A 57,671-nucleotide genomic window follows, 5' to 3' on the forward strand; every position below is an offset into this window, starting at 1 on the left:
GGGCTCACCTGTTCCCATTCCGAACACAGAAGTTAAGCCCACCAGCGCCGATGGTACTGCGACAAGCGGGAGAGTAGGTCGCCGCCAGTTTTTTTAAAGTCTCATTCAATTACATGAATGAGACTTTTTTGTTTTATATACATAAACAACCATTATTAATATTAATCTCATTCAATCAATGATAACCTAAGTCTCAATGGAGTAGGGTGATCTAGCCCCGATTGAACGGCATGTTTGAGCTCTTTTTATTGAGATGGGAGAAGGCTAGGCGTAAAAAAGCGAGTAGTGAAAGCGGGAAACAGCTACTAATAAAAGGTTCTTTGTAGGAATTCTGGCCGTTATATGATCAAATATAGCTACAAAGCGTTTATTTGTTATTGAAGGTTATATCATTATGAATAGCTTATAAATAAAAAACCGAAGAATTTTCTTCGGTTTTTTTACTATTCAAACAAATAATTTTATCTTTAAAAATGTTCCCAAAAAATTGGTTCATATGACCTAGAAAGATCTTTTATACAATTTTTAGAGAAGATCTGAAGTTTTACTATGCTTATGCTTTTTTCTTTACTATAGGGGAACTGCGGAGTCTTATCTGTAGACTTCATAATACTTCCGTCAGAATAATTTACTGTCCAAGCATATTTATATTCATTGTTGGAAACATTTGGGAAGAAGTTTACGATTCCGTCACCAAATTTACCCTGTTTGAAGTCTGTAACCTCAATATCACAATTTTTGCTGATATTGGTATTTTGTTTTACGTCAGCTGATGTTCCATTTATTGCATTCTCATAATTCTTACCACTCAATATTTCGATTGTTTTACTGCACTGGATCATTCCTTGTGAAGTAAGTACGGATATAGATATTAACTGACGTCCTTCTTCATTAGCTTTTAGTTTAATGCTACTAAGTTTGTTATCACCTATTACTGTGGCACTTTTGCCATAATTAGACCACAAGTGACAATCTCTGCACTGTCCTATATCGGGAGATATACTGTAGGTTTCTTCATCCTGTACTTTAAGTACTGTTTTTCCAGTTATAGTACATTGTGCGAATGATAAACCGGAAATGAAGAACGCCAATAAAATTAGTAGTTGTGATTTCATGATTATTGTTTTATAAAATTATACCTGAATAACTCCCAAATTAAATTTTTCAGTAATAGGAGCATTGTTAGCGGCTTCAATTCCCATAGAAATCCATTTTCTAGTATCTGTTGGGTTAATAATGGCATCCGTCCAAAGTCTGGCTGCAGCATAAGTTGCTTCAGTTTGTTTCTGATATCTTTTTGAGATAGTATCCAAAATTTCGTTATGCTCTTCTTCAGAAATTTCTTTTCCTTGCTTTTTTAAGGTTGATTCTTGGATTTGCGCTAAAACTTTTGCGGCTTGAGCTCCACCCATTACCGCTAGATCTGCCCATGGCCAAGCTACGATTAATCTCGGATCATAAGCTTTACCGCACATTGCATAATTTCCTGCTCCATAAGAGTTCCCTGTAATAATAGTAAACTTAGGAACAACCGAGTTGGAAACAGCATTTACCATTTTTGCTCCGTCTTTAATGATACCTCCGTGTTCAGACTTAGAACCTACCATGAAGCCGGTAACATCCTGTAAGAATACTAAAGGAATTTTTCTTTGGTTACAGTTTGCAATGAATCTTGTTGCTTTATCGGCAGAATCAGAGTAGATTACTCCTCCGAACTGCATTTCTCCCTTACCGCTTTTAACCAGCTTTCTCTGATTAGCAACAATACCTACAGACCAACCGTCAATTCTTGCAGTAGCACAAACAATACTTTTTCCATAATCAGCCTTGTATTCTTCATATTCGGAGTTGTCTACTATGCATTTAATGATTTCGTAAGTATCATATTGCTCAGCCCTGGAAACAGGCATAATCCCGAAAATATTATCTGGATTTTCTTTTGGCGGAAAGCTTTCAATTCTATCAAAGCCTGCTTTTTCATTACTTCCGATAGACTTCATAATATTTTTGATTCTATCCAAAGCATCTTTATCATCTTTTGCCTTATAATCAGTAACCCCGGAAATAGAGCAGTGTGTAGTTGCTCCACCTAAAGTTTCATTGTCAATACTTTCACCAATTGCAGCTTTTACAAGATAACTTCCTGCGAGGAAGATGGATCCTGTTTTATCTACAATCATGGCTTCATCACTCATGATTGGTAAATATGCACCACCTGCAACACAGCTTCCCATCACTGCAGAGATCTGGATAATTCCCATAGAACTCATTTTGGCGTTGTTTCTGAAAATTCTTCCAAAATGTTCTTTATCAGGGAAGATTTCATCCTGCATCGGTAAATATACACCAGCAGAATCCACTAAATAAATGATTGGCAGCTTGTTTTCCATGGCGATTTCCTGTGCTCTAAGGTTTTTCTTTCCTGTGATCGGAAACCAGGCTCCGGCTTTTACAGAGGCATCATTAGCAACAACAATACACTGTCTTCCGGAAACATATCCTATTACCACGACAACACCACCACTAGGACATCCTCCATGCTCTTCATACATTTCGAATCCTGCAAATGCTCCAATTTCTATTGAATCTGAATTTTTATCAAGAAGATATTCAATTCTTTCTCTTGCGGTCATTTTTCCTTCGTCACGAAGTTTTTGAAGTCTTTTTTCACCGCCTCCTTTTTTTATTTCGGCAAGTAAACGATTGATTTCTGATAATTTTAATCTGTTTTGATCTTCTCTTTTGTTGAATTCAAGGTCCATAAAAATAAATTCATTTTATATAGTGCTAAAGATACTATTTTTAAAAGGAATTTAAACTGAATTAAAACAAGTGTTTAAAATATTGGTTTTCAGAAAATTGTGAAACTTTTAACACGAAAATATTTTTATATTATTAAGATTTTTTTTAACTTTACACTAGAGTATTGGAGGTATATTCTCTATAAAATACTCTAAGTTCCTAGTTTATTTTTTTAATAGTTTATTATTTGAAAGCCCTGAAAGTTGAACAAATTTTCAGGGTTTTTTTGTAAAAAATGAATAAATCTGCCCAATATGTTAAAGCGATTTGTAAATTTGCCTATTAAAATTAAAAAGAGGTAGGGTATGCATAAGTTGGCACTGTTCAGATTGCATTTAATTGTTTTTTTATGGGGATTTACGGCAATTTTGGGAAAACTTATTCATGCAAATGCACAGATTCTGGTTTTTTACAGAATGCTGTTCGCAGCTGTTGTTCTGTATGCCTTTATCAGGATTTATAAGAAAGAAAGTATAAAGGTTTCTAAGAAAATATTTTTTCAGCTGGCTGCAATTGGTTTTGCGATGGCGCTTCATTGGTATTGTTTTTTTTATTCGATTAAAGTGTCGAATGTTTCAATAGCTTTGAGCTGCCTTTCACTGTCGACATTATTTGCTTCCATTTTGGAGCCGATTATTTTTAAAAGAAAGATAGATGTTTCGGAAGTGATAATGGGATTGGTAATTGTGGCCTGTATATTATTAATATTTAAAACCGAATTCCAATATAAAGAAGGGATTTTTTACGGAATATTATGTGCCATATTCGGAACGATATTTTCGGTTTTTAATGGAAAAATGTTTGGGAAAACGAGTTCAGGAAATATCATTTTTTATGAAATTTTTTGCGGATGGTTTATGCTGATGGTGATTTATTTGTTCTCGGGGCAATTTTTTCACATGGATGAAATAAGTTACAGAGATATTGCGTTAATATGTTTGTTGGCGAGTGTTTTTACTGCTTTTCCCATGCTAGAATCTGTAAAACTGATGAAGTATATTTCACCTTTTACTTTAATTTTAACAGTTAATTTAGAACCGGTCTACGGAATTATATTAGCTTTTTTTATCTTTGGAGAATCGGAGCATATGAGTCCTATTTTTTATATCGCTTCATTTGTAATGATATTGGCAATTATTATTAATGGTTTAATAAAAGCAAAAAAACAAAAACAACTTAATTAAGCATCACCTGAAATATGATGAAAAAATACCTTTTAATACTATTTTCCTTCGCTTTTGGACTTTCCCAGTCTCAGATTATCAGAAAATATTCCAACGAATTTTTAAATATTGGAGCAGGAGCGAGAGGATTGGCAATGGGAGGAGCGGTAATCTCCAATCAGGATGATGTATATTCCCCGATGTGGAACCCGGCAGGTCTTTTATCTATTCAAAGAGACTGGCAGGGAGCTGCCATGCACGCAGAATATTTTGAATCTATTGCCAAATATGACTACTTAGCCTACGCAAAAGTATTAGAAGAAGGTGTTTTTGGAGTTTCTGTTGTAAGATTAGGGGTTGATAATATCTTGAATACTACTCAGATGATCGATTCCGAAGGGAATATTGATTACGATAAAATTACCAAATTCTCTCAGTCTGATTATGCAGCATTGCTTTCCTATGCTTTTCATCCGGCTGGAAATCCAAAGTTAGATGTAGGGGTGAATGCTAAAATCGTTTATCGTAATGTTGGAAAATTTGCTAATGGCTATGGTTTCGGTTTTGATGTTGGAGCCATTTATAAGGCAGATAATGGATGGAAGTTTGGAGGAATGCTCCGTGATGCAACCACAACGGTTAACTTCTGGAGCATCAATCAAAAAGAATTATCAACCGTTGTGAACGGTGAAGAATTCAACCCGGCTCCTACTGATAAAATGGAGCTTACCATGCCTAAATTGAATGTAGGAGCGAGCAAATTATTTGAAATTAATAGTAGTGTTTACGTTTTGCCTGAAGCAGGTATTAATGTCGACTTTGCGAAAACAGCAGCTCTTATTTCTTCTGATATTGCAAGTATTACTCCTTATGCAGGAGCTGAGTTAGGATACCAGAAAATGATCTTTGTAAGACTAGGTGTAAATAGATTTCAATCCATTACAGATATCGAAGACTTGAAAAGAAAAGTTTCCTTTCAGCCAAGTGCGGGGATAGGCATCAGATACAGAGGTCTTACACTGGATTATGCCATCAGTAATTCAGGAATTGGAGGATCCAATTTCTACTCCAATTTCTTCTCGTTGAAATTGGATATGGGAGAATTTAGAAATGATTAAAATTTATGAAAATGAAAAAAGCAGCAATATTCATCCTTGCCTTTACTTCTTTAACAGCTTTTGCACAAAAAGTTTCTGATTATAAATATGTGACACTTCCTGCTAAATTTGATACTTTTAAAGAAGATTTCGGCTTAGGAGAATTGTTAACAAAAACATTACGAAGTAAAAATTATACTGTTATTCCTGCAGATAAATTACAATGGCCGTCTGAAGCAAAAGATAATCCTTGTAATGTATTATTGGCAGATATTGTTAATGACAGTGGCTTTTTGAGGAATAAGGTCTTAGTAAAGTTTAAAGATTGTAACGATAAAGAAATACAATCTATTAAAGGTGCTTCTAGTATTAAAGAATATAAAGAAGGATATCAGGATGCCTTGAAACAGACTTTTGTGTCGATTTCTCCTGCAAATCCGACAAATCAAACGATGGTTCAAACTAAAATTCAGGAAACAACAGTATCATCTACTCCTCAGTCTGTCAATACCCCTTCATCAGATAATCTTGCTGTTAGATTCAGCAATGGTAAAATGGATCTGCAGAAAATTCAAATGGATGGTTCCCAATTTATCTTGGTGAGCCCAAACAGCTCATCTCCTTTTGCAACTTTTAAGACTACAAGTAAAAATGATGTTTTCAGAGTAAAACTACAAAACGGGGGATCTACATTGGGGTATTTTGAAAATGGAAATATTGTCATTGAAGTTCCGCAATCTAACGGTGAATACTCAAAAGAAGTATTTTCAAAAAAATAACTTAAAGAATTTAATGATAAAATAAAAGCTCTCAATTTTGAGAGCTTTTTTATGATATAAAATCAAAATTATTTTTTAATAAACTTGATTTTTTGATCGGCTTTATGATCATTCACTTTTGCAAAATAGGTTCCTGGAGCAAGATCAGAAAGCTTAACTGAAACAGTTTCACTTTTTGCAGAAACAGTTTTAAGAAGTTTTCCATTCATGTCATAGATTTCAACTGACTCAATTATATTTTTACCTTCTATAGTTAAGAGATCAGAGACAGGATTGGGATAGATTTTTGAAGAAATTTTTGTTACTTCAGAAGTAGCTAATGTTCCTATATTTGCCGTGTAATCTGTCCAGGTTCCATAGTTATAGGCTCCACAAGGAGAATCTGCAGGGGTACCATTTGCTGAATTGGCTAAACGGTTCCATACCCTCATTCTGTAATTCCCTGAAGCCACAGAGGTTGGAATGGTAAAGTTTCCTGAATAAGTTTGTGTATCACTGGCAATATAACCAGGTAAAAATAATGTTTCTCCGGCATCATCAAAATCTCCGTCTTTATTGAAGTCTATAGCCATTCCACAAGCAATCCATCCCACAGTAGTTATATTAATGCCATAAGAAGTTCCTGTACTCAGGTTTACCGTTACAGAAGTACGGTCTCTTCCAGATGTACAGGTTCCAGAGGCAAACGTATTATCGAAACTGGCAGAAGGAATGGTTACCTGAGTAATTCTCCAGTTTGTGCATCCACTGGAATAGCTAGGGTTACAATAGGTTTGTGCGCTAAAAAGATTGGTTAGTGTAAACGTAATAATTGCAGCAAATAGTTTTGCTAAAAAATAGTTTTTTTTCATAATGATAATATTTAATAATTAAATGTTTAAGCTAAATTATGAAAAAAACACTAATAATTGAATTTTTAAATTAAATAGTTATGATTTTAAGTTTTTTATTGGTTTATTTATTGAGAAAATCGTGAATGACTTTCGCTTTAACTTTTCCGACGATCTCCTCCAAAGTTTCCAGATTGGATTCTTTTATGCGTTTTACAGATTTCAGTTTTGAAAGTAATAATTCAATCGTTTTTTCTCCCACACCCGGAATTTCTTCCAGTTCAGATTTTATGGTAGAGTTTTTTCTTCTGGTTCTGTGATGTTTTACGCCGAAACGGTGAGCTTCATCTCTTACTCTTTGCAGAATTTTTAATGTTTCCGATTTTTTATCAAGATACAAAGGAATAGGATCTTCAGGAAAGAAAATCTCTTCCAGTCTTTTTGCGATTCCGACGATGGTAATTTTACCATATAATCCCAGTAAACGTAAACTTTTTACAGCAGAAGATAACTGTCCCTTTCCTCCATCAATCAAAATCAATTGAGGTAAGCTTTCTCCCTCATCTAGCATTCTTTTATAGCGGCGATAAATTACTTCTTCCATAGTGGCAAAGTCATTTGGACCCTCCACTGTTTTGGGATGGAAAATTCTATAGTCGGCTTTACTTGGTTTTCCGTCTTTAAATACGACACAGGCAGAAACAGGATTTGTACCTTGTATGTTTGAATTATCAAAACCTTCAATATGTCTTGGCTCAACAGGCATCCTCAATAACTTCTGCATTTCTGCCATTATTCTGTTGGTGTGCCTTTCCGGATCAACGATCTGAACCTGCTTTAATTTTTCTAAACGGTATTCCTTCGCATTTTTTTCGGATAATTCTACGATACGTTTTTTATCCCCAACTTTTGGAACGATCAGTTTTACATTCGGAATTTCTACAGATAAATGGAAGGGTAGAAGAACTTCTTTTGAATCCGAACTAAACTTTTGCCTGATTTCAATTAAAGCTTCTTCCATAATATCCTCATCGGATTCTTCAAGGATTTTTTTAATTTCAGTGGTGAAACTCTGAATGATATTTCCGTTTCTGATCTTAAAGAAATTTACATAAGCAGCCGTCTCATCACTCGTCATTCCAAATACATCCACATCATCAATATTCGGATTGACAACTGTATTTTTAGCCTGATAATCTTCAAGTATATCAAGTCTTTCCTTTATGAGCTGTGCCTGTTCAAACTGCAGATTTTCTGCATGTTTCATCATCTGGTTAATCAGATATTCTTTTGCTTTTCGGAAATCACCTTTTATAATTCCTCGAATAGCATCAATTTTTTCATCATAATCTTCTTTGCTTTCAAGTCCTTCACAAGGTCCTTCACAATTTTTGATATGATATTCTAAACAGACTTTATATTTTCCATCATCAATTTTATTAGGTGCAAGATTAAGATTACACGTTCTGAGTTTATAAATATGCTTAATAGTATCCAACAAGATTTTAGCGGGACGTACTTTCGCGTAAGGGCCGTAATATTCAGATCCGTCTTTGATAACGTTTCTTGTCAGGAATATTCTCGGAAAATCTTCATTTTTGATACAAATCCACGGATAAGTCTTGTCATCTTTCAACATCACATTGTAAAACGGTTGATGTTCTTTGATCAGGTTGTTTTCTAATAATAGAGCATCATACTCACTGTTTACAATGGTAGTTTCCAATCGCTGGATCTTTCCGACCATAATTTTGATCCGGTATCCAGAAAGATTTTTGTTGAAATAAGAAAGAACCCTTTTCTTTAAATTTTTTGCCTTACCCACGTATAAAAGCTGGTCGTTTTTGTCATAATAACGATAAACACCGGGTTCGGAAGGTAAAGTTTTAAGCTGCAGTTCTAAGGAAGGATTCATATAACAAAATTACGGAATTTAAAGCCACAAAAAAAGCTGTAGAATTCTACAGCTTTATAATATATGTTAATATTAAATTTTATCCGTTACTCATTTCGGTGTATTGATAAACCAAGAAGCTGAAATAATCCCATTCTACAGAGTTTTTAGGATATTTTTTCATGAATTCTGCATTGTCTCCGAAAAGAAAATCGTAATTGTCTTCAAAATCATCTTTGTGAAGCCACATTACTTTATCACCTTTCTTTACGTAATAAGACTTGATAACACCACCACCTAGTTGAGGAGAGCCCATCACGGAAAATCCTGTAGTTTCCTTAGCTCTCGGATCATGATAAACAGAGATAATATCATCAAATTCAGGATTGATAACCTGCATTAAAAATTCTTTATCATCTTTTTTATTTTTTAAGGAAACTGTTTGATTTACAAAATGGATACGGTCATTCGTTGTTGTATTTTTCAATTTCTTAGTCTGATAATTTCTGATATTTCCCATATATTTGGCAACTTTCATAAATTTTTCAGCTCCGTTTGGAAATACATACATTTCACTTATATTATCGGCTAGAAGAACAGTCGTTTTTTTCGTAATACTATCTTTAAGAGTTACTTCGAAAATCTGTCCTTTTTTAGTGTCGATTTTACCACAAAAACCTTTTACTGTTGTACCATCTTTTAAGGTAACTGTTGATGTTTTTTTAGGAGATGGAGAATTAAACCCTTCATTAAAAAGGTATTGTTCCATCTTTTTGATTTCTTCTTTGGAGTATTTTACTTTCTGAGCGAAAGAAACAGTGCTTACAAGAAACAATGCAAGCAGCATGGTTTTAAATTTCATAGTGTTATTAATTTTTTTTATTTAAGGCGATAAAAATAACAATTTAATTGATTTGTTCTGAGAAAAATATAACGTTGAAAAATTAGTTTTTCCAATTATTGTTAAATGTGTAATTTTAAGACAAAATTTTGAGAATGATATACGGTGTAGATATTTTCAGTTTCCATGATGTGTTGGAAATCTGTAAAGCTCCAAATAAAGCTAAACTGAACAAAGCTGCAAAAGAACAAATCCTAAAATCGCAGAAGAATGTTCAGAAAATTGTAGACTCAGATCGTTGTGTTTACGGAATTAATACAGGATTTGGTCCTCTTTGTGATACGAAAATTTCTGCAGATGAAACTGCACAATTACAATATAATCTGATCATCTCTCACGCAGTAGGAGTGGGAAAACCAATTGATAAAGAACTTTCAAAAATTATGATGATTGCTAAGGTTCACGCATTGTCAAAAGGATTTTCGGGAGTTTCTTTAGAAGTGATCGAGAGAATGATTCTAATGTTAGAAAAAGACATTATTCCGGTTGTTCCTGAGCAAGGTTCTGTTGGAGCTTCAGGAGATTTAGCGCCTTTGTCGCATCTTGTTTTACCACTATTAGGTCTTGGGAAAGTTTGGGTAGGAAATGAAATCTTTGAAACAGCGGAAGTTTTAGAAAAAAATGATCTTCAACCATTGGTTTTAGGGCCAAAAGAAGGATTGGGATTAATCAACGGAACTCAGTTTATTCTTGCTCATGCAATTAAAGGATTGGAAAAATTTGAATACTTATTAGATCTTGCTGATATGACGGCTGCAATGAGCCTTGAAGCATACAGAGGTTCTGCAAGTCCGTTTAAAAAGGAGCTTCATGAAATCAGACCGTTTGAAGGAAGTAAAAAAGTAGCTGCAAGAATGCTGAAATTCCTGAAAGGTTCAGAAAACCTGAAAGCACACGAAGACTGTGAAAGAGTTCAGGATCCGTATTCAATGAGATGCGTTCCGCAGGTCCACGGAGCGAGCAGAAATGCTTTTGAACATTTAAAGATGATGGCTGAAACGGAATTAAATTCTGTAACAGATAATCCGATCGTTTTAAGTGCTGAAGAGTCTATTTCAGGAGGAAACTTCCATGGTCAGCTGATGGCTCTGCCTTTGGATTATGCAACATTGGCAGCTGCTGAATTAGGAAATATTTCCGACAGAAGAAGCTATTTATTACTGGAAGGAAAATATGGTTTACCAAGATTATTAACGGAAAGCTCCGGTTTAAATTCAGGATTTATGATCCCTCAATATACTTCTGCAGCGTTAGTGACAGAAAATAAAACGTTGTGTTTCCCGGCTTCGGCAGATTCAATCCCAACAAGTTTAGGTCAGGAAGATCACGTTTCGATGGGAAGTATTTCCGGGAGAAAATTCAATCAGGTTTTAGGCAATTTAGTTAATATTCTGGCTGTTGAATTAATGTTTGCAGCACAAGGATTAGAATTCAGAAGACCTTCAAAATGCTCAAAAATCATCGAAGAAAATTATGCAATCCTTCGTTCGAAAGTTGCTAAGCTTGAAGACGACCGATTAATCGGACAGGATATGTTAGCCATTGCAGAATTGATTAATGAAAGAAAATTTGTAGTTAATTAATTTTTTTGATTTAAATAAGATGAAGACTTCTAAAAATGGAGTCTTTTTTGTTCTATTTACCGCAGGTTTCACAGATGATTGCAAATATTTTTTTAATTTTAAAATATCACATTAAGATAAACATATCTGTGTAAATCTGTGAAATTCGTGGGGAAATAAAAATAGTAAAATCAGTAATTTAGCAAAGTAAGAACAACAAAATGGAAATTAAAAGAACAGATTCTTCCAATTCAGATTTTCAGCATTTAGTACAATTTTTAGATCAGGATTTAGCCATTCGTGACGGTGATGAACACGGGTTCTATCATCAGTTTAATTCGATTAACCAACTGAAAAACTGTGTTCTTCTCTATATAAATGAAAAGCCTGCAGGATGTGGAGCTTTTAAAAAATTTGAAGATGATACCGTAGAAATCAAAAGAATGTATGTATTGCCTGAACACAGAGGTAATGGCTATGCATCAAAAATTCTTAACGAACTCGAAATCTGGGCAAAAAGTGAAGGCTTCAAATTTGGTATTTTGGAAACAGGACTTAAACAACCGGAAGCAATTGCTCTATACAATAAAAATGGCTACAATCTTATTCCTAATTACGGACAATATGTTGGGGTTGAGAATAGTGTTTGCTATAAAAAGGAGCTGTAAATCATTAGGTTAATACTATTTTTAGCATAATAAAATTAATAGTAAATTAAACTTTAGATATTTTTAATTCAATGTAAAGTGATATCTTGGTTAGGCCAATCAAATATTATTTTATATGAAAAAAAATGTCTTTTATCTACTTCTATTGTTTTTTATTTTCACTGCCTGTAGCAGGGAAGATCTTCAAAACAATCCCGGAAACATTGAAGTGGCACAGAAAGATCCTCTGACAGCCAAACAAATCAATGAAAAAATTAATGAAACCATTAAAACGAAAGGAAGGTTTTCCTGGAATGAATCCTCTGATCATTTCGTGTGGAGTGCCATTTTTCAGGGGAATAAAATTGCTTCTATTGGATTCGGATCTTCTTTCGACAGAAGCTTGACGCCGGATAGTAAAGCGATTGAGGAAGAAATTTTAAAAGTAATTGAACGGTACGAAGGAAAAACAGAAAGAACTTTATTATCTTCAGATCAGTATCTCAATCAAATCGATGTTGTGATAGAAAAACAGGAAACGGTCATTGCGCTTAGGAAAATGAAAAATATCCGTTATCTGGAGCCTGCAGATTACCGTTATTTTGAAAATGAGCAAAAATTCGGAGCAACATCAAAATCGAGTAGCAGTTCATCAGGTTGCGGCTTTGAATCAACCACTTTAAGTACTTCAGATTACACCACTGTAACACCTAATGCAAAAGCGCCCTGGTCTTTCTCCAAACACAATATCATCAATGCATGGAGCTACAGTACGGGAGCTGGAATTACAATCGGCGTGATTGACAGCGGTGTTTCTCCTGAGCAGACTTTACTGGGAACCAGCTTCAATAACGGGCTTTCCTCAGGAAGAACGATCAGTAAAAATGGAGTCTATGTAGATTCAGTATGGCCGTGGAGTACAGGTTATGACGGTTCTGCGGATCAATGCGGTCATGGAACAAGTATGGCTTCGACGATGGCAGCTCCGAGAAATAATCTGGGACAGCCGGTTGGTGTTGCCTATAATGCCAATCTGGTAACCTATAGAGCGGCTTCTAATGTTGTACTGGATGGATATCATGAACAAAACGGAGTAAAGATTGCATTTACAGAGCTGGGAAATAATACCGGTGTTAAAATCATTTCAATGTCAATGGGACATATTTTCTCTGTGGGGAAAATCGAAGATGGAGTAAAATATGCGTATTCAAAAGGGAAACTGATTTTCTGTGCAGGAGGAACTTCCACAAGCTTTACGAATTTTGTAGGGGTAATTTTTCCGGCTTGGATGCCTGAAACCCAGGCAATCACCGGAGTAAAAGAAAATACTTCCAACCAAAAATGCGACGTGTGTCATTCGGGAGCTGAAATTGATTTTACTTATCAAATGGAAAGAGCTTCAGGAAACAGTATTCCGGTCCTGAGTTATTACAACGCACAAACCGATTATGTAGGAGGCTCTTCTGTAGCAACAGCTTCTACAGCTGGAATTGCAGCTTTGGTATGGGCTAAAAATCCGTCCTGGACCAGAGATCAGGTTCTGAATAAAATGAGACAGTCAGCCACGTATTATCCGACTCCGAATTCAGACTATGGATATGGAAATATTAATGTGTTACAAGCTGTCCAATAAATAATCTTAAACTAAAAAATCAGAAAGACGGAAATATTTCAGGTTAATCTCCCAGCTGATAATCTAAAGGAAGCATATTTTCAATTTTATTTTTTGTAAAGTCTCCTTCAGCAATTAGTAAATCAGGAGTTGAGATGTTTCCGTCTTTTGAAACTTCAAAAGTTTCGCCTTCAGGATGTAAGTAGGATGAAATAACAACAGGAATTGTTGTTTTTATAAACTGTTTTCCTTTCAGTTCATAGTAATACTTAGAATAATTCACCTGTAGCATATCCTTAAAACTGAAAAGAACATTTTTTCCATCTCTTTTCACGTAATCAGAATCCGGAATCATGGTTTTCGTGATGGCTAAAGCGTAAGGCTTTTGGCTGTTCTTTCTGTGTGAAATATCACTAATCTCCTCTGGAATTTTCAAAAGTGTTTTTGAAGTTCTAGCCATTTCCTTGAAATTTTTCAGGATGTTCAGTTCTTCTGAGGTAGGATATTTCGGATTGGGAATTTGTACAACATGGTTTACTATAAATTTATCTTCTGAAATTGTATTGTTATAAATACTTCTGAAAAAATGGAGCATACTTCCGTCATAGGCGTTCATCCTGTTGAGCTTTACTTTATTAGAATTTTTGGTTTCCTTAAAAAAGCTTGTTCCTGTATAGTTGACCATATTGGAATTAAAATCGGCAGAAAAGCTTATGAGGTTATATTCAATCTCGTAGCCTAAGTTTTTATTTTCAATAATTAAAGTTTTCGGAGCTTTTACCTTTAATATTTTATTCTTTTTATCGTAAGCGAATTTTAAAGATCTTTGATTTTTAATTTTCACGTTTTCCTGATCACTTCCGATAAAAGTATTAAGGAAATAACGGATATGATTCTTGTACGCTTCCTCGGTAAAAGGAATGATGGTCACTTCTTCAATGGTATTGGTTTTCAGGAGAAAAACTTTTAATTTTTTATTTAAAACTTCCGAAACAGGGGTTGCAAAAGTTTCATAATCTTCTTTCTGAAAAATAATATTCCCGATATTTTTTGAAGGCAAATTGAGGCTGAAGCTTCCGTCCTCTTTAGAAGTTGTTCCTATTTTTGTTCCATCAATATAAATGGAGACATTGGGAATTTTTTGTTCCGCATCGTTTACTACCGTTCCTTGTATCATTTGAGCAATTGAAAAGGAAAACGGAAGCAGAAATAAAAAAAGTAATACTGTTTTTTTCATGGCAAACAATATTACTAAATTTTTAGTGATAAAAAAATACTTAAAAATAAGTTGTTATCCGATTCTCACACTGGTCATACTTAGAGATCCTCCGATTAACTCATCATTAAATAAGGTTAAATTTTCTGCTTTATCCTTCAATCCTAATGTATAAATCAAAGGAAAATAGTGATCTGGGGTAGGAACTGCATATTGCAGTGAAGTTCCCTGCTTTTGATAATCAATAATACTTTGGAAATTTCCGTCCAAAAGCCAGTTGTTTGTTTTTTCACGGGCTTCAATTGCCCAATCCCAACCAGCTCCTACTGTATTGATATTTCTCCAGTCGATCAATCTAAGGTTGTGTACAATATTGCCGCTTCCGATGATCAGAATTCCTTTTTCGCGAAGTTTATTGAGCCTTTTTGCCAGATCAAAATGATATTGTGAAGGTTTTGTATAATCAATACTCATTTGAATCACCGGAATATCCGCATTAGGATACATATGCTTAATAACCGACCATGCGCCATGGTCCAATCCCCAATTATGGTCTTCTTCCACTACAACAGGAGCTAACAGTTCTGCTGTCTCTTTTGCCAGTTCAGGATCTCCCGGAGCGGGATATTGCACATCAAACAATGCCTGTGGAAAACCACCGAAATCATGAATCGTTCTTGGCATATCCATCGCAGTTACTTTCGTCCCATGCGTAAACCAGTGTGCGGAGATACATAAAATTGCATTCGGTTTCGGAATTTCAGTGGCTGCTTTTCTGAAACCTCGTACAAACTGATTTTCCTCAATGGCGTTCATCGGTGAGCCATGCCCGAGAAAAAGAACGGGCATTCTCTGGGTATTACCGAAGTTTTCGCTTATGCTTTGTAAATCGTTTAGGTTCATTTGTATTGATAATATAGAAAAACAAAAAAGGTTCAAGGTTTTAGAAAAATCCCCGAACCTTTTAAGATATTTGTTAAAAATTATGCCTGTTTTACGAACTGTAATTCACCTGCCAATTTTACCTCATCACTTACCATTACACCTCCAGCTTCAAGAGCTGCATTCCAGTTCAGTCCGAAATCTTTTCTGTTGATTTTTCCTTCGAAAGAAAATCCAGCTTTAGTATTTCCCCATGGATCTACATTGATTCCGTTGAAATCCACATCAAGGCTTACAGGTTTTGTAATCCCGTTGATGGTAAGGTTTCCTGTCACATTTCCGTTCAAAGCCTGAGAATCGAAAGTAATCGTAGGATTTGCTTCAGCATTGAAGAACTCTGCAGATTTTAAGTGATTGTCTCTGTCTGTATTGTGTGTAGAAATAGAGGCAGTCTGAATTGTTGCTGTTGTTTTAGCATTAGCAAAAGTATCATCATCAGCTTCGATTTCTGCATTGAAGTTGGTGAAGTTTCCTTTGATATTAGAAATCATCATGTGTTTTACTTTAAAAGTAATTTCACTATGCGCTGGGTCTAGGTTCCATTTTGTTGCCATTGTAATATTATTTTTTGTTGTTATTTATACTGCAAATTTATATCAAGAGACAGACACAAGTCATTGATATAGGATAAGAAATGATTTCTGTTTTATTTTTTAAATGGTATATATGTTATTGATGATAATAAAGATTTTGAATACTTGTCATTTCGACGATAGGAGAAATCCAAATTACGATCAATAGATTCTTCATTTCACTTCTGAACTGCGTTCGTAAACCTTCGGTTTATATTCAGAATGACATTACATAATCAATAAAAAGAGGACAATCATAGGTATGTTGAAAAGCCACTATTAAGGTAAGAAATAAATTTTTATCTGTGTGTCAATATGGTTTTACAATCTTTTATTTTAACGTTTCTTAACGTGTGGGTTTTATTTCTTATTTTTGGTGGATTCAATTTTTTACAATGAAATTACATAAGTTTTATTTATTGATGCTGGTTTTGGGGAGTTCAGCATTTGCGCAGACCCAAAAATTTACGATGGCGGAGGCTGTTAATGGTTTAAGAAGCAATCTTGCCGTGAAAAATATTTCTCAGTTTTCGTGGTCGAATGACGGGAAATCATACATTCAGGCAGTGAAAGGCGGATATCTGATCACAGACTTAAAAACAAGTAAACAGGATACACTGGTATCTTTATCTCAGTTAAATAAAAGTATTGCGAGTAATAAACTTAAAGCGATTCCGCAGATTAAATTTATAAATAATTCTAACGGATATTTTAATTCTGATGATCAGATGATCTGGGTTGAAAAATCAGGAAGTGACTGGAAAGTAAAGAATACTGTTGCCGTAGATAAAGAAGCTTCAAATATCAAAATCTTCGGAGATAACGAGACTTTTGCATTCACCGTAAAGAATAATTTATTTGTGAATAAAGACGGAAAAACAATTGCCGTAACGAATGACTCTAATGAAAATATTCTGAATGGTGCTTCCAATGTGCACAGAAATGAGTTCGGAATTGATACCGGAATTTTCCCTGCACCCAATTCTGAAAGTGTAGCATTCTATAGAATGGATCAGACAATGGTTGCAGATTACCCGATCATCGACTGGTCAGTAACTCCGGCTGTCAATCACAATATTAAATATCCGATGACGGGGCAAACTTCGCATCAGGTTACGTTAGGTGTTTTCAACATTAAAACTCAGTCAACCACATTCTTAAACATTGAAGGTGAAAAAGATCAGTATTTAACGGCGGTTACATGGAGCCCCGATTCAAAATATATTTTTGTGGCGGTACTGAACAGAGGGCAGAATCATATGAAAATGAATCAGTACGATGCGGCTACAGGAAATTTAGTAAAGACTTTATTTGAGGAAACCAGTGATAAATATGTTGAGCCACAACATCCATTGACTTTCTTCCCGAATTCCAATACGGATTTTATCTGGCAGAGCCAGAGAACAGGTTACAATCATTTATTTCATTATAGCTTAGAAAAAGGATTGATCGCTCAGATCACGAAAGGGGATTGGCTGGTAACAGACATTTTAGGATTTAATGAAAGTAAAAAGGAAATTTATTTCACTTCTACGAAAGAAACTCCTTTGGAAAAACATTTGTACAGAATTAACTGGACGAATTTCAAAATGCAGCGAATGGATAATGCGGAAGGAGTTCACGCAGGAATTTTAAGCAGCGACGGAAATTACTTATATGACTCTTACAGCAATGCAAATACGCCTAGAGTTGTTAATGTGATTAATACCAATACATTAAAATCAACAAATATTCTTACCGCTGAAAATACGTTAAAAAATTATCAGAGACCTGAGATCAAAAGTGTAAATTTCAAAGCTGATGACGGTACGATCTTATATGGCAAAATGATTCTTCCGACGGATTTTGATGCCAATAAAAAGTATCCGGCAATTGTTTATTTATACAACGGACCGCATTTGCAGCTAATTACCAATACATTCCCGGCTTCCGGAAACCTTTGGTATGAATATATGGCTCAAAACGGATATATTATCTTCACAATGGACGGAAGAGGTTCTGCCAACCGCGGCCTGAAATTCGAACAGGCGGTATTCAGAAATTTAGGAACAACGGAAATGAACGACCAGATGAAAGGAGTTGAATATTTACAGTCACTTCCTTATGTAGATTCCGAAAGAATGGGAATTCACGGATGGAGCTTCGGAGGATTCATGACGACAAGCTTTATGCTTCGTAAGCCGGATGTTTTCAAAGTAGGAGTTGCAGGAGGACCTGTAATCGACTGGAGCATGTACGAAATCATGTATGGGGAAAGATATATGGATACTCCACAGGAAAATCCGCAAGGCTATGCAACGGCCAATCTTTTGGATAAAGTTCAGAACTTAAAAGGAAAACTGTTAATGATCCACGGAGCACAGGATGATGTAGTAGTTTGGCAGCATTCGGTTAAATTCATCAAAGCTGCAGTAGACAACGGTGTTCAGCTGGATTATTTTGTATATCCGGGACATCCTCACAATGTAATCGGAAAAGACAGGGTACATTTGATGCAGAAGATCACAGATTATTTTGATCAGAATTTGAAGAAATAAAATATTTAAAATCCAGCCGATGAGGTTGGATTTTTTGTTTGAAAGAAGCTTTGTTATTCCGAGAGATAAGAAATTGTTGACTGGAAAAGATTCTTCATTCCACTTCTGAACTGCGCTTGTAAACCTTCGATTTATATTCAGAATGACACAGCACCGTTCTTATCAAAGATCAATGCATCTGAATTGTAAGAAACCTAATTTTGTATCACTAAAATCAACAATATGGAATTAGGAATAGGAATGTTCGGTGACCTGGCTTTTGATCAGACAACCGGAAAATATAAAGACGCAGGAGTAAAAATTCGCGAGATCCTTGAGCAGGTAAAATTCATGGATGAGGTAGGAATCGACGTTTTTGCAATGGGAGAGCATCACCGGCCCGATTATGCGGTGTCATCACCTGAAATTGTTTTGGCAGCAGCAGCAAGCATTACGAAAAATATAAAATTGGCAAGTGGTGTTACAGTTTTAAGTTCATCCGAGCCAGTGAAAGTATATGAGGATTTTTCGACATTAGATCTCATTTCTGACGGTCGTGCAGAGATATTTGTTGGAAGAGGAAGTTTTATAGAATCTTTCCCTTTATATGGTTATTCTCTGAACGATTATGAACAGCTTTTTGATGAGAAATTAGAGTTGTTATTAAAGATCAATTCGGAAGAAAATGTTTCCTGGTCCGGTAAGCTACGTGCACCGATGCAAAATCAAACCGTTTATCCGAGAGCAAAAAATGATGGAAAATTATCGATATGGAGAGCGGTTGGCGGAACTCCGCAATCGGTTTTAAGTGCTGCGCAGTTAGGAATGCCTTTAGTGGTGGCTATTATTGGTGGAATGCCGATTCAGTTTAGAAACTTAATTGAATTTTATAAGCAGGAATATAAAAAAGCAGGTCATGATGTAGATAAAATGCAGATTGCAATCCATTCGCATACTTTTGTAAATGATGACCAAAAAGTGGTGGATGGATATTTCCATAACTATAAATCTCAGATGGACAGAATCGGTGCTTCCAGAGGTTGGGCACCTTACACAAAAATGCAGTATGACGGAGGAAGAAGCAAAGACGGAGCTCTATTTATCGGAAGTGCGGCTGAAGTAGCTGATAAAATAGCCTACATGAAAGAAATCTTCGGAATTACAAGATTTATCGGTCACATGGATGTGGGAGATCCTTCACATGATATTATGATGAAATCTATCGAATTGTTTGGGAATGAAGTGAAACCGCTTATTAAAAACTTATAAAGAAAACCGCCGCGGGAATTCCAGCGGCGGTTTTTTTATCTTTCTAATTTTTCTTTGTAGTCATTTAAAAGGGCTGCCAGCTTTTTTGCAGACATTCCGTACGTATCGGGAAACGCTCCTTTTTTAGATTTTATTTTTGAATTTTCCAGATATTTCTCATCAATATCAAAAGTTACAAGCCTGTTCAGGAAGATCTGTTTTGTGCTAAAGTTACTTACAGCCTGCCACGGAATGAACGTCGTTCTGGAAAGGGTTTTCATTTCAAGACCTTTTTCGTTAATCTTAAGATAAGAAGTATTCGGAATTAAGTTGATGGAAAAAATAATTAAACTGATCCCGAATAAGAAAATAATAAGAATGGCAGCCCAAATATTCTTTTCCATAAGCGAAATACCCATACAGATAAATGCGATGCTGATGAGAATCAGGATAATGTTTTTTAGCTTTCCGGGTCTTAAAGTAAGGGGTAAATTTTGCATGATAATCTTTAATAATCCAAGTCTATAAAATTATGAATTTCTAAATAAGCTCAATCAAACTTCCGCGTTCTTCATCTTTTCGAATATTGAGGGACACGGGAATTTTCTCTTTCAGCTCTTCCACATGCGAAATAATTCCTACAACTCTGTTTTCTTTCTGAAGATTCATCAGGGTTTCAAATACTACATTTACGGATTCTAAGTCCTGGGTTCCGAAGCCTTCATCAATGAAGAAGAAGTTTGATTCTGATTGTGCATTACTTTGAACACTTTCTGCCAAAGCTAAAGCAAGACTCAGAGAAACCTGGAACGCCTGTCCTCCGGAAAGCGTCTTTACACTTCGGCATTTGCCTTCATTCAGGTAATCGATAATTTCAAAATCATTGTTTTCATTCAATTGCAGACTTAGCTGATTTCTTGTCATCCGGTGAAAACGGACATTGGCATGATCACATAACTGTCGCAGGTAAATGGAGGAAACGTACTGTACAAAGCCGGCTCCTTTAAAGAGATTGGTCATAATCTTCAGATTTTCCGAGCGCTTTTGAAGCTGAGCCAAATCTTTTAAAAGACCTTCTTTTTTCTTAAACTCTTTTTCCAGTCGCTCAATTTCGGTAGTGATCTTTATGACTGAATTATTAACCGTTTTTACATCATTTTCAGAAGCCTTGAATTGATTTTCTAGGGCTGAAAATTCTTCTTCATTGAAAGAAAAATCCTTCAGCTTCATTTCAAGTTCAAGAATGCTGTTTTTCAGTGTTTCAAATTGAATCCTGAAATGCTGGATGATATTTCTAGTTTCCTGAACATTGATTTCCTGTATAAGAATCTGTTGAATCTCATCCAAACTATTAAAGAACTGTTCTGACAAAGCCTTCCCAATTAAATCTTGATTGCCTGCGATGTTTTTTTCTAATTCAGAGATTCTTTTTTCCAGTTGAGAAACCACTGTTTTCTGTTCCGCAAGTTTTGGTGTAATCTCTTTTTCCTCTTTAACGAGTTGCTGATAATTCTGCTCAGTTTCATAGTTGGATTGAGAGCGTTGAGAGAGAATTTCCCCGACCTCTGCAATTGTTTTTTTCCTGTAATCAATCCAGGTCAAAACTTTTAAATTTCCTTCATTTGTTTTGATCTGTTCTTCTTTCTTAGCTTCATCTAGTCTGAATTTTTCTAAGGCTTTATTATAACTGTCCAGGTTTTCTCTTTCCTTATCCAGATTTTTTTGTTCAAGACTGATTTGAAGATTCAGTTCATCCATCTGTTTTTCAATGGAAAAAGATTGTTGGCGTTTTTCTTCAAAATCATTCGGATTTTCAGCATTAAATTCTTCCCAGTTAAAGCTTTTATGATGTTCTTCAATTGTATTTTGAATCTGTTGTAAGCTCTCTTTTTCCGAGTTCAGTTGTTCTTCAAAGATTTTTTTACGGTCAAGAATTTTTTCAATATCTAAAAATCGTTTTTGGATGTTTTCTTTCTGAATTTCAATCTGCTCAATCTGTTTCTGGATTTCATTTAATTCCGAATTGACATCATCAAACTCAACAATATTCGGATGCTCCAGAGCTCCACAAAGTGGACATGATTCTCCATCATGCAGTTCATTGGCAAAATGTGCCAGTTTTTGTTGAACCTCAAGATGATTTTTCTTTTCTGAAAGTGATTTTTTCTCTTTTTCTAGAGCTTCAGCGTGAGTTTTAAAATCATTTCTGAAAGTTTCAGGATTGATTTTAAAGGACTTCAACTCTTCTGATATTTTTTCAGTTTCAGCTTTTTTTAAACCAATTTTTTCAATTTGATTTTGAAAAACCTCATTCAGCTTTTTCTTTTCCGAAAACCAGTTTCCCACACTTAATAATAAAGCAGAGTCTAGCTTTTTTAGTTTTAAAAGTTCTGCACTTTTTGAAAGCTCTTCAATTTTTTGCTGAATTAGCTTCTGATTAGCCTCAACTTCTTTTACTTTTTTCGAGCCTTTTTCGGTTCGGTCTTTCAAAATATCAATTTCTTCTGAAAATTTAAGCATTTGAAGGATCAGACTTAAATCTTGTTCCTGAAGTTTAGATTCATTTAAAGCTTCGTATCTAGGCTGAATCACGGAAAGCTTATTCTTGGTGTTTTCAAACTGAATTTCGGTTTCCTGTAAAATGTTAAGCTGATATTCTTTATTCTTTTTTTGATCCGATATTTCTGTTTCGAGCTTGTTTTTTTCGGAAAGCAAAGGCGTAAAAATCCTTGAAACTCTGTCGTAGATTTCAGTTTTCTTGTCTAGAGCGTCAATTTCGGTTCTCCTTTCAGTCAGCTTTTCAAAATCGGTTTTTTTCCGTTGTAGAAGCTCAACCTCATCTTTCAGGCTTTTTAGTTTTGAATATTTTTCTTCGGTTTCTTTAAAAACTTTCTGTATCTCGTTAAACTTCAGCTGTTCGGCTTTTAAATATTCTTTCTGTGCTGAAATCTGTTCTTCATTCACTTCCTCAAAGCCTTTCAGCTGTCCTTCCAGCTGGTCCAGTTCTGATCTGTTTCTTAGATTTAAGGCTGAAACATTCTGCTGAAGATCAAAACGCTGAAGACTGAAGATTTCCTTCATCATATTGGTACGTTCGGTTGCGCCAAGTTCTATGAATTCTTTGAACTGTCCCTGAGGAATAATGATCGTCCTTTTAAAGTTGGCATAACTCAATCCGATAAGCTTTTCCGAATTGGAATGCTCCAAAGGAATCCAGCTTTCGTTTTTCCATTCGTAAAATACGACATTCGGGGTTTTTACATCTTCAAAATTTTTGGAATTGCGTCTGAACTCTCTTGTGGCCCGGTATTTTTTATTTTCATAATTAATAAAATCAAACTCGATATAAGATCTGTTTGATTTCAGATTCATCATATTGTAAGTACGCTTATCTCTTGCGTTCAGTCTCTCGGTTTCTCCATAAAGTGCAAAAGAAATGGCTTCCAGAATAGAAGATTTTCCGGAACCGACCGAACCAAAGATCCCAAAAAGCCCGGCTTCGGTAAGGCTTTGAAAATCAATTTTCTGACGTTCCTGGTAAGAGTAAATCCCTTCTAAAGTAAGTTGAATAGGAATCATTATGGATTAAGAATTTCGTTAAACAAATTAATGAGGTCTTCATTAGCATCCTGACCGCCGTTTTTAGCTTTAAAATAATCCCTAAACAAGGTTTGGATATCCTGATTGAGATTGATGTCACTAAGGCTATTCGTATCAGTTTCGAGATTTTTTACTTTGGGAATCAGATATACAATTCCGTTATGAGACTGATACAGCAGTTTTCTTTCTTCAGCTTTTAAATAAGTTTCGCTTTCTAAAGTAAGTTCTACTAGCGAGTTTTGATTTTCATTCAGCCATTCTACAGCAGTTTCCACACTTTGAAACGTTTTTCGGACCAGTGGTTTTCCGTTTTTTAAAGCAATTCTTTCGTAAGAAACTGGTTGATTGGGTTCAGTATTAATAATCGATACATATTTCGTGTGCCCAGCTTCACTGAAACTGTAGCACAAAGGCGAAGATGAATACACAACAGGTCTTTCTTCTGTACCTATATTTTTAAAACCATGAAGATGCCCCAAAGCGGTATATTGAATCTGATCAGGAATAATATCCGAAAAAACAAGATCCGCATTGCCAATTTTAAGAGGTTTCTCTCCTTCTGGTTCATCAAGAAGCGGAGCTCCCTTTTTGTTCATATATAAATGAGTGATCAACAGGTTGATTCCATTCTCATCACAGAATTCATCCGCAGTTTCTTTCCAGTGCTTTTCCAGTATATTGTTCAGCTCTGCTTCTTTATTTTCTCCAAAATATTCCTTCAGGCGGATTTCGTTAGCATAAGGGGTATGAAGTAAACGTACCGGGAAAGAATGTTCTTTCAGTTCCAGTTCTAAAAAACCTGCAGCTGATTTTGAAATTTTAAAATCTTCCAGGGCAAAAGGAGAAATTTTTGCTTTGGGATAACCAATCAGAATAATTCCACATTCTCTTGCTAAAGGATCCGGAGCATCAATAAAGCTGGGAGAATCATGGTTCCCGGAAATAGCAATTACAGGACGTTTCCCTTTATGTGAAAGTCTTTTTAAGGTTTTATAAAAAAGTTCAACGGCTTCTGTCGACGGATTGAAATTATCGAACAAATCTCCGGCAATCAGAACCAGGTCCACATTTTGTTCGTTGGCAATCTCAACAATTTCGTTCATCACCGAAATCTGCTCTTCCATTCTCGAAAAGCGGTCGAGACGTTTCCCCAAATGCCAGTCGGCGGTATGTAGGATTTTCATATTTTATTATCAGCTTCTCTGGCTTTAAAATCTTCTCGAATCTGTTTCAAACGTGCTTTTCTTTCGGCTTCGGCATTTTGTATCTTCCGTTTTTTATTGTCGATTTTCTTTTTATGCAATTTTCTGTTGGCGTCTGTATTTCTACTCATCTTAGCTGGTTTTAGGTGAACGGTAAAATGGAATATTTAACCTCAGCGATTTCATAGGGTAAATGTAAGAAACTAAAAAGGCAAAGTGAAATTTTGTGATTATTTTCTGATATATATAAGTTGATTAGGTATATATTTGTTATTGACTCTGAGATTATTTATTCTCAAATGTCACAGGTTCTGTATCTTTGGGCGGACTAATATCATAATAAGTAAATTCATCAGATCCTTTATACCATCTATAGCGTACTTGTTTGAACCTGAATAATTGCATATTTTCATCGATTGTTTCCTGGATTTGTTTTATATTTTTATTTGTAACAAATATCCCTCCTGTCACATTCAAAACATCTCCTCCATTGCTTGAATATACATCAATATCATTTTCCCACATTAAGTTTTTTACAATCTCAGTATATCTTTTTCTTAATTTAGGGAATCCTGATTTTTGCAGGTTTTGTACTTTTTCTTTTAATTTTTTTGCGAGTTTTTTAGTTTCTATATCATCAGAATCTTCTCCTTCTTTGATAATTGTAGAATAGGCACTAAATAAAACTAGGTCCATTTGTAAAGCAGTTATACTTTCTCCTTTGCCAATCATAACACCTTTATCAATTGCAATTAATTCTCTTTCAATTTGTGATTTGATGTTATCTTTTAAACGTTCTTCCGTTTTTTCTTTTTTGTTATCACTTACATTTTGTAATGTTTCAGATTTTTTTATGCTGTCTACAATAGGCTTTAGCTCTTCAATTTTTGAAATAGCATCTTTATAATTTTTGTCATGTGATGAAACCAATTGAAAACTGTCATATGCTTTTACATATTCCTTTTTGTTATAATGGTCTAAACCTGCCTTATAATTATCAGAAAAAATGACAGCAACAATAGCACTAACAAACAAGATTGAAAAAAAACTTGAAGGCAAAATGTAAAGTATTTTTTTCCATAGATCGGTTTTGTGTTTTATCATAGCATAAATTCCTAATGGAGGAAATACAAAAAATAAAATAATGAGAAGAGTCTTATTGTTGTACCATTCTTTTTTGCTTTCTATTGGAGACATAATATTAAATTAATTAGATTGTTAGCTTTATACTTCATTGTTTTGCTAAAATATATATATCAATCCGTATATATTTACGGGAACACGTATCTGTGAATGTTTTTTATAATTAGCGTATAAGAACAATTTATATTTACTTTTACACTATGGAACAACAATCAAAAGATCCGCTTCACGGAAAAAGACTGGATGCCATTCTTGAAGAATTGGTAGAGTATTATCAGGGATTTGAAAAGCTGGGAGAGCAGATCAATATCAAATGCTTTACGGATAATCCGAGTATCAGTTCTTCTTTGAAGTTTCTGAGAAAAACTCCATGGGCGAGAACCAAAGTGGAAAGCTTGTATCTCTTTGTGCTAAGACAGAAAAAACGAGAGGAAGGAAATAAGTAAAATTAAAATCTGAATCAAATTTCCCTGAAATTTTTATCAGAATCAATCATTTCAAAAAGACTATATTTGTCAAAAATTAATCGTGAGCATATCACGAAAAAAAGAAAAAATATGACAATTGAAAACAATCATGTTGTAGCGGTAAGCTACATTCTTCACACCATCGAAGAAGATGGAAGCAAGATTTTAGTAGAGGAAACAACGGCAGAAAATCCACTTACATTTTTATATGGTGTAGGAATGATGATTCCGAAATTCGAACAAAATATTCACGGTTTGAAGGCAGGGGATAAAGCTGCATTCGTGATTCAGCCGGAAGAAGCATACGGTGAAAGACATCCTGACTCTATTGCGCAGTTGCCTCTTGAGATGTTCAATGAATCAGGAGTTCCGCCGGTAGGTGCTATTTTGCCATTATCAGACAATCAGGGAAATAACTTCCAGGCTATCGTAATAGAGGTAACTCCGGAAGTTGTAGTAGCAGATCTTAATCACCCGATGGCTGGGAAAACATTGGATTTCCAAGTGGAGATTTTAAATACACGTCCTGCAACGGAAGAAGAGCTGTCACATGGACACGCTCACGGAATTGACGGAAACGAAGCTCACTAAGAGGTTCTTTTTTTATAATATAATGTCCGGCTGAAAAAGCCGGACATTTTTATTGATATTTTTAATCTTCTTTTGTTATGGGATAACTGTCATTCTGAATGTCATGAAGAATCTTTAATAATATTAGATTTCTCCTTTCGTCGAAATGACAGGCTTTCCCAAAATCTATACTATAATTTATTGATAGCGGATTAATAGTTTTATTTTAATCTAAAAACTCACCGGTCACATAAAACCAGCGATTCTGTATCATTTTGAATTGTGACAGCTCATGATGAACCTGCTGTTTTCCATTTTCGTCAGTATAAAAGGCTTTAAATTCAACTTTATTCATCGAAGGTTTGCTTACGATTTCCAGTTTTGTCCATTCATTGATTTCTCCCCATTCCTGTAAATCTTTTTTACTGTGGTTTTGTCTCTTGCTTGGAAATGTGGTTTGCATTAAATATTCACCATTTGGAATCGCAAATGCAGAAAATCTGGAACGCATTAATGCTTCAGCGGTTGGAGCATTTTTTTCTCCGGTATGATAAGGTTTACAGCAATCTTCGTAAGATTTTCCTGAGCAGCAAGGACAATTCATTTTTTATAATTTAACTGCAAAAGTCTCAAAAGTTTTTTGATAATTAAAATTACAGGCAAAAAAAGAAGCACTCTAAATGAATGCTTCTCAAATTGATTTTGCTAATCTTTGTCTTCTATTTTGGTATCAATAAAAGTATATTCATTAGTTGTCATATCCATTGATATACTTTTCGATGTAAACTTTATATGAGATTTGTCCGGAATTTCATAGGTGTAAACATCTGTATTTCCTGAATCAAAATGTAATTCATGAAACTCTTCGTTTTCGATCCACCATTGTCCTTTTTCCACATGTTGGTTGACTTCACAATTTTGAACTGTTGTAAAAATAAGGGTAAATGTTCCGTCTTCCTTTCTGTCCATTACCCAAAGTTTTTCCATTCCATTAATCTGCTGATCTTTCTCACTGCCTTTCCATATTCCTACCAATTTTTTATCAATTTTATTGGCTTGCGGTTTTGCTTTTTGTGCGTAAATATTTCCGAACCCTAAGATTAGTGTGCTTAAAATAATTTTTTTCATGGTTATTTAAAATGTATAGTTAAATCCATCTCACTGTTTACTTTAATTCCTGCACTTGTTGCTGGAATCCATTTTGTGTTTTGAACGAATTTTTTTAGTTGATTTATAAAATAAGATGAGTATTGATAGTTTTTTTTGTTTTGAAAACTAATGTCAACTTTGATATCTGAAATTTTCCCGGTCTTATATAAAATAAAGTTGGCTCCCATATAAGAATAAAGGTCTTTATCTTTTCTAAACTCAAAACCGGAAGGATATTTCGTGTTTCTCCAAAAATGGTCTTGACTGTTTTTAAAAAAGTCATTATACTCTTTATCACCAGGATATCTTGATACCCAATCACATTCTTCGAAACGGTAGATTTTATTAGGGTTTTTCTTTACATATTCTAATTTTGAAACTTCTCGTAGAGAGTCAATGAAATTTGGTCCGAATTTTCTGTCGATTTCTTTACGCATTATTTGAGCGTAACAATTTTGAAGATGATAAGGAACTGTACAAGAAGTGAATGCGGAATCTACTTCAATATTATATTTTTTTAATAGTTCCGTCATTTCTGCATCTCCATTATATTGCTCTACCATTCCGAAATAATGAAAGTAAACCAGTTTATTTTTTTTAATATCTAAATTGGCTTTTTCAGTTTCTGATTGGCAAGCAGAGTCCAAATATTTCCTTTCTTCTTCATCCCATTGCGCTCTTTGAATAGAATCTTCAACTGAAACCGTATCAGATTTTATTTGATAAAAAGATCCTGACTTGTTTTCGAATCTTTTATTTTTCATTGTAAAACAAGCCAGAATTATTATGGATAAAGGTGATAGTACTTTAATTCCAATATTTGATACCATAAATGATATTTTGTTATTTAATAAAACCCCTGTTTCTCAATAAAGGTTTGATATCCGGATCATGTCCTGTGAAATCTCTGAATGCCTGGTTCAGATCAACAGAATTTCCTACGGAAAGAATATATTTTCTGAAACGGTCTCCGTTTTCTCTCGTCAATCCGCCGTTCTTTGAAATCCATTCCCATGCGTCATTATCCAATGTTTCTGACCATAAATAAGCATAATATCCTGCAGAATAACCACCGCCCCAAATATGAGCAAAATAAGGCGTATGATATCTCGGTGGAACTGTTGCTAAAGTAAATCCGTGTTTTGCCAGTGATTGTTTTTCGAAATCTAAAACAGGAATCAGTTCACTTTCATTGGTTACGGTATGCCAATCCATATCTAATTCGGCTGCAGAAACCAATTCGGTGGTCATATATCCCTGATTAAAGGTAGCTGCTTTTTTAATTTTATCAACTAAAGCTTGTGGAATGGGTTGTTTCGTTTGGTAATGAAGGGCATAATTTTTTAAAACTACCGGATCTAAAGCCCAGTGTTCGTTAATTTGTGAAGGGAATTCCACAAAATCTCTCGGTACATTAGTTCCTGAAAGGGAAGGGTATTTCTGGCTTGCAAACATTCCGTGAATAGAGTGTCCAAACTCGTGGAAAATTGTGGTTACATCATCATAACTGATTAATGAAGGTTTTCCAGGAGCAGGTTTCTGATAATTGTAGCAGTTTACAATAACCGGTTTTGTTCCTAAAAGGTAAGACTGCTCAACGAAATTGCTCATCCAGGCTCCACCATTTTTAGAATCTCTTGTGTAGAAATCCAGGTAATAGATGGCGATAGATTTTCCGTCATGATCGAAAACTTCGTACGTTACAACATCAGGATGATATACCGGAAGGTCTGTTCTTTTTTTGAAGGTTAATCCATAAAATTTTTCGGCAGCGAAGAAAACTCCTTTTTCCAGTACGGTTGTGATTTCGAAGTAAGGCTTGATTTCACTTTCATCAAGATCAAATTTTGCCTTTCTAACCTGTTCTGCATAAAAATTCCAATCCCAAGGTTCAAGTTTGAAACCTCCTTTCTGCTGGTCAATCAGATCCTGAATATCTTTAGCTTCCCGTCTTGCTGTTTCTACGGCAGGTGTTGCGATCTGGTTCATTAATTTAGTGGCAGCTTCAGGAGTTTTGGCCATCTGATCCTGCAGTTTCCACTCCGCGAAACTTTTTTTACCCAAAACCTGAGCTTTTTTAAGTCTTAGTTTCGCTAATTTTTCAATCGTTTCTCTGGTATCGTTTCCATCTCCTTTTTCAGCTCTCAACCAGGATGCTTTGAATAATTTTTCTCTTGTTGCTCTGTTTTTTAAGTTTTGTAAAAGAGGCTGTTGTGTTGTATTTTGTAGTGCTAATAAATATTGACCAGGTTTTCCTGCATTTTTAGCATCACTTGCAGCGGCAGCAATTTCATCAGCAGAAAGTCCGTCCAGTTCCTTTGCATCGGTAAAGAAAACTCCGCCTTGTTTTCTCGCTTCTAATAATTTGTTTGAATATTGTGTAGAAAGTGAAGCCAGCTCCTGATTAATTTGCTTTAATTTTTCTTTGTCAGCAGAAGAAAGATTAGCTCCTGCGATTTCGAAGTTTTGTTTATAGTATTGTAATAGTCTTTTGCTTTCCGCATCTAAACCGTTTTCAGAAATTGCTTTAATTCTTTTATAAAGATTCTCGTTCAGATACATTTTATCGGAATGAGCTGCAAAAATCGGAGCATATTCTTCATCTAAAGCCTGTAAAGTAGGATTGGTATTTGCGCTTGTAAGGTTTGAGAATACAATAACAGCTCTTTTTAAAATTTCGCCGCTTTTTTCTAACGCAACAATAGTATTCTCAAAAGTAGGAGCGTCTGGATTATTGGCAATACCTAAAATCTCAGCATCATGTTGCTTGAGTCCGAAATCAAAAGCGGGTTTAAAATGTTCGTTCTTAATTTTATCAAACTCAGGAGCTTCATACTGAAGCTTACTTTTCTTCATGAAAGGATTTGATGCTAGTGATGCAGGAATAATGATTTCCTGTTGATTATCGGCTTTTTTCATTGTAGTACAAGAGTAGTTAAATGCTAATGCAGAAATTAATAATACCGATGTAATATTTTTCATAAATTAGTTGTTATTAAAAGTATAAAGATATTAAAACTAAAATTTATAAAAGAACCAAACATGAGATCACAAACTATTTTTATTTTTTCGGCCTTCCTGTTATTAGCTTCATGCGATAAGCATGAACGAAGAAATGGAGACAAGGAAAAAAGCAGCTGGGTGGAAAAGGTTGTTACCACCGATAACGGACCAGTGAAACAAAGGGAAATCACCGGCGATTTTGATGAAATTGAAGTTTCCCAGGCCATTGATGCTGAAGTTATAAAATCTGATGTAGAAAAAGTGGTGATTTCTGCACCTCAAAATATTATTGATGAGGTTCTGGTAGACAACGACGGCGGTAGTCTTCATATTCATTATAAAAAAGGAATAAGAGTCATGAATACGCATAATGTTTCTGCAAAAATTTATACTAAAGATTTTTCGAAGCTTAATGCAAATTCTGCAGCAAAAATTACTGTTAAGGACAAGTTTATCCAGGAGAAAACACATATTGAAGTTTCCAGTGCAGGGAGTATTTCCGGAGATCTTGAAGCGAATGATTTTGATATTTCTGTGGACAGCAGCAGTAATTTTAGCGGAAAAATATGGGCTGTTGATCTGGATATTGATGCTTCTTCAGGAGCAAGTATTGATGTTTCAGGAAAAGCTAAAAATGCGGAGGTAAGTTCTTCTTCAGGAAGTAGTGTTTCGGCTAAAGAACTTATTGCTGATCACGTAAATGCAGATGCATCTAGCGGAGCAAGTGTACAGATCAGTGCTTCTTCATCCATTAAAGCAGAAGCTTCTTCAGGGGGAAGCGTAAATGTATATAAAAAAGGAAATGTAACTTCTGTAACGAAAGAAGAGAACAGTGGCGGAAGTGTGTCGATTGAGTAATTATTACTATAATATTATACAAACAAATCCTTCGCTAAATTGCAGCGGGGGATTTGTTTTAATCTTCTATTTCATCTTCCTCATCTGCCGTTGAAGAACCTTCCCAGTTTCGGGTGTCGAAATTAAGATTATCATAAGCTAATAATTCCTCTTCCCGCTGAAGGATTTCTTTTGTGGTAAAAAGATTAAGATCATCTCCTTCTTCTTTTATTTTTGCTAATTTCCTTACCGAAGCTTTATCTATAGCCATAAACCGTTGTCCGAGTCTTCTTGCAGCATATTTTCTCATGCCTGTTTCGTGCAGAACGTCTACTGCCATATCAACAGCAGTCCCGAGTGTTTCACGGTAGATATTGTCGATTCCGTTGTTAAGGTAGCTATATGCATCAATTCTGTTTTTAGCTCTGACGAAGATTTTCACTTTAGGATAATGCTCCCGTACAAGCTCTGCAATGAATTTATTGTCATCAGGATCATCAAGGCAAAGCACTAAAATCTGCGCATCTTCAATTCCTGCAGCTCTTAAAATAGGAAGCCTTGTAGCATCTCCGTAATACACCTTGAAGCCGTAGCTCCTTAATAGCTTCACACGGTCCGAATCTCTGTCCAAAACGGTTGCAGCTACTTTATTGGCTTTAAGCAATCGTCCTACCGTACTCCCAAAGTGTCCAAAACCGACAATAATAATTTTTTTCTGGGAAATAGTATTGTCCAGAATGTTAAAATCACTGTCTTGTTCAGGGACTTCTTTGATGAATTTAGGGGTGATTATTTTATCATTAATAATTAAAAGCAATGGTGTAATACACATTGTGATTGCCGTTACTGCCATCATTTGTGCATTGAGTTCCGGATTTATCAGATAAAGGCTTGAAGCGTAATTGATCAGTACAAAAGCGAATTCTCCTACCTGAGAAAGAGCAAAAGCGTAAAATAAGCTTTGGGGAGTATCAATTTTGAAAAACTTCCCGATAAAAAATAAAACAATAAATTTTATACTTAAAACGGCAAAAACAGTACTGAAAATAAAGACAGGATCTTTCTGAATAATATTAAAATTCATGGTAGAACCTACACTTACAAAAAAGACAGCAAGCAATAATCCTTTGAAAGGATCAATCTGGGCTTCCAATTCATGGCGGAACTCACTGTTGGCGAGCATTACCCCTGCAAGGAACGCTCCTAAAGCGGGAGAAAGGCCAATTGCAACCATCAATTCTGAAACACCAATCACCAAGAATAGGGAAGAGGCTGTTAAAAGCTCTGTCATTCCGGATTTTGAAACGTATCTTAAAAAAGGAACAAAAACATAGCGCCCCAATAAAATCAACATCGCAACACCCAGAATTACGGTTGCAAACTGCATCCACTCCGGAAGCGTCTGTATAAGAACCTGGATTTCGTTATCGTGATGCCTTGCTTTATAATTAGCAACAAGTGGTAAAATTGCCAAAATAGGAATCACGGCAATATCCTGAAATAAAAGTGTTGAGAATGAAGCTTCTCCGGCTAGTGTTTTTAAATTGTTTTTTTCCTGTAAAGTCTGTAGAACGATAGCAGTAGAAGATAGTGCAAAACACATCGCAATGGCAAAAGCTTTGTCGATTTTCCAATCAGCCCAGATAAAAACTAAAAAAAGGAGGGAAGTGGTTAGAAGCATTTGTGTGAGACCCAGCCCAATGATTTTCTTTCGCATTTCCCAGAATTTTCTGGGTTCAAGTTCCAATCCGACCAAAAACAAAAGCATGATCACTCCAAATTCACTGGCATGCATAATGTCGTTTACATCTTTACCTGTAAGTTTTAAAACATAAGGACCAATAATAATCCCTCCGGCAAGATAACCGATTACAGAACTTAGCCCAAACTTTCTTACGAGCGGAACCATAATGATGGCAACGCCTAAAAAAATAAGGGTATTCATTGCTAAGCTAGATTCCATACATTATTGGTTCAAAAGTTCTGTAAATTTCTGTTTATGTAAGATGATGTCTTTTTTTGATAATTTATTAGCCTCGTAAACGATCTTAATATTTTTAAGATTGGCTTTAAAAACATTTAACGAAACGATAAGACCGCTGATAAGCTCTTCAACAGTATATTTATAAGTTCCGTGTCTGCTGAAAGATCTCTCTTTTCCTCCAGTTGTTACCAAGATGTAAACCTCTTTGTTTTCCAACGGATTATATTCTCCTTCTTTCAGCCAGTCGCGATCAAAAACTTCATCAATCCAAAGTCTCAGCAGAGGAGGGATTCCGAACCAGATCAAAGGAAACTGAAAAATAAAACGGTCATAATTCTTTAATCTTTTTCTTTCGCGAAAAGCAGCGATATGAAAATCAGGATATTCTTCGTAAAGATCTCTGAGGGTGAAATGTTGATGACGGACATAGAAATTGATGAGCTCTACATTAGAATTGGAGTGCTCCAGATAAGGATGTGCAAAAACTACCAACGTCTTCTTCATAAACCTGTTTTCAGTAAATTTAATGATTTTTTTTTGAATTAAAGGCGGGTTATATGTTAGTTTATTGATTTTTTAATATTAAAAAAGATGTTTATGTTGAAATAAACTAAAAAATGACAGGTTAAATTTTGTTTTCTTTAATCCTGTTGTTTTTATTAATGAAAAAATCGCTCATAATTGAACGATTTTTATTTACCTTAATGGTTATTTGATTTTGTATAATTTACCATCCTCCTGATGCACCACCACCGCCAAAGCTTCCGCCGCCACCGAAACCTCCAAATCCACCACCAGAGCTGCCGCCTCCAAATCCACCGCCGCCGAAACTACCGGGGAAAGGGAAAAAACCTCCGGGATAGTTTCTTCTGCCACGTCTTGTGATCAGGACGTCATCGTCATCGTTTCCGCCATTTCCTCCTCCTCTGTTTCCAAAAAGGATGGCAAGAATAATAAAGATGACAAAAGCAATAAGCAGTATTTTTAAAACACTTCCGTCACCGCTTTCCTGATTGGCAATAGGTTTGAATTTTCCCTGAACGGCTTCCATTAAGGCCGAAGTCCCCCGGTTGATTCCTTCATACCATTCACCTTTTTTAAAATGAGGAGTAACGATATAATCTAAAATTTGCCCTGCAACTGATGCGGTTAAGTATTGTTCAACAGCTCGTCCCTGCTGGATCGACATAGTGTGGTCTTCGGTTGCAATTAAAAAAACAATTCCGTTATCAATATCTTTTTTTCCTATTCCCCATTTTTCACCAAACATGGTTGCTAAAAAGTTGACATCTTCTCCCTTTGTTGAAGGGATGATAATAACCTCAATTTCCGTAGAGGTAGAATCTGCAAATTTGATGAGTTTGTCATTCAGCTTATCTTTTTCCTGCTGGCTTAATAAATTGGCTTCATCATAAACAGGATAAAGAATCGGTGGCTTTTTGGGAATAGTATATTGTGCTGATACAAGACCGTAAAAGCATAGCAGTAAGAATAAAAATACTATTTTAAGAGAACGTAATCTCATTAGATAATTGGTTGGGATTTTCTCCGGTTACGGGAAAATGTTTTTTAAGTTCAAGCCCTGTTTCCAGAATTGCACTTTTCAAGGCTTTATAATAGTTTCCCTTAGCAAACTCAGCAGTAATATAATCATGCAGATGATCCCAATAGGATTGTTGTACTTTCTCATGAATTCCCGTATCACCAATAATGGTAAGGTATTTTTGTTCAAAATTTACATGGAAAAGCACTGCATTTTTCCCGGTAGTTTTATTAAGGCATAATTTTTCGAAAATTTTAAACGCCGTTTTGGCATTGTCGTTTTCAGTATTCGAATCAATATGCACTCTGATCTCACCGGTAGAATGTTCTTCTGCTGATTGAATAGCTTCCACAAGGGAAGCTATTTGCTGATCTGTAAGGAAACTTTTCATTATTCTGAGAATACTTCAGGTGCTTTTTCAGCTCCTGCTTCAGCTTTGAATGCAGGTTTTTCTTTGAAATTGGTAAAGTTTGCCAGAATATTGTTCGGAAACTGTTTAATTGAAGTATTATACTTCTGTACAGCCTGATTATAATATACCGTTTCGCTTCTGATACTGTTTTCGATTGCAGTATATTCTCTTTGGAAGTTAATATATTGCTGATCGGCTTTTAGATTTGGATACTGTTCTACAACAGCCATCAATCTGCTTAAAGCTCCGGATAATTGTCCTTGTGCAGCCTGGAATCTTGCAAGATCCTGTTCGGTCATATTGCTTGGGTCAATATTGATAGACGTTGCTTTTGAGCGGGCTTCAACCACTTTTGTAAGGGTTTCCTGTTCAAATTTTGAATAAGATTTTACGGTTCTTTCCAAGTTCGGAATAAGATTCGCTCTCTTCTGATACACGGTTTCTACATTGGCCCATTTGGTAATAACTTCCTGCTCCTGAGCTACGAAATTATTATATCCGTTTTTACCCCAGAAAAATAATACAGCAACAATAATGAGTAGAGCAATACCGATGGTTCCGGCGCTCAGACAGCCCTTGTTTTTCATAGTTTAATTTTTTAAATTCTTGTCCTAACCAAATATACAAATTATGTGCTAATTTTGCAGAAAATTATTTGAATGACAACAATAGTGGTGGCAATGGGAAAGAAAAACGAAATCGGTTTTGAAAACCAATTGCTTTGGCATCTTCCGAAAGATTTAAAACATTTTAAAGATCTGACTTCGGGGCACCCGATTATCATGGGAAGAAAAACATATGAGAGTATCGGAAAACCGCTGCCTAACCGCACCAATATTGTTGTATCCAGACAAAAAGACTGGTTTGAGGAAGGAATTTTAATTGTCGGAAGCATTAAAGAAGCTGTAAAATTTGCAAAAAAGATTGATGAAGAAGTTTTCATTATCGGGGGTGGTAATATTTATGCACAGACAATGGATGTTGTTGACAGACTGGAGGTAACTTTGGTGAAAGCAGACTTGGAAGCCGATACTTATTTTCCCAAAATTGATCCTAAAGTATGGAGAAAGGTGGATGAGGTTTGCCATGAGAAAGATGAAAAAAATCAATATGATTTTTGTTTTCAGACGTACGAAAGAATTAAGAGTGAATAGTTGAGAGAATCTGTCTTCCAACTTCTGGTATCTAATATTTAAATGTTTTATCTTTGCACTTCTAAAATTTAATAATGAATAAATACATAAAGTTCGTAACCTCTGCGATTATTATTGCAATAGCAGTTTATCTGATGATGAACAGAAACATCGGTTGGGGAATTGTTTTGGTGGTGGTTGCTGCTGCGCCTATTTTACTTTTCTTTAAAAATGAATATATTCTTTTGGCTTTCTGGCAATTAAGAAAACAAAATATGGAAAAGGCGGCTGTTTGGCTGCAAAGCATTACCAATTATCAAACTCAGCTTCATAAATCTCAATATGGATATTATCATTATCTGTTAGGATTAACACAAGCTCAGGATCACCCGACAAAAGTGGAGCCTTTAATGAGAAAAGCTTTGGAATATGGATTGAATATGAAGCACGACAGAGCAATGGCTACCTTGAACCTTGCAGCTGCAGCAATTTCTAAAGGAAGAAAACAGGAAGGACAAAAGCTATTGGAAGAAGCCAAGAGGTTAGACAGCGCAGGAATGATGACGGATCAGATCAAAATGATGAAAGATCAGCTGAAAATGCCAACAATGCAGAAGCATATGCATAATCCTCACATGAGAAACAGAGGAAAATTCTTTTAATTAAAAGAATTTTCGGAATCGATTTATAAGACAAAAGCACCTGAATTCAGGTGCTTTTTTATATTTTGAATGTCACATTTCAGCATCATTATTATACCCGTAGAATTTCGGAATCTGCCAATGGTATTTTACGGCTAAAGTTCTGATCGTTACAATTAATAAAATGGTAAAAATCTGAATGACCGTAAAAGAAAGAGGGGTAAATTTTGTTAACAGTAAAAATATGGAGCCCCCAACAATGCAGGCTGTTGCATAAATTTCTTTTCTGAAGATTAAAGGAATTCTGTTGAGTAAAATATCCCGGATAATCCCTCCGAAGCAACCTGTAATAGTTCCCAAACCAATACATATCAAAGGATGTATACCGACATGCAATCCCTTTTGAATCCCGATTATTGTAAATAATCCAAGTCCGAAGCTGTCAAAAATAAATAAGGTAACCTGAAAGTTTTTTTCAAGAGATTTAAAAATCATGGTGAAAATACTGGTCAGGATAATCAACGCGCAAGTCAGGAGATCATGCATCCAGAAGACCGGAATATCGAGCAATAAATCTCTTACAGTTCCGCCTCCAACAGAAGTCACGAATGCAATAATAAGGACTCCAAACGGATCCAGACGTTTTTGCATGGCGGCAAAGCTTCCCGACATGGAAAAGGAAATCGTTCCGAGTACTTCTATGGCAAAATTGAACTGTTCGTGCATATTTTATAAAAAATAAATGATAGTTGATGAATGATTTCTTTTTAAGCAAATTTTCTACCATTCTTCAACTATCATTTAAAGCTTATTGAAATTTTTTTATTTTTCTTTTTCAACTCTAACGGAATCCGGAACCAGCAGTTCATATTCTCCGCCGTGGTTGATAATTTCTCTTACAATGCTGCTGCTGATGAAAGATTTTCCTGATGAAGTTAATAAAAATACCGTTTCAAGTTTTTTATGAGCCAGTGTTCTGTTGGTATGGGCAATGGCTTTTTCAAATTCAAAATCTGCAGGATTCCTTAAACCTCTGATAATGTATTGAGCATTTTTTTCAAAACAATAATCTACAGTTAATCCTTCAAAGAAATCCACTTCCACGTTGGGAAACTCTGCAACGGAATTTTGAATAAATTCTATCCTTTTTTCCAGAGGAAACATATATTTTTTCTGAGAATTCTGGCCAATGGCAATGATTAATTTATCAAAAAGCGGAGCTGCTCTTTCAATAATATCGTAATGTCCTAGAGTAATAGGATCAAAAGATCCCGGGAAAACAGCAATTTTCATAACTATTTCAGGTTTTTGGCTAACGCTTTTTCAACTTCATTTCCGCAAAGATCGGTAATAGAGATTCCGTAGATTTTTGCCTGTTGAGGAAGAATACTTGCAGGCGAGAATCCAGGATTTGTATTCATTTCCAGCATATAAGGAATCCCGTTCATCAGAATATATTCGCTTCTGGAAAAGCCGCTCATTCCCAAAGAATTGTAGGCTCTTTTTGCAATTTCTTCTACTCTAAGTCTTGTTTCATCATCAATTCTTGCCGGAGTAATTTCTTCGGAAGCACCTTCATATTTTGCTTCATAATCGAAGAATTCATTTTGAGGAACGATTTCTGTAATTCCTAGAACAATCGTTTCTCCTTTAAAATCAATTACACCGACAGAAACTTCCATTCCGTCTAGAAAACTTTCGATTAAAATCTCATCATCTTCTTTGAATGCAATTTCTGTTGCTGCAATCAACTTAGATTTTTCTTTAACCTTTGAGATTCCTAAAGAAGATCCTGATTGGTTAGGCTTCACAAAAACCGGAAGTCCAAGATTTTCTATAATTTCATCAACATTGATTTCTTCTCCTTTTCTTAAATAAACACTTTTTGCGGAAGGAATTCCATATTTTGAAAGTACTGCTAATGTATCTTTTTTATTGAATGTTAAGGCGCTTTGGTAAAAATCGCAGCCGGTATATTTTTGTCCGATAGCATCCCAGTACGCCTGTAGGATTCCGTTTTCTCCGGGTGTTCCGTGGATGATATTAAAGCAGACATCAAATTGTAATGTTTCATTATTATCTAATGCGACTGAAAAATCGCCTTTATTAATGCTATATTTTTTATCATTTTCGTCCAAAAAATACCATTCATTTTTGAGGATAACTACTTTGTATACATTGTATAAGTTTCTGTCTAAAGAATCATAGATCAATTGACCGCTTTTTAAGGAAACAACGTATTCATCAGAATAGCCTCCCATTACTACGGCAACATTTTTTTTGTTCATATCTATATAGTATCAATGAAGCAAATTTAATGATTTTATGGAATCTAAGCCGTGAAAATAAGAAATTTTAAAATCTGAATGAATTGTGTTAAATAAAAGTACATTCTAAAATTATTAGCTATATTTGCCGTTATAATTAAAGTAACTTTAAGTATGTTTAAATCACTTTTCAATTGGAAAGTTTTACTGAATTTATTAGTAGCCATCGGTGTTTTTGTGGGGTTGGTGTGGCTTACCTTCCGTTGGTTGGAATATCATACTAATCATGGCCAGGAAATTCCTGTTCCAAATGTGGTTAATAAAACCGTACATGAAGCAATAAAAATATTGGATGATACAGGATTGGAATATGAAGTGGACAGTTCAAAATACGATCCGAAATTCAGACCATTTCAGGTTCTTCAGGTATTTCCTTCACCAGGTTCCCGTGTAAAAGACGGAAGAACAGTAAGATTGAAAGTGAACCCTAAGACCTGGGCTGCAATTGCTCTTCCGGATGTAATTAATAAATATTCAGGACTGGCTTTCCAAAGATTGGAACAGGTAGGTTTAAAAGTAGGTGATACAATATATGAACCGAGTATTCAGAAAGATGCGGTTCTTAGAGTCCTATTTAAAGGAGTAGAAGTAAAGCCTAAAACCAAATTGCCAAGATTCTCCATCGTGGATGTTGTAATCGGTTCAGGGCCTATGAGAAACATTGCGATTCCGAATGTTGTTGGGTTAACAGTAAAAGAGGCAAAAGCACTTATCTTAAGAAGTAAGTTTGAACCGGGAGTGGTAGAATTTGAAGACGGAGGTAAAGATGAGTCTGATATTGTATATTATCAGGATCCGGGAGCGGGAGACGTCCGGGATCAGGGAATGCAGATCGATCTCTGGGCAAGTAAAAGAACGCCTGCTGAGTTGAGAGATAAAATAGATCAACTTAATTCTGTGTATCGTATGAAGGTGGATACAGCTCTTCCTCCTGTAAGGTATGAAGAAGTAGCTGTAGAGCCCGCTCATATTGAAGAACCGGCTGCACCTAAAAAAGAAACTTCTAAACCGGAGCCTACTAAGTCGGAAACTCAGAAAAGTACAACCGTAAAACCGACTACTTCTACGGATGACAAGACAAAAACAACAGGAAGTAATAATAAGGGAACTGCACAGCAACCTGCTGAAAAGCCAAAGGCTAAAAAAGTAATTATCCAGTAATATTACGATTATTATAAAACTATAGGCTTCAACTTCACCATGTTGAAGCCTTTTGTGTAAAAAATATAAAACAATGACAGAAGATAACGAAGATTTTTTAGAAGAAGAATTATTAAATACAGACAGTATTGATAATATTGATATTGATGAAGAAAATAAAGGATTGTACGAACATCTTAATATCACTGTTGATAAAAGTCAGGAGCCTTTACGAATCGATAAGTTTTTATTAATTTTTCGTCAAAACTCTTCAAGAAATAAAATTTCCCAGACTTGCAGAGCCGGAAACGTTATTGTGAACGGAGCCGCAGTAAAACAGAACTACCGTGTAAAACCGGGAGATCAGATTTCTGTATTATTAGCACATCCTCCGAGAGAAAATGTGATTATTCCACAAGATATTCCGATTAATATCGTTTATGAAGATGATGATCTTATTGTGGTAGACAAAGATCCCGGAATGGTAGTGCATCCCGGATTTGGAAATTGGGACGGAACTCTGGTAAATGCGTTGGCTTTTCACTTTGAAAAAAATGGCTCCAAATCCGATCTTGACAGAGTAGGATTGGTGCACAGAATAGATAAAGATACTTCGGGACTGCTTGTTATCGCAAAGAATGAATATGCTTTAAGCTTTCTGGCAAAACAATTTTTTGACAGAAAAACAAAAAGGCTGTATTGGGCATTTGTATGGGGAAATGTCCAGGATGATGAAGGAACGATCAGAGGTCATATCGGCCGACATCCTAAAAACAGAATGCAGATGCATACCTATGAAGACGGAAGTCAGGGGAAACATGCAGTAACCCACTATAAAGTACTGGAAAGATTTAAATATATGACTTGGGTGGAGTGTAAACTGGAAACCGGAAGAACTCATCAGATCAGAGCACACTTTAAGCACATTGGCCATACCTTGTTTAATGATGAAAGATACGAAGGCCATACGCCTCTTCGTGGGGTGAATCTTCCTAAGTATAAGCAGTTTATAAAAAATGTATTTGAAATTCTGCCTAGACATGCGCTTCATGCCCATACATTAGGATTTATACATCCGACCACAAAGAAAGAATTATATTTTGAGAGCCCAATGCCAAAAGATATGGCGGATGCTGTAAAAAAATGGAGAAATTATTTAGAAAACTAAAAATATATTGAGAATTTTTTTATATTTGTTGAATTGAAATCAAGATTTGTTATGAGAAAACTATATGCTATCGTATGTTTAGCTCTTTTGTCGAATGCATACAAAGCACAAGAATCACTTCCATATTATCAACAATACCTTTTGGATGGTGATTTCCTGTTCAATCCTGCTCAGTATGGGAAAACAGATGACGTTCAACTTAATCTTAACTACCAACAGCAATTTTCAAAGTTTAATGATGGACCAAACGTACAATCAGTAGGGATCAACGCTAATATCTTTGATAGAGTGGGTGCTGGTATTTCTGTTTTTAGAGATAGCAACGGACCTATTTCTGCAGGAGGGATTACAGCTGGAGCTTCTTACTTTATTCCTCTAAGTAGTGAAGGAGACAGAAAAGATCAGTTCTCTTTTGGTACAAGTGTAAACTTTTATAATATGAATTTTGATTATACTCAGGTGAATACTGAACAGGGGTATGATCCTAATTTAATTGGGACGGAAGGTAATATCTTCATGGTATATGCTAACTTCGGTTTGGCAGCTACTTATAGAAACTTATTCGGGGGAGTATCCGTTAATGATATTGCTTTAAGTAATGACGAATCTATCGTTAACAACTACGAGCCGTCTCCAATCAAGTTTTTCTTAAACTTAGGGTATGATTGGCATGTAGGAGATAATATGTATTTCACTCCGTCAGTATTGGTAAACTTGAACACCAACTCTACAAGATTGATGGATTACAACTTGATGGCAACTTTCTTCAATGATATCAACTCTTTCTCTTTCGGGGTAAGCTATAGAGCTGCTCAGAATAGATTTGATAATCAGCAGTTACAAATCGCTCCGGTTGTTAAAGTTAGATTTAACAAATTTATGGTAGGAGCTACTTATAACCTGGGATTGTCTGATATTCAGGATTATGGAGGAAACAGCTTTATGGTAAGTGTTGGGTATAACTTCGATAACTTCATTAACCGTAGAGGATATAGATATTAATCAATTTAATTTAAATAAATTTGAGCTCTGGATTTTTTCAGAGCTTTTTTTATTTTTATGATTTATATACATATCCCGTTTTGTAAGCAAAAATGCAGCTATTGTAATTTTCACTTTTCCACTTCTTTAAACTTTAAAGATGAAATGCTGGCTGCGATGAAAAAGGAAATCTTTTTGCGAAAAGATGAGCTACAAAATAAAAACCTGCATTCCCTTTATTTTGGCGGCGGAACTCCATCTATTCTCTCTCCCGATGAAATTAAATCTTTAACAGATGAAGTTTTAAAATATTTTAGTTTTGAACAAGATATTGAAATTACACTTGAAGCCAATCCGGATGACTTGGATAAAAATTTTTTAAAAGGCTTATCAAACTCTCTGATAAATCGTCTGTCAATTGGAACTCAAAGTTTCTTTGAAGAAGATCTAAAATTGATGAATCGTGCACATACGGCATCAGAAGCGGAAGATTCTATCAAAAGGGCACAGGATTTTGGTTTTGAAAATCTAAGTATTGATTTAATTTATGGTTCACCGACTTCCAACCTTGAAATCTGGAAAGAAAATCTGAATAAAACAATGGCTCTTGAAGTTCCTCATATTTCCTCTTATGCTTTGACTGTAGAACCTAAAACAGCTTTGGAAAACTGGATTTCGAAGGGAAAAGTTGTCAGTCCAAAAGAAGAGGAGCAAAACAAAGAATTCTATTATTTATCTGATTTTTTAAAAGATAATGGTTTTGAGCATTATGAAGTTTCCAATTTTGCAAAGCCGGGATTTTATTCAAGACACAATTCCTCCTACTGGAAATATAAAGAATATCTGGGAATTGGCCCTTCTGCACATTCTTACAATGGTTTTGATGTCAGAAGCTGGAATGTTGCCAATAATCAACAGTATATTAAAAAGCTGGATTCAAATCTTCTGGCTAAAGAAGAAGAAATTCTCTCTCAGGAAGACCAGTTTAATGAGATGATTATGATTGGCTTAAGAACTATTTGGGGAGTAGATCTTTCAAGCTTGAAAGAAAAATTCAGTGAAAATATTCTTGAACATTTTCAGAATGAAATTAAAACAAAACTGGAAGAAGGAATCTTAATAATTGATAGCAATCATTTGAAAATTCCGGAAGAACATTGGTTTATGGCCGATGGAATTGCTTCGGATTTATTTATTGTTTAAATTAATCATATATTAAGATGCTTCGGTTTTGCTCAGTATGATACTACTTAGAATTCCTCATTAAATTAAAATGATTAGTATTAGGATTGGCGTGCTGAGTAAGTTGAGGCATTCATATCAAATATGATATATTTTGACGCAAAATTCCTTATTTTTGTATAAAATTTCAGCTAGATTTGAAAAATAAAAAACCAGACTATTCGCATCTTTCAGCCAGCCAGCCTATCGGTATTTTCGATAGTGGAGTAGGTGGATTAACGGTAGCTAAAGAGATAAAAAGGCTTCTTCCTCATGAAGATTTAATTTACTTTGGAGATACAAAACATCTTCCTTACGGCGAAAAATCTAAAGAAGCAATTATTGAGTACTCTACAAAGATTACTAATTTTTTATTGGAACAGAACTGTAAAGCGATTGTTATTGCATGTAATACAGCAACTGCCAATGCTTTAGATGAAGTGATGCAATCTGTTGCAGGCAGAGTTCCCGTTATTGATGTTATCAACCCTGTAGCAGAAAAAGTTTCCTATGAAATCCATAATAATGTTGGAGTCATTGCGACAAAGGCTACAGTGAATTCCGGGTTATACAAAAAAAGTATCCGTAAACATAATAAATGGATTAAGGTAGATGAACTGGCAACGCCATTATTGGTTCCTGCCATTGAAGAAGGCTTTAAAAACCATCCGATTACCCATGCTATTATTTATAATTATTTAAGTAATAATAAGCTTAAGAATATTGAAACGTTAATTTTAGGATGCACTCACTATCCTTTATTGATTGATGAAATTAAACAGTATTACGGAAACCGTGTCCGTGTGATTGATTCGCCGAATATTGTAGCCAATCATTTAAAAATCATTTTAGATAAATATAATCTTCTGAATGATAACAATCCGAAACCGAATTATCATTTCTACCTTTCGGATCTGACAAAGAATTTCGAGAAAATCTCAAAAAAGTTCTTCGGAAAAACCATTGACTTAGAGTTAAAAGTATTATAAACAAAAAGCTGTTTCTAAATGAAACAGCTTTTTTATTGCAGAATCAACGTAAAATTCATTATTCTGTTATTTCTGTATTTTCTTCTTTATTAGGTTCAAAAAAACTGAAGCTCACATTTCCGTATTTTCGGGTATCAATCAGATTAGGATGGTCAAATTTCATTCTGCTTTGATGTTCTACGACCAATATTCCGTTTTCTTTTAAATATTTATTATTCAAAACTAAAGAAATCAATTCGTAGTATTTTTTCTCTTCCATCTCGAAAGGCGCATCAGAAAATACGATCTCAAAAGACTTTTTATTTCTGAATTTTTTTAACCAGTCAAAAACATCACCTCTCTGAACATTTACCTGTAAATTGAAATCCAATTCCGAAGCAGTCGTATTGAGAAAACCCGTATGTTTCGGATTCATTTCTACAGAAGTGATATCTTGGCATCCTCTTGAAGCAAATTCAAAGGTGATAGAGCCAATTCCTGCAAATAAATCGAGTACAGAGATAGATTGCATGTCATATGTATTCTCCAAAATACTAAATAATGCTTCTTTTGCAAAATCTGTAGTAGGTCTTACATCAAAGTTCTTCGGAGCCGCTATTTTCTTGGCTTTCCACTTGCCTGAAATTATTCTGTACATATATGTTTAGGTTTTAGGTTGTAGATCCTAGGTGACAGGTAATACCTGCATCTGGCTCTTGCAACCTAATTAAGTATGAAATTTTTATTTGGAATATTATCAAAAACGATTTTCAGATTCTTTACAAATTTCTGTAGCTCTGAAATAAAGGTTTCATTTTCTGTGGTCTCACCATAAGCAAAAAAGCTGGTTTCATTAATTCCAAAACCTATCTTGCTTAGGGTAAACATTATAAAATAAAGAAAATCAACCTCTGAATTGACATCCAGATTGTTGTATAAGATGATATTCCTATCATCAATGGCAAAAAACTCACACTGATTATGATACAGATTAATGTGAATTTCCTTGCTGCTTTTATTATGAATAGAGTTTAAAAACTTTTCCCCAGAAAAATTGAAATGAACAGGTATCCCTAAGCTTTTTATTTTCTGATAAAAATTCTTCGGGAAAGTATAATAAAACTGAACCTTGAATTTTTTGTTGACAGAAAGCATTAATTCTTCGTTTTCCTTATCAACAGGAGCGTTAAAAGCAATTAAGTCAAATCCTGCATCATGTTCAGAAAATCCTTCCGGCATTAAGGTAAAGTGGTTCAGGGCTGAAATTACCTGAATTTCGTCAAACTTTTGTTTACCCAACACTTCATCCAGCTTTTGGGAGATGAAATTTTCCGGAGTTTCTTCGTCTACAAAATAGGACTTTTCTTCCACAACGCTTTTATTTTTAGCGATTTGGGAAATTAATCCGTCTTTGGTAAAAAGTAAATTAAGTACGTTCATATTTCAATTCCTGCAAATTTAGTGAAATTCTACCATTACTGCACCCGATTGATGATGAAGTATTTCCTTATTATAAAAATCAAGATTGGTATGCCTTTCCAAAGTATCCCAAACGAGTTTTTGTAATGTTCCGTCTCCAATTCCGTGTACGATTTCCAGTCTTTTAAGATGGTTTTTTCTACAGAATTCAAGCGTTTCCATTAGTTTTTCCTTTTGGATGAATAATCTTTCAAAACTATCGTAATCATTCGGATTCTTAACTAAATTATGAAAATGCAGATCCAAAACCAAATGATTCCTCTGATGTTTCTTTGAAATATTTTTTTTCGGTTCAGCTTTCTTTACAATTTCTACGGTCTCGTAAAAATCTGAAACTTTCGGAACCAGTTTTTCTTTCGGATATTGATGGGTAAAACCATATTCATCTTTAAATACCACAATATTTCCATGTACGGAAGTTACTACTCCGTTTAAATCTTCATCTACCACAGAAACTTTGTCTCCAATCTTCATTTTATTACAATTTATTTCGGTCCCAATTCAATAACTTCCAAATCTTTGATTTCTGTACCGTCAATCACAAAACGCATCATGGTTCTCATTTTATGCCAACCCTGTTTGCCGCAAGCTCCGGGATTCAGGTGAAGTAAATTATTTTTTTCATCAAACATCGCCTTCAAAATGTGAGAATGTCCGGAAATAAATAAATTCGGAGCTTTTTCTGAAATTTCTTTTTTAGCCAAAGGACTATATTTTCCGGGATATCCGCCTATATGAACCATCAGGACTTCGACATTTTCACAGAAAAAACGATTGACTTCCGGAAATTCAGAACGGATTTTTGCATTGTCAATATTTCCGTAAACCCCTTTTATAGGCTTAACCTTTTCCAGCTGTTCAATGACGTCCATACTTCCGAAATCTCCACCATGCCAGATTTCATCAGCTTGCTGAGCGTATTCCAAAATCCGGTCATCGATGTAGGAATGAGAGTCGGAGAGAAGGAGGATTTTTGTCATTATCTAAGTGTTCTTTCAGTGATGTTTTCGTCGTATTTATCTTTAAAAACGTGTACTCTGTCAGGGTTAAGCTCTCCCTCAGTATTGATTACTCTTTCTTTTAATAACCATTTAACCAACTTTTCCATTCCTTTTCTGGAATTCATGAAGTTGGCTATTTTCGTAAAATCCTTGGACTCTACTTTTGTTTTTTCAGATAAAAAATTTAGAATGAAATAATCATCATCCTGATACATTGGCGTTTCATTATCCATGTACTTATACATCAGAATTTCATCATCATTTTTCATGGTAAAGAAAGAATACTGGGCTACATTTATTTTTTCTGCTTTTAAAATTTGTTTACCGTCAAGCAAAACCTTGTCATCCTTAATAACAACTTCCTGAGAAAAATAAAAGTTACAGCTTACTATTAATAAAAATATAGCCAGTAATTTTTTTGGTGTCATTTTTTAATGTTTAAACTTTTTGCAAATATAGCTGTTAAATAAAAATCTTAATATTTAGTAAATTTGGAAAAATTAAAAAAATGAAACAAAAACTTTCTTTTTTCCTTTTTCTTTTGACCGTTGGTATTGCCAATGCACAAATAGAAGAGAAAAAACTGGATGAATTGGTCCAGAACACGCTAAAAACTTTTGATGTTCCCGGTATGTCTGTGGGAATTATTAAAGATGGTAAATTAATTTATTCAAAAGGTTTTGGAGTGCGTTCATTGACAACAAAACAGCCGATGGATGACAATACTTTAGTGGGAATTGCCTCCAATTCAAAAGGATTTACCTGTACAGCATTAGCAATTTTAGCAGATGAAGGAAAATTGAACTGGGATGATAAAGTTTCAAAATATATTCCTGAATTTCAAATGTATGATCCGTATGTTTCCCAAAATGTTACCATTAAGGATTTGGTGACGCACAGAGCCGGATTAGGTTTAGGACAGGGAGATCTAATGTTTTTTCCGGAAGGAGGAAATTTAACCGTAAATGATATTGTTCATAATGTAAGATATTTAAAACCGGAAAATCCTTTCAGAACTACTCTGGATTATAATAATATCATGTTCATTGTTGCCGGAGAAGTGATTCACAGAATTTCAGGACTGAGCTGGGCAGAATTTATTGAGCAGAGAATTATGAAACCTGTGGGAATGACATCAAGTTTTGGAAGTTATAGCAGAGCAAAAGCTGTTGCCAATAAGATCGATGCCCATGCTCCTGTAGACGGAAAGGCGATTGCAGTTCCTCATGATTGGAATGAAACAGCGAATGCAGCAGGAGGAATTATGAGTAATATTAAAGATATGACACTTTGGGCCGAATGTCTTTTAAATAATTTTACCACAAAAGACGGGAGGAAATTAGTTTCAGATAAAAATGTTCAGCAGCTTTGGAGTCTGCAGATCCCAAGTGGAGTGGCGGCAAAAAATCCGTACGATACAAGTTTTTACGGATACGGAATGGGATGGTTTTTAAGCGATGTGAAAGGTCACAAACAAATTCAGCATACAGGAGGATTAATCGGCACAGTAACCCAATTTACATTAATTCCGGATATGAAACTGGGAATTGTAGTGTTGACCAATCAACAATCGGGAGCAGCTTTCAATACCATTACAAACACTGTTAAAGATTCTTATTTGGGAATTGCCGACAGAAACTGGCTGAAAACTTATGGTGACCGAATGAAAAAGATGGAAGAAGGTTTTGACAAGCAAAAGAAGGAAGCCTTTGCGAAATCAGAAGCTTTCAGAAAAGATAAAAACTTACAGCCGAAATCAGAACAATTTGTCGGAACTTATAACGACAGATGGTTCGGTGACGTAGAAGTTTCTCAGCAGGGAAATACATACAGAATTCTGTGTAACAATTCTCCAAGACTGAAAGGAGAATTGTTACCTTATTCAAATAATTCTTTCATCATCAAATGGGATGACAGAAGCTATGATGCAGATGCTTACATTATTTTTGATTATGATGAAACAGGAAAAGCCGAATCTGCCAGAGTAAAGCCGATTTCTGATGTTACCGATTTCAGTTTTGATTTTGATGATTTAGATCTTAAAAGAAAATAAATAAAAAAACTCCAACAAGCTGTTGGAGTTTTTTTATGCGTATATTATTTTTTCTAAATCTTCCCCGGCTCATAAAAAAATAAAAGCTTTTTGTTAGCTCCGTCAAAATCGGTCCAGGAATCGCAATCTATTTCAAAGCCGGCCACGCCACAGGTCGGAAAATGAAAAATATCTTCGGAAATAGAATTGGCAAAATTAGAGATTCCGTTATTATGAGAGAAAAAAGCGACTGAATTGTGCTTGTTATCTAAATCGTAAATCACCGACTCAAAATTTCTTTCCGACGGATTATACAATTTCTCATCGGTATCAAAATTAAGATTATAGGTCTGATTGAAAATCTTACACGTATTTAATGCTCTTACAGCAGGGCTGGAAACAAGGTAGTCTATAGATATATTATTGGCTTTTAAAAACCTCGACATATTCATGGCATCTTCCAATCCTTTATCTGCCAAAGGTCTGTCAAAATCTTCGGTTTCCTCCGGCCAGTCGCTCTTCGCATGTCTAACGAGTATGATTTTCTTCATAATTTAAGTAGTTTGGAAGAATAAAATTATAAAAAAAATAATGGAATAAAACATGATTCATAAAAAAAACTGTGTGTAGAATAAAATCATTAAAATTTACTAAATTTGCAGACTTATGGGACAAATCCTTGCAATAGACTATGGAAAGGCCCGTTGTGGTATTGCTGCAACGGATGATATGCAGATTATTGCGAGTGGTTTGGATACGGTTCAGACTCCTGTTTTGATTGAGTTTTTGAAAAAATATTTTAACGAAAACAGAGTGGATGAAGTGGTAATCGGACTTCCTGTAGATTTGAAAGGAAATATTTCTGAAGTGGAAACAGATATTTTACAATTTATAGAAATTTTTAAAAAAGAATTTCCCATGATAAAAGTAAACCGCTTCGATGAAAGATTTACATCCAAAATGGCTTCATTTTTTATTTCCCAAAGCGGGAAAAGTAAAAAACAAAGACAGGAAAAAGGATTAATAGATAAAGTAAGTGCAACCATCATATTGCAAAATTTTTTAGAACAAAGAACAAGATGATTTTACCGATAAGAGCCTTTGGGGACCCTGTTTTGAGAAAAATAGGTAAGGATATAGATAAAGATTATCCCGAGTTACAAGAGTTGATAGATAACATGTTCGAAACCATGTATAGTGCCAACGGAATTGGTTTGGCTGCACCACAGATCGGACTGGATATTCGTTTGTTTGTAATTGATGTTACTCCTTTGGCAGAAGATGAAGACTATGAGGATATTAAGGATGAATTGGCAGAATTTAAAAAGGTTTTTATTAATGCCAGAATTCTTGAAGAATCCGGTGAAGAATGGAAGTTTAATGAAGGATGTCTTTCCATTCCTGATGTGAGAGAAGATGTGAAAAGAAAAAGTACGATTCTTATCGAATATTATGATGAAAATTTCGTTAAGCATACAGAAACTTTTTCCGATATTAGAGCCCGCGTAATTCAGCATGAATATGATCATATAGAAGGAACGCTGTTTACAGATCATTTAAGTGCTTTAAAAAAGAAATTGGTAAAGGGAAAACTTACTAAAATTACACAAGGCGATGTCAGTATCAACTATAAAATGAGATTCCCAAAATAAGTTTGAAATAAAAAAATAAAAATATTAAACAGCAGGAAGCCTTTAGCCGACTGCTATATTCACAAAAAATAAAATTATGCTGTTAGAAAAAATAATTTCAATTTCCGGAAAACCAGGACTTTTCAAGTTAGTTTCTCAATTAAGAAACGGATTTATTATTGAAGATGTTACAACTAAGAAAAAAGTAAGCATCGGTAACTCTAGCCAGGTAAGTTTGCTAGATAATATCGCAATGTTTACATTTGATAAAGAAGTTCCTTTGTTCGAAGTTTTTGAAAATATTGCTAAAAACTACGATTACAAAGAAGCTATTCATCATAAATCTTCTGATGCTGAACTGAAAGAATTCATGACGGCTTCTCTTCCGAACTACGATACGGAAAGAGTATATGCTTCTGATATCAAGAAATTGGCTCAATGGTATAATATTCTTCAGAAAGCAGGATATATTACTCCGGAAAGCTTTGTAAAAGCAGAATCTGAAACTTTAGAAGGTGAGCCTGCAGAAGAAGTAAGCGTAGAAAAAGAAGCTCCTAAAAAAGCGGCTCCAAAAGCAGAAAAGCCGGCAACTCCAAAAGTAAAAGCGACTTCTGCAGCTAAAGCAGCTCCAAAAAGTACACACAGAAAACAAGGATAATTTTGTCTTTGAATCTAAAATACAGACCTCGCCCGAAATGGCGAGGTTTTTTTGTTTATATTGTTATAACGGTTAGTTGTGTCATTCTGACGAAGGAAGAATCTATTATGTTGGAAAGAGATTCTTCATTTCGCGTCGCTGCATTCAGAATGACAGAAACATTCCTTAAATTTGTATCACTTTGAATTCTCAAACTATGAATACCAAACAGGAAAAACTGGAAGCGTTCGGAAGATTACTAGATATTATGGATGATTTGCGTGAAAAATGTCCGTGGGATCAGAAGCAGACTTTGCAATCACTCCGTCATCTGACTTTGGAAGAAACCTATGAACTTTCTGATGCGATCTTGCAGGAAGATCTGCAGGAAATAAAAAAAGAGCTTGGAGATGTTTTGCTGCATCTGGTTTTTTATGCTAAAATTGGTTCGGAAAAAGGAAGTTTTGATATAGCAGATGTTATTAATTCACTGAATGAAAAGCTGATTTTCCGCCATCCTCATATTTATGGAGATACTGAAGTAAAGGATGAAGAAGAAGTGAAACAGAACTGGGAAAAATTAAAACTAAAAGAGGGCAACAAATCTATTTTGGGAGGAGTTCCTAAAAGTCTGCCTAGTTTGGTAAAAGCGTTTAGAATTCAGGATAAAGTAAAAGGAATCGGTTTTGAATTCCACGATGCGGAAGATGCATGGAAAAAAGTAGACGAAGAAATTCAGGAGTTCCACGCAGAAACGGATCCGGATAAAAAAGAGCAGGAGCTGGGAGATGTATTTTTTTCTTTGATCAATTATGCAAGAATTTCCGGTATCAACCCGGATTCAGCATTAGAAAGAACCAATTTGAAATTCATTTCAAGATTCCAGAAAATGGAAGACTTGGCGGCTGAAGAAGGCTTAAAACTTGCAGATATGACCTTAGAAGAAATGGATGTTCTTTGGGAAAAAGCTAAACTTTTGCAATAAATGAAGGTACAAAACCCGATACATCATCGATTTCAATATTTGTTGGAATTCAAGAAAACGGAAAGGAAATGGCATTTTCCTTTTCTTGCAGCATTGTGCATCGGAAGCTGCCTTCTTATCGGGTATTTTTTAGGAAAACCCAACTATGGGGCACTTTCGAGTTTAGGAGCACTAACGATTTTATATTTCACATCAGCCTCGATTACGCAGAGAATGATCCATTTGCTTGTTTGTGCATTCGGAATTGTATTTTCCTTTACGGTAAGTTCTTTTTTCAGCTTTAATGCTTATTTTGCTGCATTGTCATTGGGGATTGTTTCGTTTTTAGCCCATTTTATTTCATCTTATTTTAAAATTCCTCCACCGGGAAACTTTTTCTTCATTATGGTTGCTGCAATGGCAAGTACCTATAAATTTGATTTGAACTTTATTCCAACCAGAGTGGGACTTGTTGCGATGGGAGCAACTTTATCATGTTCATTAGCTTTTTTATATTCGGTTTTTATTGAAAAAAGTAATGTAGTTACGGTTCCCAGAAGAGCATTCAAAAAAAGAAGATATACCAAATTTGTGGAGAGTGCCGTCATCGGATTTTTCATGGCTTCGACTTTAATTATTGGGCATCTTTTAAAATTTGAAAATACCTATTGGATTTCTATCGCAGCAGTTGCGATTATTCAAGGAAGGAACTTTGAACATGTCCGGCAACGAAATATGCACAGGATTTTGGGAACCTTCATTGGAATTGGTTTTGCCTGGCTGATTCTTTTGTTTGATCCCGAAAAGATCGTAATGATCATTATTATCACGGTTTTACAGTTCATTATTGAATTATTAATTGTAAGAAATTATGGTTTTGCAGTCATTTTTATTACACCTTTAACAATTCTTCTGGCAGAAGCAGGAAGTGAGATTCACCATGATCTTGAAAAGCTGATGCATGCAAGGCTGATAGATACCATTATAGGAAGCTTAATAGGTTTGGCTGCAGGTTTTTTTCTGCACCATCAGCAGATTATTAATAACTTAGAGAAAAATATTCGCTTTTCGTATTTTCAGTTTAAAAAATTAAAAAAATAGATATGTTACGTATTGTTGTTGTATCGGCACTTTTGTTGTGGAGCTGTAACCCAAAAGCTCAGGATTCGCCTAAGACGGATGAGTTGCAAGTAGAGTTTTCTCTGCCTAAGAAACTGAAAGAAGTTTCGGGGATTGCTTTATCCCAAGACAAAAAAACAATTTGGGCCATAGAAGACCAGGGAAATAAAAATGTAGTATACGGAGTGGATATGCAAGGGAAGCTTCTTAAGGATGTTCTGGTAGAAAATGCCGAAAACAATGACTGGGAAGATATTACAAAAGACGCTCAGGGAAATATTTATTTAGGAGATTTTGGAAATAATGATAATAACAGACAGAATCTCTCTATTTTAAAATTAGGCTTAAAAACGCCATCTCAGGCAACGACAAAAGTTATTCAGACTACAAAATTTCATTATGAAGGTCAGACAGAGTTTCCTCCAAAGAAATCGAATTGGCTGTATGATTGTGAAGCCTTTGTGGAAATGGATGGAAACTTCTATCTCTTTACAAAAAACAGAAGCAAAGGTTTTGACGGGACTTTTCTGGTTTTCAAGATTCCTAATAAAGAAGGCGATTTTGAAGCAAAATTGATAGGAAAGTTGAAGCTTAACGGCAAATACAGTGATGCGGCGATCACTTCTGCGGCGATCAACAGCACAAAAGATAAAATAGTCTTATTAAATCACAAAAATATTCATGTGCTCTCCGGGTTTTCTGCAAATGATTTTAATACGGCTAAAATTCAGAAAATTTCACTCAATCATAATTCTCAAAAAGAAGCAGTTGTTTTTCTGGATGACAAAACCCTGCTGATTGCTGATGAAAAAGATAAAGATACAGGAGGAAATATTTATAAATTCAATCTGAAATAAAAGCTAAATCCGCAGAATTTTTCTGCGGATTTTTTATAATTATTAAAATTTCAGATCGGTAATAGCTAGAATTAAAAAGTCATTCCTACTCCCCCGGAAATTCTTCCGCCATCGGAACCTGTGAAATAATTCAATCTTGCGGAAAATGTTTCTACAATGCTCATCCAGAAACCGCCACCAATAGACTGATGCCATTTTTTTGAATCTTCGTGATCATTCCAGACTCTACCGATGTCATATCCTACCAGAATTCCCATGTTTGCAGGAACAATAGGGTTTCTTACCCTCCCGAAATCCCATCGGATTTCAGAGTTGTTGGTAAAATAAGATCGTCCTGAAAACCTGTCATTTCTGAAAGCCCTCATTCCGTTGTTGCCACCTATACTTGCGGCCTGATAGAATTCAAAGTTGTTATTGTTGATCCACATTGCGTTGGTGGAATTCGCCAATACGAAGTTTCCTCTTTTATCAAGTCTGTGATCAATAGAAAGCGAACCGTTGAGAATAAGGAAATTTTTGTCAATATTTGAAAGATTGGTTTTCCAGTCTGCATTCACAACAAACTCCATTCCTAAGGTAGGGAAAGCTGTATTGTCTAAATTTTTGTAGCTAAATGTATAGTTGGCTCCCGCAAATTGCTGGCTATTGAACACCTCCTGGTTAACATCCGGAGAAACGTCTACAAAACGATTGCCTTTTCTCTGTACCTTATTGTTTTCAAACGTAAGCTGAAACTGATGTTGCAGATTCATCCAGCTTTTTTTAGAAATAGACGGAGCAAAATTGAGTTTTGAGATTCTCGCTCTGTTATACTTCCGGTCTGTACTTTCTTTATCATATTCACTTTCATTGGATAACCCGAAAAAGTTTTCAGAGAATCGGGGAGTGGTGTACAACGCATCAATATTAAAATCCCATCCGGCGATTGCTTTTTTGAAAATTCCTTTATAAGCAAGATTAAAGCCGGCTGTAGCAGTATAAAAATTGGCTTTTAAGCTGTGCTTTTGTGTATAAGGATCACGAATGAAATTATTAACGGTATAATTGACTAATGCACCAATAATCACTCCGTCATCAGGATTATAATCAGCATTAGGATATCCCGCTACAAAATTATATTTTGGATGTTTATAATTATAAGTGTTGATATCATAATCATCAGAAATTTTCTTTGTTCCTTCACCGTTATAAGTATTTTTCTGTGATTTGAAATCGTAGATCTTTACCTTGCTTCCGTTAGCAACAGTATAGGTGTCATGATTATAACCTCCGATTAATCTGATGTTCATCTTTGGACGGCCCTCTCCGGAAACTTCATAGATGTCATCATCTTCCAGCCCATAGATCCAGAGTTCTTTGGTTTTTGAATCGTCATACGTTTTTTCGAAAACAAGTTCCGGGTTTTCTTTATTCTTATCAAGCTTATACTGCTGTACAAGGACTGAGTCTCCAGTTTTGGTAATGACAAATTTGTCAGGATTTACGGTTCCGGCTAATGGTACTTTTTCCTGTAAAACGTTATAATATTGAGCAGCATAATCCTGCAGTTTTGTTTTTCTGGATTTTAATTTTCGCTGTATATCTGCAAGCGTTTCATCCTGTACTTCTTTGGGAATATTGGTAAATGCTTCGTCAATATTTTTATCTGTAAGATGTTCCTGGATATATTTGGCCTGAGAAATCCAGTCTTCCTGAGTTGCTCCTTTTAAGAATATTAAATCTAACGGATAAGGCTCCATATTCATCCATTTTACATTTTTAATATCTTCTTTAAAGGTTTTCATATGTCGGATCGCCGGAATGTTCATGATGATTTTGAAAGCTGCTCCGTCATATTTACTGAAAGCCTGATCTCTGTCTCTCGGAATCGGTTTGTAAATGACTTTGTCGCCGGTTTCATATTCTGCCCATTTCCATTGATCGGAATGTCTGTCCCAGTCACCAATCAGCATATCAAAAATTCTTGCACGGATGTAAGATTCCTTATCGATTGAATATTTATAGTTTTTATTTAAATTTTTAAGGACATCATCTGTAGAAAGAATGTCTTTTGCATTATCCAGTGAAGCCAGTGTTTTCGGGTCCGAAGAAAAACGTTCTTCAATCATATACATTTCATCACCATACGACTGGTTATATTCACCTAAAGCCTGCTGTTTAGGGATATAATATAATCTTGGATTGGAATGGGGAATATCAAGTTTCTCAGCCATATTACCGACTGAAAAAGGTGTGAAGGGATGATTGGTCGTATAAAAATCCAGTAAGAATTTATCTGGGAAAGTATTGTTCAGTTCGTTTCCGAAAGTGCTTTTCTTGAAAGCCATATTATTCAGAAAACGGACAGCACTTTTTTTAACGCCTCTCATTACGAATTCCTGACCATCCTGAGCTTTTAGGCGCAAACTGTTCGACTGGTTTCCGCCTCCTTCCCTGAAAGGTGTATATCCTCCGTCAAGTGTTGAAATATTTGCAGTAGGAGCTTCAATCGGTATTCCGTAATATTTTCTGTAATGTTCACCCCAAAGCCATCTGTAAATCGGTCCCTTTTGTGTTAATTTTTTAGGATAAATGGTAGAAGTGACGGTAGATGGAAAGGAGTTAGGGTAATTATTGATAAATTCTTTAGGTTTTTCAATCACCTGAACGTGGGTAAGCTTTTGCAGCGTATTATCTTTTGT

General features: G+C 35.1%; 57 protein-coding genes and 1 rRNA gene (1 of these 58 running past the window's edge). 26 read left to right on the top strand and 32 right to left on the bottom strand.

Going from position 1 to position 57,671, the window contains the following annotated elements:
• Nucleotides 1-90 (top strand): 5S ribosomal RNA (gene rrf / locus CLV73_RS17855); the annotation flags it as partial.
• A gap of 377 nt (nt 91-467) precedes the next feature.
• Here the strand turns inward: rrf and CLV73_RS17860 are convergent.
• The gene (locus tag CLV73_RS17860) at nt 468-1,115 is read right to left on the bottom strand and encodes a hypothetical protein (protein WP_100378252.1); all 648 of its coding nucleotides are present in this window, start codon (nt 1,113-1,115) and stop codon (nt 468-470) included.
• A gap of 18 nt (nt 1,116-1,133) precedes the next feature.
• Nucleotides 1,134-2,762: an acyl-CoA carboxylase subunit beta gene (locus CLV73_RS17865; RefSeq protein ID WP_100378253.1), complete on the bottom strand. Its 1,629-nt coding sequence runs from the start codon at nt 2,760-2,762 to the stop codon at nt 1,134-1,136.
• 345 nt (nt 2,763-3,107) lie between these two features.
• Between CLV73_RS17865 and CLV73_RS17870 the strand changes: the two genes are divergently transcribed.
• The 3 genes from CLV73_RS17870 to CLV73_RS17880 are packed head-to-tail and all read left to right on the top strand — an operon-like array spanning nt 3,108 to nt 5,841.
• Entirely contained in the window at nt 3,108-3,986 is an 879-nt protein-coding gene (locus tag CLV73_RS17870) for a DMT family transporter (protein ID WP_100378254.1), read from the top strand.
• Between the two features lie 14 nt (nt 3,987-4,000).
• Entirely contained in the window at nt 4,001-5,083 is a 1,083-nt protein-coding gene (locus CLV73_RS17875; RefSeq protein WP_100378255.1) for a putative type IX sorting system protein PorV2, read from the top strand.
• A gap of 11 nt (nt 5,084-5,094) precedes the next feature.
• Nucleotides 5,095-5,841 (top strand): hypothetical protein, encoded by a 747-nt coding sequence (locus CLV73_RS17880; protein WP_100378405.1) that lies wholly within the window; start codon nt 5,095-5,097, stop codon nt 5,839-5,841.
• Between the two features lie 68 nt (nt 5,842-5,909).
• Here CLV73_RS17880 and CLV73_RS17885 read toward each other — a convergent pair whose 3' ends face one another.
• From CLV73_RS17885 to CLV73_RS17895, 3 genes are all read right to left on the bottom strand, one after another.
• Nucleotides 5,910-6,692 (bottom strand): T9SS type A sorting domain-containing protein, encoded by a 783-nt coding sequence (locus CLV73_RS17885; protein WP_100378256.1) that lies wholly within the window; start codon nt 6,690-6,692, stop codon nt 5,910-5,912.
• Between the two features lie 103 nt (nt 6,693-6,795).
• Nucleotides 6,796-8,586: an excinuclease ABC subunit UvrC gene (gene uvrC / locus CLV73_RS17890; protein ID WP_100378257.1), complete on the bottom strand. Its 1,791-nt coding sequence runs from the start codon at nt 8,584-8,586 to the stop codon at nt 6,796-6,798.
• Between the two features lie 79 nt (nt 8,587-8,665).
• The gene (locus tag CLV73_RS17895; protein ID WP_100378258.1) at nt 8,666-9,427 is read right to left on the bottom strand and encodes a hypothetical protein; all 762 of its coding nucleotides are present in this window, start codon (nt 9,425-9,427) and stop codon (nt 8,666-8,668) included.
• Between the two features lie 134 nt (nt 9,428-9,561).
• On the opposite strand from CLV73_RS17895, the gene hutH reads away from it, so the two are divergent.
• The 3 genes from hutH to CLV73_RS17910 all read left to right on the top strand — a co-directional run bounded on the left by hutH (nt 9,562) and on the right by CLV73_RS17910 (nt 13,308).
• Nucleotides 9,562-11,049, top strand: coding sequence for a histidine ammonia-lyase (gene hutH / locus CLV73_RS17900; protein ID WP_100378259.1), 1,488 nt, complete (start codon nt 9,562-9,564; stop codon nt 11,047-11,049).
• 200 nt (nt 11,050-11,249) lie between these two features.
• The gene (locus tag CLV73_RS17905) at nt 11,250-11,696 is read left to right on the top strand and encodes a GNAT family N-acetyltransferase (protein ID WP_100378260.1); all 447 of its coding nucleotides are present in this window, start codon (nt 11,250-11,252) and stop codon (nt 11,694-11,696) included.
• Between the two features lie 115 nt (nt 11,697-11,811).
• Nucleotides 11,812-13,308 (top strand): S8 family peptidase, encoded by a 1,497-nt coding sequence (locus CLV73_RS17910; protein ID WP_100378261.1) that lies wholly within the window; start codon nt 11,812-11,814, stop codon nt 13,306-13,308.
• 43 nt (nt 13,309-13,351) lie between these two features.
• On the opposite strand, the gene CLV73_RS17915 is transcribed toward CLV73_RS17910, so the two are convergent.
• The 3 genes from CLV73_RS17915 to CLV73_RS17925 all read right to left on the bottom strand — a co-directional run bounded on the left by CLV73_RS17915 (nt 13,352) and on the right by CLV73_RS17925 (nt 15,999).
• Nucleotides 13,352-14,524: a carboxypeptidase-like regulatory domain-containing protein gene (locus CLV73_RS17915; RefSeq protein ID WP_100378262.1), complete on the bottom strand. Its 1,173-nt coding sequence runs from the start codon at nt 14,522-14,524 to the stop codon at nt 13,352-13,354.
• Nucleotides 14,525-14,578: 54 nt separating this feature from the next.
• Nucleotides 14,579-15,406 carry a 4,5-DOPA-extradiol-dioxygenase gene (gene ygiD / locus CLV73_RS17920; RefSeq protein WP_100378263.1) on the bottom strand — a complete coding sequence of 276 codons (828 nt, stop codon included), beginning with the start codon at nt 15,404-15,406 and terminating at the stop codon, nt 14,579-14,581.
• Nucleotides 15,407-15,486: 80 nt separating this feature from the next.
• Nucleotides 15,487-15,999, bottom strand: a complete 513-nt coding sequence (locus CLV73_RS17925) for a YceI family protein (RefSeq protein WP_100378264.1) — start codon at nt 15,997-15,999, stop codon at nt 15,487-15,489.
• 413 nt (nt 16,000-16,412) lie between these two features.
• Here CLV73_RS17925 and CLV73_RS17930 point away from each other — a divergent pair, with 413 nt between their 5' ends.
• Both CLV73_RS17930 and CLV73_RS17935 read left to right on the top strand, forming a co-directional pair.
• Nucleotides 16,413-18,554: a S9 family peptidase gene (locus CLV73_RS17930; RefSeq protein ID WP_100378265.1), complete on the top strand. Its 2,142-nt coding sequence runs from the start codon at nt 16,413-16,415 to the stop codon at nt 18,552-18,554.
• A gap of 222 nt (nt 18,555-18,776) precedes the next feature.
• Nucleotides 18,777-19,802 carry an LLM class flavin-dependent oxidoreductase gene (locus CLV73_RS17935; RefSeq protein ID WP_100378266.1) on the top strand — a complete coding sequence of 342 codons (1,026 nt, stop codon included), beginning with the start codon at nt 18,777-18,779 and terminating at the stop codon, nt 19,800-19,802.
• A gap of 35 nt (nt 19,803-19,837) precedes the next feature.
• Here CLV73_RS17935 and CLV73_RS17940 read toward each other — a convergent pair whose 3' ends face one another.
• The 5 genes from CLV73_RS17940 to CLV73_RS17955 all read right to left on the bottom strand — a co-directional run bounded on the left by CLV73_RS17940 (nt 19,838) and on the right by CLV73_RS17955 (nt 25,780).
• Nucleotides 19,838-20,281: an STM3941 family protein gene (locus CLV73_RS17940; RefSeq protein ID WP_100378267.1), complete on the bottom strand. Its 444-nt coding sequence runs from the start codon at nt 20,279-20,281 to the stop codon at nt 19,838-19,840.
• A gap of 40 nt (nt 20,282-20,321) precedes the next feature.
• The gene (locus CLV73_RS17945; RefSeq protein WP_100378268.1) at nt 20,322-23,360 is read right to left on the bottom strand and encodes an AAA family ATPase; all 3,039 of its coding nucleotides are present in this window, start codon (nt 23,358-23,360) and stop codon (nt 20,322-20,324) included.
• Nucleotides 23,360-24,565 (bottom strand): metallophosphoesterase family protein, encoded by a 1,206-nt coding sequence (locus CLV73_RS17950; RefSeq protein WP_100378269.1) that lies wholly within the window; start codon nt 24,563-24,565, stop codon nt 23,360-23,362. The genes CLV73_RS17945 and CLV73_RS17950 overlap by 1 nt, the downstream gene beginning before the upstream one ends.
• Nucleotides 24,562-24,714, bottom strand: a complete 153-nt coding sequence (locus CLV73_RS19030; protein ID WP_169925782.1) for a hypothetical protein — start codon at nt 24,712-24,714, stop codon at nt 24,562-24,564. Before CLV73_RS19030 ends, CLV73_RS17950 begins: the two co-directional genes overlap by 4 nt.
• 154 nt (nt 24,715-24,868) lie before the next feature.
• Nucleotides 24,869-25,780: a hypothetical protein gene (locus tag CLV73_RS17955; RefSeq protein WP_100378270.1), complete on the bottom strand. Its 912-nt coding sequence runs from the start codon at nt 25,778-25,780 to the stop codon at nt 24,869-24,871.
• Nucleotides 25,781-25,926: 146 nt separating this feature from the next.
• Here CLV73_RS17955 and CLV73_RS17960 point away from each other — a divergent pair, with 146 nt between their 5' ends.
• Both CLV73_RS17960 and CLV73_RS17965 read left to right on the top strand, forming a co-directional pair.
• Nucleotides 25,927-26,172, top strand: a complete 246-nt coding sequence (locus CLV73_RS17960) for a VF530 family protein (RefSeq protein WP_100378271.1) — start codon at nt 25,927-25,929, stop codon at nt 26,170-26,172.
• Between the two features lie 66 nt (nt 26,173-26,238).
• Nucleotides 26,239-26,784, top strand: coding sequence for an FKBP-type peptidyl-prolyl cis-trans isomerase (locus CLV73_RS17965; protein WP_228424441.1), 546 nt, complete (start codon nt 26,239-26,241; stop codon nt 26,782-26,784).
• A gap of 205 nt (nt 26,785-26,989) precedes the next feature.
• Here the strand turns inward: CLV73_RS17965 and CLV73_RS17970 are convergent, their stop codons facing one another.
• From CLV73_RS17970 to CLV73_RS17985, 4 genes are all read right to left on the bottom strand, one after another.
• The gene (locus tag CLV73_RS17970) at nt 26,990-27,367 is read right to left on the bottom strand and encodes a YchJ family protein (protein ID WP_100378272.1); all 378 of its coding nucleotides are present in this window, start codon (nt 27,365-27,367) and stop codon (nt 26,990-26,992) included.
• Between the two features lie 101 nt (nt 27,368-27,468).
• Nucleotides 27,469-27,891: a hypothetical protein gene (locus CLV73_RS17975; RefSeq protein WP_100378273.1), complete on the bottom strand. Its 423-nt coding sequence runs from the start codon at nt 27,889-27,891 to the stop codon at nt 27,469-27,471.
• A 2-nt stretch (nt 27,892-27,893) separates the two neighbouring features.
• On the bottom strand, nt 27,894-28,676 hold the full coding sequence (locus CLV73_RS17980) for a hypothetical protein (protein WP_100378274.1): 783 nt from the start codon (nt 28,674-28,676) through the stop codon (nt 27,894-27,896).
• Nucleotides 28,677-28,755: 79 nt separating this feature from the next.
• Complete coding sequence (locus tag CLV73_RS17985) at nt 28,756-30,894, bottom strand: M3 family metallopeptidase (protein WP_100378275.1); 2,139 nt, start codon at nt 30,892-30,894, stop codon at nt 28,756-28,758.
• Between the two features lie 60 nt (nt 30,895-30,954).
• On the opposite strand from CLV73_RS17985, the gene CLV73_RS17990 reads away from it, so the two are divergent.
• A complete protein-coding gene (locus tag CLV73_RS17990; protein ID WP_100378276.1) occupies nt 30,955-31,773 on the top strand; it encodes a head GIN domain-containing protein in 819 nt (272 codons plus the stop codon).
• Between the two features lie 58 nt (nt 31,774-31,831).
• Here the strand turns inward: CLV73_RS17990 and CLV73_RS17995 are convergent, their stop codons facing one another.
• The 5 genes from CLV73_RS17995 to CLV73_RS18015 all read right to left on the bottom strand — a co-directional run bounded on the left by CLV73_RS17995 (nt 31,832) and on the right by CLV73_RS18015 (nt 36,278).
• Nucleotides 31,832-33,715, bottom strand: a complete 1,884-nt coding sequence (locus CLV73_RS17995) for a monovalent cation:proton antiporter-2 (CPA2) family protein (protein WP_100378277.1) — start codon at nt 33,713-33,715, stop codon at nt 31,832-31,834.
• 3 nt (nt 33,716-33,718) lie between these two features.
• Nucleotides 33,719-34,240: an NAD(P)H-dependent oxidoreductase gene (locus CLV73_RS18000; protein WP_100378278.1), complete on the bottom strand. Its 522-nt coding sequence runs from the start codon at nt 34,238-34,240 to the stop codon at nt 33,719-33,721.
• Nucleotides 34,241-34,463: 223 nt separating this feature from the next.
• Nucleotides 34,464-35,261, bottom strand: coding sequence for a TPM domain-containing protein (locus CLV73_RS18005; RefSeq protein ID WP_100378279.1), 798 nt, complete (start codon nt 35,259-35,261; stop codon nt 34,464-34,466).
• Complete coding sequence (locus tag CLV73_RS18010) at nt 35,242-35,670, bottom strand: TPM domain-containing protein (protein ID WP_185116795.1); 429 nt, start codon at nt 35,668-35,670, stop codon at nt 35,242-35,244. Before CLV73_RS18010 ends, CLV73_RS18005 begins: the two co-directional genes overlap by 20 nt.
• Complete coding sequence (locus CLV73_RS18015; protein ID WP_100378281.1) at nt 35,670-36,278, bottom strand: LemA family protein; 609 nt, start codon at nt 36,276-36,278, stop codon at nt 35,670-35,672. Before CLV73_RS18015 ends, CLV73_RS18010 begins: the two co-directional genes overlap by 1 nt.
• A 72-nt stretch (nt 36,279-36,350) precedes the next feature.
• Here CLV73_RS18015 and CLV73_RS18020 point away from each other — a divergent pair, with 72 nt between their 5' ends.
• Both CLV73_RS18020 and CLV73_RS18025 read left to right on the top strand, forming a co-directional pair.
• A complete protein-coding gene (locus tag CLV73_RS18020) occupies nt 36,351-36,845 on the top strand; it encodes a dihydrofolate reductase (protein ID WP_100378282.1) in 495 nt (164 codons plus the stop codon).
• 74 nt (nt 36,846-36,919) lie between these two features.
• Nucleotides 36,920-37,486, top strand: a complete 567-nt coding sequence (locus tag CLV73_RS18025; RefSeq protein WP_100378283.1) for a tetratricopeptide repeat protein — start codon at nt 36,920-36,922, stop codon at nt 37,484-37,486.
• Nucleotides 37,487-37,558: 72 nt separating this feature from the next.
• Here CLV73_RS18025 and CLV73_RS18030 read toward each other — a convergent pair whose 3' ends face one another.
• The 3 genes from CLV73_RS18030 to CLV73_RS18040 all read right to left on the bottom strand — a co-directional run bounded on the left by CLV73_RS18030 (nt 37,559) and on the right by CLV73_RS18040 (nt 39,753).
• Nucleotides 37,559-38,191 carry a trimeric intracellular cation channel family protein gene (locus CLV73_RS18030; RefSeq protein ID WP_100378284.1) on the bottom strand — a complete coding sequence of 211 codons (633 nt, stop codon included), beginning with the start codon at nt 38,189-38,191 and terminating at the stop codon, nt 37,559-37,561.
• A 96-nt stretch (nt 38,192-38,287) separates the two neighbouring features.
• Entirely contained in the window at nt 38,288-38,758 is a 471-nt protein-coding gene (gene coaD, locus CLV73_RS18035; RefSeq protein WP_039372174.1) for a pantetheine-phosphate adenylyltransferase, read from the bottom strand.
• 2 nt (nt 38,759-38,760) lie between these two features.
• Nucleotides 38,761-39,753 carry a D-alanine--D-alanine ligase gene (locus CLV73_RS18040; protein WP_100378285.1) on the bottom strand — a complete coding sequence of 331 codons (993 nt, stop codon included), beginning with the start codon at nt 39,751-39,753 and terminating at the stop codon, nt 38,761-38,763.
• 153 nt (nt 39,754-39,906) lie between these two features.
• On the opposite strand from CLV73_RS18040, the gene CLV73_RS18045 reads away from it, so the two are divergent.
• The 5 genes from CLV73_RS18045 to murI all read left to right on the top strand — a co-directional run bounded on the left by CLV73_RS18045 (nt 39,907) and on the right by murI (nt 45,291).
• The gene (locus tag CLV73_RS18045; RefSeq protein ID WP_100378286.1) at nt 39,907-40,953 is read left to right on the top strand and encodes a PASTA domain-containing protein; all 1,047 of its coding nucleotides are present in this window, start codon (nt 39,907-39,909) and stop codon (nt 40,951-40,953) included.
• 73 nt (nt 40,954-41,026) lie between these two features.
• Entirely contained in the window at nt 41,027-42,100 is a 1,074-nt protein-coding gene (locus tag CLV73_RS18050; RefSeq protein WP_185116796.1) for an RluA family pseudouridine synthase, read from the top strand.
• Between the two features lie 51 nt (nt 42,101-42,151).
• Complete coding sequence (locus CLV73_RS18055; protein ID WP_100378287.1) at nt 42,152-43,102, top strand: PorP/SprF family type IX secretion system membrane protein; 951 nt, start codon at nt 42,152-42,154, stop codon at nt 43,100-43,102.
• Between the two features lie 57 nt (nt 43,103-43,159).
• Complete coding sequence (gene hemW / locus CLV73_RS18060; protein WP_100378288.1) at nt 43,160-44,284, top strand: radical SAM family heme chaperone HemW; 1,125 nt, start codon at nt 43,160-43,162, stop codon at nt 44,282-44,284.
• Between the two features lie 176 nt (nt 44,285-44,460).
• Nucleotides 44,461-45,291 carry a glutamate racemase gene (murI, locus tag CLV73_RS18065; RefSeq protein WP_100378289.1) on the top strand — a complete coding sequence of 277 codons (831 nt, stop codon included), beginning with the start codon at nt 44,461-44,463 and terminating at the stop codon, nt 45,289-45,291.
• 58 nt (nt 45,292-45,349) lie between these two features.
• Here murI and CLV73_RS18070 read toward each other — a convergent pair whose 3' ends face one another.
• From CLV73_RS18070 to CLV73_RS18090, 5 genes are all read right to left on the bottom strand, one after another.
• Nucleotides 45,350-45,928, bottom strand: coding sequence for an RsmD family RNA methyltransferase (locus tag CLV73_RS18070; protein WP_100378290.1), 579 nt, complete (start codon nt 45,926-45,928; stop codon nt 45,350-45,352).
• 65 nt (nt 45,929-45,993) lie between these two features.
• Nucleotides 45,994-46,710, bottom strand: coding sequence for a DUF3822 family protein (locus tag CLV73_RS18075; protein WP_100378291.1), 717 nt, complete (start codon nt 46,708-46,710; stop codon nt 45,994-45,996).
• A gap of 18 nt (nt 46,711-46,728) precedes the next feature.
• Nucleotides 46,729-47,223 (bottom strand): Smr/MutS family protein, encoded by a 495-nt coding sequence (locus CLV73_RS18080; RefSeq protein ID WP_100378292.1) that lies wholly within the window; start codon nt 47,221-47,223, stop codon nt 46,729-46,731.
• An 11-nt stretch (nt 47,224-47,234) separates the two neighbouring features.
• Nucleotides 47,235-47,729 carry a metallophosphoesterase family protein gene (locus CLV73_RS18085; protein WP_100378293.1) on the bottom strand — a complete coding sequence of 165 codons (495 nt, stop codon included), beginning with the start codon at nt 47,727-47,729 and terminating at the stop codon, nt 47,235-47,237.
• Nucleotides 47,729-48,178: a hypothetical protein gene (locus tag CLV73_RS18090; RefSeq protein WP_100378294.1), complete on the bottom strand. Its 450-nt coding sequence runs from the start codon at nt 48,176-48,178 to the stop codon at nt 47,729-47,731. Before CLV73_RS18090 ends, CLV73_RS18085 begins: the two co-directional genes overlap by 1 nt.
• Nucleotides 48,179-48,258: 80 nt before the next feature.
• Between CLV73_RS18090 and CLV73_RS18095 the strand changes: the two genes are divergently transcribed.
• Nucleotides 48,259-49,803 carry a serine hydrolase gene (locus CLV73_RS18095; protein ID WP_100378295.1) on the top strand — a complete coding sequence of 515 codons (1,545 nt, stop codon included), beginning with the start codon at nt 48,259-48,261 and terminating at the stop codon, nt 49,801-49,803.
• 53 nt (nt 49,804-49,856) lie between these two features.
• Here the strand turns inward: CLV73_RS18095 and CLV73_RS18100 are convergent, their stop codons facing one another.
• Nucleotides 49,857-50,333 carry a SixA phosphatase family protein gene (locus CLV73_RS18100; protein ID WP_100378296.1) on the bottom strand — a complete coding sequence of 159 codons (477 nt, stop codon included), beginning with the start codon at nt 50,331-50,333 and terminating at the stop codon, nt 49,857-49,859.
• 115 nt (nt 50,334-50,448) lie between these two features.
• On the opposite strand from CLV73_RS18100, the gene ruvX reads away from it, so the two are divergent.
• The 6 genes from ruvX to CLV73_RS18130 all read left to right on the top strand — a co-directional run bounded on the left by ruvX (nt 50,449) and on the right by CLV73_RS18130 (nt 54,990).
• Nucleotides 50,449-50,865, top strand: coding sequence for a Holliday junction resolvase RuvX (gene ruvX, locus CLV73_RS18105; protein ID WP_100378297.1), 417 nt, complete (start codon nt 50,449-50,451; stop codon nt 50,863-50,865).
• A complete protein-coding gene (def, locus tag CLV73_RS18110; RefSeq protein WP_100378298.1) occupies nt 50,862-51,434 on the top strand; it encodes a peptide deformylase in 573 nt (190 codons plus the stop codon). Before ruvX ends, def begins: the two co-directional genes overlap by 4 nt.
• Nucleotides 51,435-51,510: 76 nt before the next feature.
• Nucleotides 51,511-52,071, top strand: coding sequence for a DUF5606 family protein (locus CLV73_RS18115; protein WP_100378299.1), 561 nt, complete (start codon nt 51,511-51,513; stop codon nt 52,069-52,071).
• A gap of 196 nt (nt 52,072-52,267) precedes the next feature.
• On the top strand, nt 52,268-53,035 hold the full coding sequence (gene mazG / locus CLV73_RS18120) for a nucleoside triphosphate pyrophosphohydrolase (RefSeq protein WP_100378300.1): 768 nt from the start codon (nt 52,268-52,270) through the stop codon (nt 53,033-53,035).
• The gene (locus CLV73_RS18125; protein ID WP_100378301.1) at nt 53,036-54,115 is read left to right on the top strand and encodes an FUSC family protein; all 1,080 of its coding nucleotides are present in this window, start codon (nt 53,036-53,038) and stop codon (nt 54,113-54,115) included.
• 2 nt (nt 54,116-54,117) lie between these two features.
• Nucleotides 54,118-54,990: a hypothetical protein gene (locus CLV73_RS18130; RefSeq protein WP_100378302.1), complete on the top strand. Its 873-nt coding sequence runs from the start codon at nt 54,118-54,120 to the stop codon at nt 54,988-54,990.
• Between the two features lie 71 nt (nt 54,991-55,061).
• Here CLV73_RS18130 and CLV73_RS18135 read toward each other — a convergent pair whose 3' ends face one another.
• On the bottom strand, nt 55,062-57,671 hold the 3' portion of the coding sequence (locus CLV73_RS18135; protein ID WP_100378303.1) for a metallophosphoesterase. The gene runs 1,104 nt beyond the window's last position; 2,610 of the gene's 3,714 nt are visible here — the last part of the coding sequence; its start codon lies off the right edge, out of view; its stop codon occupies nt 55,062-55,064.

This window comes from Chryseobacterium geocarposphaerae (assembly GCF_002797535.1).
In the GTDB taxonomy this organism is placed as follows: domain Bacteria; phylum Bacteroidota; class Bacteroidia; order Flavobacteriales; family Weeksellaceae; genus Chryseobacterium; species Chryseobacterium geocarposphaerae.

Bases quoted from the DNA above. Each gene is read 5' to 3' on its own strand.
- CLV73_RS17860 (WP_100378252.1), bottom strand. From the start codon at position 1,115: ATGAAATCACAACTACTAATTTTATTGGCGTTCTTCATTTCCGGTTTA.
- CLV73_RS17865 (WP_100378253.1), bottom strand. From the start codon at position 2,762: ATGGACCTTGAATTCAACAAAAGAGAAGATCAAAACAGATTAAAATTA.
- CLV73_RS17870 (WP_100378254.1), top strand. From the start codon at position 3,108: ATGCATAAGTTGGCACTGTTCAGATTGCATTTAATTGTTTTTTTATGG.
- CLV73_RS17875 (WP_100378255.1), top strand. From the start codon at position 4,001: ATGATGAAAAAATACCTTTTAATACTATTTTCCTTCGCTTTTGGACTT.
- CLV73_RS17880 (WP_100378405.1), top strand. From the start codon at position 5,095: ATGAAAAAAGCAGCAATATTCATCCTTGCCTTTACTTCTTTAACAGCT.
- CLV73_RS17885 (WP_100378256.1), bottom strand. From the start codon at position 6,692: ATGAAAAAAAACTATTTTTTAGCAAAACTATTTGCTGCAATTATTACG.
- uvrC (WP_100378257.1), bottom strand. From the start codon at position 8,586: ATGAATCCTTCCTTAGAACTGCAGCTTAAAACTTTACCTTCCGAACCC.
- CLV73_RS17895 (WP_100378258.1), bottom strand. From the start codon at position 9,427: ATGAAATTTAAAACCATGCTGCTTGCATTGTTTCTTGTAAGCACTGTT.
- hutH (WP_100378259.1), top strand. From the start codon at position 9,562: ATGATATACGGTGTAGATATTTTCAGTTTCCATGATGTGTTGGAAATC.
- CLV73_RS17905 (WP_100378260.1), top strand. From the start codon at position 11,250: ATGGAAATTAAAAGAACAGATTCTTCCAATTCAGATTTTCAGCATTTA.
- CLV73_RS17910 (WP_100378261.1), top strand. From the start codon at position 11,812: ATGAAAAAAAATGTCTTTTATCTACTTCTATTGTTTTTTATTTTCACT.
- CLV73_RS17915 (WP_100378262.1), bottom strand. From the start codon at position 14,524: ATGAAAAAAACAGTATTACTTTTTTTATTTCTGCTTCCGTTTTCCTTT.
- ygiD (WP_100378263.1), bottom strand. From the start codon at position 15,406: ATGAACCTAAACGATTTACAAAGCATAAGCGAAAACTTCGGTAATACC.
- CLV73_RS17925 (WP_100378264.1), bottom strand. From the start codon at position 15,999: ATGGCAACAAAATGGAACCTAGACCCAGCGCATAGTGAAATTACTTTT.
- CLV73_RS17930 (WP_100378265.1), top strand. From the start codon at position 16,413: ATGAAATTACATAAGTTTTATTTATTGATGCTGGTTTTGGGGAGTTCA.
- CLV73_RS17935 (WP_100378266.1), top strand. From the start codon at position 18,777: ATGGAATTAGGAATAGGAATGTTCGGTGACCTGGCTTTTGATCAGACA.
- CLV73_RS17940 (WP_100378267.1), bottom strand. From the start codon at position 20,281: ATGCAAAATTTACCCCTTACTTTAAGACCCGGAAAGCTAAAAAACATT.
- CLV73_RS17945 (WP_100378268.1), bottom strand. From the start codon at position 23,360: ATGATTCCTATTCAACTTACTTTAGAAGGGATTTACTCTTACCAGGAA.
- CLV73_RS17950 (WP_100378269.1), bottom strand. From the start codon at position 24,565: ATGAAAATCCTACATACCGCCGACTGGCATTTGGGGAAACGTCTCGAC.
- CLV73_RS19030 (WP_169925782.1), bottom strand. From the start codon at position 24,714: ATGAGTAGAAATACAGACGCCAACAGAAAATTGCATAAAAAGAAAATC.
- CLV73_RS17955 (WP_100378270.1), bottom strand. From the start codon at position 25,780: ATGTCTCCAATAGAAAGCAAAAAAGAATGGTACAACAATAAGACTCTT.
- CLV73_RS17960 (WP_100378271.1), top strand. From the start codon at position 25,927: ATGGAACAACAATCAAAAGATCCGCTTCACGGAAAAAGACTGGATGCC.
- CLV73_RS17970 (WP_100378272.1), bottom strand. From the start codon at position 27,367: ATGAATTGTCCTTGCTGCTCAGGAAAATCTTACGAAGATTGCTGTAAA.
- CLV73_RS17975 (WP_100378273.1), bottom strand. From the start codon at position 27,891: ATGAAAAAAATTATTTTAAGCACACTAATCTTAGGGTTCGGAAATATT.
- CLV73_RS17980 (WP_100378274.1), bottom strand. From the start codon at position 28,676: ATGAAAAATAAAAGATTCGAAAACAAGTCAGGATCTTTTTATCAAATA.
- CLV73_RS17985 (WP_100378275.1), bottom strand. From the start codon at position 30,894: ATGAAAAATATTACATCGGTATTATTAATTTCTGCATTAGCATTTAAC.
- CLV73_RS17990 (WP_100378276.1), top strand. From the start codon at position 30,955: ATGAGATCACAAACTATTTTTATTTTTTCGGCCTTCCTGTTATTAGCT.
- CLV73_RS17995 (WP_100378277.1), bottom strand. From the start codon at position 33,715: ATGGAATCTAGCTTAGCAATGAATACCCTTATTTTTTTAGGCGTTGCC.
- CLV73_RS18000 (WP_100378278.1), bottom strand. From the start codon at position 34,240: ATGAAGAAGACGTTGGTAGTTTTTGCACATCCTTATCTGGAGCACTCC.
- CLV73_RS18005 (WP_100378279.1), bottom strand. From the start codon at position 35,261: ATGAGATTACGTTCTCTTAAAATAGTATTTTTATTCTTACTGCTATGC.
- CLV73_RS18010 (WP_185116795.1), bottom strand. From the start codon at position 35,670: ATGAAAAGTTTCCTTACAGATCAGCAAATAGCTTCCCTTGTGGAAGCT.
- CLV73_RS18015 (WP_100378281.1), bottom strand. From the start codon at position 36,278: ATGAAAAACAAGGGCTGTCTGAGCGCCGGAACCATCGGTATTGCTCTA.
- CLV73_RS18020 (WP_100378282.1), top strand. From the start codon at position 36,351: ATGACAACAATAGTGGTGGCAATGGGAAAGAAAAACGAAATCGGTTTT.
- CLV73_RS18025 (WP_100378283.1), top strand. From the start codon at position 36,920: ATGAATAAATACATAAAGTTCGTAACCTCTGCGATTATTATTGCAATA.
- CLV73_RS18030 (WP_100378284.1), bottom strand. From the start codon at position 38,191: ATGCACGAACAGTTCAATTTTGCCATAGAAGTACTCGGAACGATTTCC.
- coaD (WP_039372174.1), bottom strand. From the start codon at position 38,758: ATGAAAATTGCTGTTTTCCCGGGATCTTTTGATCCTATTACTCTAGGA.
- CLV73_RS18040 (WP_100378285.1), bottom strand. From the start codon at position 39,753: ATGAACAAAAAAAATGTTGCCGTAGTAATGGGAGGCTATTCTGATGAA.
- CLV73_RS18045 (WP_100378286.1), top strand. From the start codon at position 39,907: ATGTTTAAATCACTTTTCAATTGGAAAGTTTTACTGAATTTATTAGTA.
- CLV73_RS18050 (WP_185116796.1), top strand. From the start codon at position 41,027: ATGACAGAAGATAACGAAGATTTTTTAGAAGAAGAATTATTAAATACA.
- CLV73_RS18055 (WP_100378287.1), top strand. From the start codon at position 42,152: ATGAGAAAACTATATGCTATCGTATGTTTAGCTCTTTTGTCGAATGCA.
- hemW (WP_100378288.1), top strand. From the start codon at position 43,160: ATGATTTATATACATATCCCGTTTTGTAAGCAAAAATGCAGCTATTGT.
- CLV73_RS18070 (WP_100378290.1), bottom strand. From the start codon at position 45,928: ATGTACAGAATAATTTCAGGCAAGTGGAAAGCCAAGAAAATAGCGGCT.
- CLV73_RS18075 (WP_100378291.1), bottom strand. From the start codon at position 46,710: ATGAACGTACTTAATTTACTTTTTACCAAAGACGGATTAATTTCCCAA.
- CLV73_RS18080 (WP_100378292.1), bottom strand. From the start codon at position 47,223: ATGAAGATTGGAGACAAAGTTTCTGTGGTAGATGAAGATTTAAACGGA.
- CLV73_RS18085 (WP_100378293.1), bottom strand. From the start codon at position 47,729: ATGACAAAAATCCTCCTTCTCTCCGACTCTCATTCCTACATCGATGAC.
- CLV73_RS18090 (WP_100378294.1), bottom strand. From the start codon at position 48,178: ATGACACCAAAAAAATTACTGGCTATATTTTTATTAATAGTAAGCTGT.
- CLV73_RS18095 (WP_100378295.1), top strand. From the start codon at position 48,259: ATGAAACAAAAACTTTCTTTTTTCCTTTTTCTTTTGACCGTTGGTATT.
- CLV73_RS18100 (WP_100378296.1), bottom strand. From the start codon at position 50,333: ATGAAGAAAATCATACTCGTTAGACATGCGAAGAGCGACTGGCCGGAG.
- ruvX (WP_100378297.1), top strand. From the start codon at position 50,449: ATGGGACAAATCCTTGCAATAGACTATGGAAAGGCCCGTTGTGGTATT.
- def (WP_100378298.1), top strand. From the start codon at position 50,862: ATGATTTTACCGATAAGAGCCTTTGGGGACCCTGTTTTGAGAAAAATA.
- CLV73_RS18115 (WP_100378299.1), top strand. From the start codon at position 51,511: ATGCTGTTAGAAAAAATAATTTCAATTTCCGGAAAACCAGGACTTTTC.
- mazG (WP_100378300.1), top strand. From the start codon at position 52,268: ATGAATACCAAACAGGAAAAACTGGAAGCGTTCGGAAGATTACTAGAT.
- CLV73_RS18125 (WP_100378301.1), top strand. From the start codon at position 53,036: ATGAAGGTACAAAACCCGATACATCATCGATTTCAATATTTGTTGGAA.
- CLV73_RS18130 (WP_100378302.1), top strand. From the start codon at position 54,118: ATGTTACGTATTGTTGTTGTATCGGCACTTTTGTTGTGGAGCTGTAAC.